Below are 56768 nucleotides of genomic sequence, written 5' to 3' on the forward strand. Positions count from 1 at the left end.
CTGGACAACCTCCTCGGGACGGCCCCGAACTTCATGCTGGGCCTGTTCTTCCTGGCCCTGGTGACGACCATCGGCCGGCTCTACCAGGAGGCCTGGTCCAAGAAGAAGGACGTCTGAGCAAACGCGCCCTGCACGGCGCAGGACATATCGCAACCGGATCTTTTTCTGATCTGTGTTCCTCGAGCAGCCCCGCCGGGTCCCAGCCCAACGGGGCTTTCGAGTCTTAGCTTATCTCCCCTCCGCCACAACCCGGACCTTCGCCTGGAGGTTGATGAGATAGGGGCGCTCCTCCTGGAGGTTCGCCCCCGTCGAGAGGTAGTCCTCCCCGTGAATCCGCCGGACCACGGCATCTCGATCTCCTCCGGAATCATGCAGGAAGCGCTCAATCCGGTCCCGGAATACCCTCGTCTGTTCCAAGGAACGGGCTATGTACCCCCGGGCATCTTCGCCGGTGAGCGTGTAGTAGTGGCTCATCATGATGAGGTCCGGATCCAGGGAGAGAAGCTTCTCGAGAGAGGCCACATAATCCCGGTAGCTCGCCAGGAACTCCGGCTGGATCGTGAAGTTCCTGTCGAAGACCCCGACGGCCTCGCCGGTGATGAGGGCCCTCAGCCGGGGGATGAAATAGCAGACGGAATCCCGGGTATGCCCGGGTGTGGCGATCACCCGGAAGGTCAGGCCGCCGCCGAAGTCCATCTCGTCGCCGTCTTCCAGGATGACGTCAACCTCCAGGGAATCGAACGAGATGTCTTCGCTGCCCACTTGATCCCTGTACAACTCCTCGCAGTTCCCGCTCAGACTACGGATAAGCTCGATGGCGCTCGCCTTCCGCAGGGTCTCTGCCGCCAGGCGGTGCGCTCCCACACGCAGGCCCGGGATATGGCGCTTCAGGTACGGACAGGAGCCGCAATGATCGAAATGGGCATGGGTCAGGCAAACGAACCGGAGCCGGCCGGCATCTCCCAGGCGGTCCTGGAGATCCTTCCGGTAGGTGGGCCCCATGAACGTCATGCCGGCATCGAACAGGACGGGCGTTTCCCCGGCCAGCAGATAGGCCGGCAGGTGCGGCCCTCCAATGGCATAAAGGCCTTCGGCCAGTTTCCCCTCGCTTTTGATGATCATGATTCCCCCGTGAAAAGTATTCCCGCTTCCGGCAGCCCCGGCAGACAGTCCGGTGGCCGGCAATAACCACCGTCCCCCGACCGCCGAAGAACGGTGTTTTGCATAGCACGATCAACCACCGTTTTCCACCGGCCTGCGTTTTCATCCTGCGGCGGGGATTTTTCGTCGGAACCGACAATGCCGCTTGACCCGGAAGAGCGGATGGGCAATACAGGACTCTCAGAAATCATTGAGGAGATCAGTCCCCGCCGGCCCGTCCATGAAAACATCCCGATTCCCGTGCCGCCTGTTCGGCATCACATTCTTCCTGCTCCTTCTTCTCGGGACGCCGCAGAAGGTCCCGGCGGGAAACGAGCAGACCCTCTACGAAGGGGATTCGATTTACAACCATATCACGATCCGCCAGGCGGGTTTGAACCGCTGCATGATCTTCGGGCGTCATCGGGACCAGCGCCAGACCTGCATGAACATCCCACGGCCCGATGAATCCGTCTTCGAATACACCGCCATGATGTTCGTCGGGTTTCAGTTTCTTCCGGACACCCGGAGTGTCTGCCTCATCGGCCTCGGGGGAGGCTATATCCCGACGGTGTTCCGCATGCATCTGCCCCAGGTCCGTCTGCAGTCCGTGGAGGTGGATCCGCTGGTGGTCCGTCTCGCAAAGGATTACTTTCATTTTCAGCTTGCCGCGGGCCATGCCCTGTCCGTCACCGACGGCCGGCAATATCTTCGGAGAAATCCCGGGAAATTCGACCAGATCTGGATCGATGCCTTCAATTCCGATTACATCCCGGCGCACATGACGACAAAGGAGTTCCTCGAACTGTGCCTTTCGAGACTGACGCAAAATGGTGTCGTCGTCCAGAACGTCCACAACTCGAATCAGCTCTTTGACGCCCAGGTAACGACTTTCCGCAGCGTCTTCCGCCATGTCTACGTCTTCGAGGGAACGAACAGCAGCAATTCCATCATCGTTGCCACCCGGGCCCCCCTGTATCCGCCGCCCCGGCTCTGCGGAGAGCGTTGCAGGAGCCGGATCGGTCCGATCGACCTGATCCGGGAATCCCGGAAATTCGACCCGAATCCCAGAATCCGGAAGGAAAAGATCCTGACAGACGACTATAACCCGGCCAACCTTCTCTTGAATCGAAGATAACAGGAGATCGAAGGATCGCCGGATAATCCCTTTCAGTAAGGACGCATTATGGGACTCGCATACTTTGCGTTTGCATTGCTTCTGTTCACATTCGGATCGGTCATCATGAGCCTCGAGATCCTCTCGTCAAACCTGATGTCCCCATATTTCGGAGGCTCTGTGTACATATGGGGCAGCATCATCAGTTCCTTCATGGTCCATTTTTCCATTGGATATGTCCTGGGCGGTTACCTGGCGAAACGGGCCTTCAAGGTTTCCTTTTTCGCCGTCCTCCTGATTGTCAGCTCGGCCTGGGTACTATTCATCCCCCTGCTCCACGCCCCCGCGTGCAATTTCATCGCCGACCGGATTGTCGATGTCCGCGCCGGATCGCTCGCGGCCATGAATATCCTCTTTTTCGTTCCCATCACGATCATGGCCACGGTATCACCTTACATCATCGGAATCCTGACCCATTATCACCGGGATTCGAGTCTGACCGCCGGTCTGGTCCTCTTCCTTTCGACCTTCGGCTCCTTCGTGGGGACAAACCTGACGGCTTTCTTCCTGATCGACTGGTTTCCCGTATCGAGAATCGTCACCGGGTTGGGCTGGATATGCCTGGCCGCGTCACTGCTGGTCCTTTCTTTCCGGCTGGACAGGAAACTCGGCCGCGCCTCCCGTATCCGCCTATAGGAGAATATTTTTTAAAAAAATCTTGACATCCATAGAGGATCATACTACGGGGACGGACAATTCATAGAACGTGTCCGCCAGGTACGGTTGTTCTGCCGACACGGAAAAAGTTGGATCGAAACATTTGAAGCGCAGAGGTTGGCCACCGTGCTCTTCTTAAGAGTCCAGGTGGCTTTTTATTCTGCCCTCGTTCCATCCGACTTTGGGAAAATTTGAGAAAGGAGGGTGCAAACGATGGCAGAAGGAAAGGTGAAGTGGTTCAACGAGCAGAAAGGCTTCGGGTTCATCGAGAAGGATGAAGGCGGCGATGTGTTCGTCCATTTCAGTGCGATCCAGGGCACTGGCTTCAAGACGCTGGTCGAGGGTCAGCGTGTGAGTTTCGATGTCACGCAGGGCAAGAAAGGCCCCGCGGCGGAAAACGTAAAGCCCCTGTAAGCATTAATCCAAAAGCAAAGAAGCACTCCCGTGCCGGGTTCGGCGTTGGGGTGCTTCTTCTTTTTATGCCTTCCAAAACCAAAGCAACAGCCAGGGGGTAATTCATGGTCCGATCCAAATACACATTTCAGAAGCGGGAAAAGGAAAGAGCACGTCAGAAGAAACAGCAGGAAAAGGTTGCCCGCCGGATCGAAGCGAAGGAGTCCAAGGCCTTGGCTCGGGCAGAAAACCCGTCGGAAGATCCTGATATCGCCGGTATCGTTCCCGGGCCACAGCCGCTGCCTGAGCAGTGGGATGACGGCAGCAATCAATAGCTGACGGTCAACTCCATCTTCTCTTCTCCAAACCGCCCGGTCCCTCCTGCCGCTTTCCGTCGATGGCTTCCCGGATCTCCCGGACAAAGGAAACCGCTGTCTTGACCAGATTAACGCTGCCTGCATTTTCCCTGATCAGCCGGACCAGCGCACTGCCGACAACGATGCCGTCGGCCAAGGGCGCGATACCGGCTGCCTGCCCGGCCGTGGCAATGCCGAATCCGGCGACGATCGGCAGATCCGTCTCCTCCCGGATCCTTTCCAAATCGCGCCGGACATCATCCGGCCGCGGTGTGCTCGTGCCCGTCACCCCCGTAACGGAGATGGCATAGACGAAACCCGTCGCCCGGCGAAGGATCGTCCTTGCCCGCTTCGTGTCCGTCGTCGGTGCAACGAGCGAAATGAAGGCCAGGCCCGCCGGATCTGTGAACCGTCTCAACTCTCCAGTCTCCTCGAAGGGGAGATCGACTACGAGAAGCCCATCCACGCCCGCGGCGGCGGCATCCCGGGCAAACCGCTCGACTCCGTAGCTCAGGATGGGATTGAAATATCCGAACAGCACCACGGGAATGTCGGACCGCCGGCGAAGGGAATCGATCCGGTCGAGAATCCCCGCCAGGGTTGTCCCCCGCTTCAGCGCCCGTTGGGACGCCGCCTGGATGACCGGGCCGTCGGCCGTGGGGTCGGAAAATGGAACCCCTATCTCGAGGATATCGACTCCGGCGGCCTCCAGGGCCAGGGCCAGCGCCTCCGTCGTCTCCAGATCCGGATCCCCCGCCGTCAGGTAGGCCACAAAAACCTTTCGTCCCTCCGCTTTTCTTCGGGCAAACGCCTTCTCAATGCGTCCCACGAGCATCCTCCTTTTCCTGTCTTCCGGCCATGACTTCCGCATCCTTGTCCCCCCGTCCGGAAAGGTTGACGATCATGATCGAGTCCTTCCCGAGCGTCGGCGCCAGGGTCATGGCATAGGCGACGGCATGGGCGCTTTCCATGGCGGGGATGATGCCTTCCAGCCTGGACAGCCGTGAAAAAGCCGCCATGGCCTCCCGATCAAGGACGGCGACGTAACGGGCGCGGCCGCCGGCATGAAAAGCGCTGTGCTCGGGGCCCACGCCGGGATAATCGAGCCCCGCGGCAATGGAATGGGCGTCCCGCACCTGGCCGTCTTCGTCCTGCAGCAGGAAGGTCTTGTTTCCATGGAGAACGCCGATCCGGCCGGCGGTGATGCTGGCGGCATGCATCCCCGTCTCCAGACCCAACCCCGCCGCTTCGACACCGATCATTTTCACCCCGGGATCGTTGCGGAACGGATAAAACAGTCCCATGGCGTTGCTCCCTCCGCCGACGCAGGCCACCAGCAGGTCCGGCAACCGCCCTTCTTTCTCCATGATCTGCCGCCTTGCCTCGCGGCCGATGGCGCTCTGGAAGTCGCGGACCATCATCGGGTAGGGGTGGGGACCCGCCGTCGTGCCGATTACGTAGAAGGTATCCCGGACAGTGGCGGTCCAGTACCGCATGGCCTCGTTCATGGCATCCTTCAGCGTCGCCGTGCCGGAGGATACGGGAACGACCTCGGCCCCAAGGATCTTCATACGGTAAACGTTGGGCGCCTGCCGGCGGATGTCCTCCTTGCCCATGAAGATGCGGCACTCCATGCCGAAGAGGGCCGCCACGGTGGCCGTGGCCACGCCGTGCTGGCCCGCCCCGGTCTCGGCGATGACCTTTCGCTTGCCCATGCGCCGGGCCAGGAGGGCTTGCCCCAGGGTGTTGTTGATCTTGTGGGAGCCCGTGTGATTCAGGTCTTCCCGTTTCAGGTAGATCCGGGCACCGCCGAGGGACTCCGTCAGGCGGGAGGCAAAATAGAGGGGCGTCTCCCGGCCGCCGTAGTCCCTTTGCAGCATCCTGAATTCCCGCCGGAACTGCTGGTCCCGCCGGGCCTCCCGATAGGCCGCTTCCAGTTCGTAAAGGGCCGGCATGAGCGTCTCCGCGGCGTAGCGCCCCCCGAAGGGGCCGAAATGGCCGCGCCGGTCCGGCTGCCTGTTCGTCTTCATGGCTTGTCCTTTCTTGTTCCGGGAACATCGAAGCTTCCGCGGTCTGCCCCGGGAAACAAACGACAGAAGATCGCGGGTCCGTCTTCGTCACCCGACTCCCCGGCCTCCCGGTCGGCGGCCCGGACGATGGCGATGATCCGCCGCATCCGTTCATGGTCCTTGATTCCCAGGGCGGTCTCGATGCCGCTGTTGATGTCCACCGCCCGGGGTCGGACGGCGGTCAGGGCCTCCCGGATGTTGTCCTCCCGGAGTCCCCCGGCGAGGACAAGGGGAAAGGCCCGCCCCAGCGCGGCCGACAGGGTCCAGTCGGCGGTGCGTCCGGTCCCGCCGCGGCGGTCCGCATCCCGGCCGTCGGCCAGAAAAGCCTTCACCGGATAGGCGCCCAGCACGCTGATGTCCATGGATGCCGCGGGCCACACGGCCCTGATCAGCCGCTCCCGGGAAAACCGGCGGCAGTATTCCGGCGGTTCGTCGCCGTGGAGCTGGATCATGTCCAGGCCGCAAGTCCCGGCGATATCCTCCACGAATGTGGCGTCCTGATTCACGAAGACACCTACGGTGACGATCCCCCTGGGCAGTCCGGCCCTGATCCGCCGGGCCTGCTCCGGGGAAACGCAGCGGCGGCTCGGCGGATAGAAGATGAACCCCAGGGCGTCGGCGCCCGACCGGGCGGCGCACAGGGCATCTTCCAGGCACGTGATCCCGCAGATCTTGATCTCCGTCATCGTCCCATCAGCTCCTTCAGTTTCATCGTCGGATCGGGGGCCTTCATCAGGGCCTCGCCGATCAGAAAAGCGTGCACACCCGCAGCGAGAAGGCGCTCAATATCGTCCCGGGTTTGGATGCCGCTCTCGCTGACGACCGTCATGCCCGCCGGCACCCGGGGCGCCAGCTCCAACGTCGTCGTCAGGTCCGTCCGGAAGGTGTCGAGGTCGCGGTTGTTGATCCCCACGAGAACGGCCCCGGCACGGAGGGCAAGGTCCAGCTCCCCGCCGCCGTGGACCTCCACAAGGGCGCTCATGCCCAGCGAGGACGCCCGGGAAACGTACTCCCGGAGCCGGTCCTCCTCCAGGATGCGGGCGATCAGGAGCACCGCATCGGCCCCCAGGAGCCGAGCCTCGACGATCTGGTACTCGTCGATGACAAAGTCCTTGCGCAGGACGGGGAGGCCCGCCTCCCGCCGCACCTCCGCGAGATGGACGCCGGCGCCCTCAAAAAACGTTTCGTCCGTCAGGACCGAGAGGGCGGCCGCCCCGCCGCTCTCATAGGCGGCAGCAATCTCCCGGGGCCGGAAGTCCTCGCAAAGGCGGCCTTTGGAGGGGGAGGCCCGCTTGATCTCGGCAATGATCGCGCAGGGATTCCTGCGCAGCGCCTCCCGGAAATCGCGCACGGGCGGAGCCCCGTGAAGGGAGCGCTCCAGGACCTCAAGGGGCGTCCGTGCCTTCGCGAGGGCCACTTCCCGTTTTTTCACCTCCACGATGCGGTCGAGTATCACGGGACACCTCATCAGGCGTGGCTCATCTCGATCAGGGCCTGGAGCTTCTTCACGGCCGCGCCGTCGTCGATGCATTCCCGGGCGACAGCGGCTCCCTCCTGGACCGTCCCGGCCTTCCCGCCGGCGACGATGGCAAAGGCGGCATTCAGCACCACCACGTCCCGGCAGGGTCCGTGCTCTCCCGCCAGGACGGCCCGGACGATGCGGGCGTTGGCTTCGGCGTCTCCGCCCACGAGGGATTCGGGGGGATGAATCTCCCCGACGATATCCAGCGGGTTGAAGTTGTAGGTCCGGACAAGGCCGTCCTTCAATTCCGAAACCCTCGTCTCTCCCGTCACCGTGACTTCGTCGAGCCCGTCCAGGCCGTGAACGACGAAGGCTCGCTTCGTCCCCAGGTTTTTCAGCACCCCCGCGAAAGTCTCCGTGAGGTGGGGATCGTAGACGCCGATGAGCTGGGCCGTCGCGCCCGCCGGGTTGGTCAGGGGACCCAGCATGTTGAAGATCGTCCGGATTCCCGTCTCGCGGCGGGGCCCGGCGGCGTACTTCATGGCCCCGTGCAGGCGGGGGGCAAAGAGAAAGCCGATGCCGATCTGCTGGATGCACTCCTCGACGACGTCCGGCTCCGCCTCGATGTTGACGCCCAGGGCCTCGAGAACGTCGGCGCTGCCGCAGCCGCTGGAGACGGCCCGGTTGCCGTGCTTGGCCACCGTCAGGCCCGCAGCGGCCGCGACAAACGCTGCCGTCGTGGAAATGTTGAAGGTGTTGCTCCCGTCGCCGCCGGTGCCGCAGGTATCGACGATGACGCCGGACCGGGCGTCGATGCGGGTCGCCTTCTGCCGCATCACCCGCGCCGCCCCCGTCACCTCCTCGACCGTCTCTCCCTTCATGCGAAGGGCCGTAATGAAGGCACCGATCTGGGCGGGCGTCGCCTTGCCCTCCATGATGGAATCCATCGCGGACATCATCTCCCCTTCCCGCAGGTCCTCCCGACGGACGACCTTGTTCAGTACCTGCTTCAGCATGGCAGTTCCTCCTTCCGAACGTATGTTTCGAGGAAATTCCGGAGCATTCGCTTCCCGTTGGGCGTCAGGATCGACTCGGGGTGAAACTGGAGCCCCTCAACGGGAAACGTCTGGTGCCGGATTCCCATGATTTCGCCCTCCTCCGTCTCGGCGCTGACGGCCAGGCAGTCCGGGAGGCTTCCCCTCTCGACGATAAGCGAGTGGTACCGCCCCGCCGTTATGGGATTGGGCATCCCCCGGAAGGTCGTTTTGCCGTCGTTCACGACGGGGGATGTCTTGCCGTGCATGACGCGCCCCGCCCGGACGACCCGGCCTCCGAAGGCCTGCCCGATGGCCTGGTGGCCGAGACAGATGCCCAGGATGGGGATCTCTTCGTGGAAGCGTCGGACGACATCCAGAGTGATGCCCGCTTCTTCCGGGGTGCAGGGACCGGGGGACAGAACGATGGCCTCCGGCGCCATGGCCTCGATCTCCTCCAGGGTCGTCTCGTCGTTCCGCCGGACGACCACGTCTTCGCCGAGCTGGCCCAGGTATTGGACCAGGTTGTAGGTAAACGAATCGTAATTATCGATCATCAGGATCATTTTGCACCTCCATTCAGTTGAAAGCCGTTCTCCGCCAGCGCGACGGCCCGGAACATCCCTCCCGCCTTGTGCAGCGTCTCCTCGTATTCGCTCCGGGGGTCCGAATCGGCGACGATACCCGCGCCCGCCTGGACCGACAGCATCCCGTTCTCCAGCATCATCGTCCGGATGGTGATCCCCAGGTCCATGTTGCCGGTGTAACTGATGTACCCGACGGCGCCGCCGTAGGGTCCCCGCGGGTATTTCTCCAGCTCGTCGATGATCTCCATGGCCCGGACTTTCGGCGCCCCCGTCAGCGTTCCCGCCGGGAAGGCCGCCCTGAGGACGTCGAAGGCGTCCCGCCCGTCGTCCAGCTGGGCCTGGATGTCGGAGACCAGGTGCATCACGTGGGAGTAACGCTCCACGGCCATCAGCTGGCTCACCTGGACGCTCCCTGTCCGGGCGATCCGCCCCAGGTCGTTCCGTCCCAGGTCGACGAGCATCACATGCTCCGCCTTCTCCTTCGGGTCCTGGAGCAGTTCGTCCGCCAGGCGCCGGTCCTCCTGCTCTGTGGCGCCCCTTCTCCGCGTACCGGCGATGGGCTTCAGCTCGGCGATGCCCTCCTCCAGGCGGACCATGACCTCCGGGGAGGAGCCGATCAGGTGGAAGCCGTCGATCTTCAGGAAAAACAGATACGGAGACGGGTTGACGTACCGCAGGGCCCGGTAGAGGTTGACGGGATCGACGGAGCAGGGCCGCTCGAAGCGCTGGGAGAGGACGACCTGGATGATGTCGCCGGCGACGATGTACTCCTTCGCCCGGACCACCATCTCCCGGAATTCCTCCTCCGTGACGGTCCCTTCAAACGATCCGCCTTCGCCCGCCCGTTCTTGAGGCGGAACGATGGGGGCCGGAGCGGCCTTGAGGCGGGCGATGAGGTCTTCGATCTTCCCGGCCGCCTCGTCGTAAGCCTGCCGGAAATCGGCGGCTCCGTCCGTCCGGGCGCAGGACACAACCTTGAGAGTATGGCGCACGTTGTCGAAGACGAGCAGGGTGTCCGTCAGCAGGAAGACCGCGTCGTCCGTCTCGCCGACCCGACCGGAACGGCGGTCCAGTTTCTTCTCGAAGAAGCGGATCATCCCGTAGCCCAGGAATCCGACGGCCCCGCCGAAGAAGCGGGGGAGCTCCGGGAGACTGACCGGCCGGTATCGCCCCAGGATTTCTTTCAAGACACGCAGGGGATCCCCGTCATGCTCCAGAACGCGGCTGACTCCATTCTCCTCGATGTGAACCTCCCGCCCCCGGACCCGGAAGACCAGGCGGGGCGACGAGCCCAGGAAGGTGTACCGTCCCCATTTCTCCGACCCCTCGACGCTCTCCAGGAGAAACACGTTCCGTTCTCCCCGCAGCTTGAGCAGGGCCGTGACGGGCGTCTCCGTGTCCGCCAGGAGTTCGCGGTACACGGGAATCAGGTTGCCTTCCCGGGCCAGGGTCCGGAACGTGTCGAAATCGGGAAAAATCATGTCGTCGTATCCTCTCTGTCGAAAAATAAAAAAGGCCGCTTTGCGGGCGGCCTTTTCGTTCCATGCAGGACAAAACAAAAAAGCCGCGGGATCCCGAGGGGACCCCGCGGCTTTTGCATGCTATGTCAGTACATCAGCTGCGGACGGACCCCTCTCCTGTGGTCCACCACCACCAGCGATTCAAAGTTGTCATGACACGCGAACGGTTCATGCTCGTTTCCTCTTTTCCAGTCCCTCTAACAGGCCTCCCCCGGCGCCGTCAACCTTTTTTTGCCCTCTTCCCTGTCCAGAAGCAGAAACGGATTTCAAATCCGTACCTCTCCCTCTTCCTTTTCCTTTCCTGGCAGGCTTCCGCTTACCCCTTGCATTGAGCGTATCGGCGCGGGGGCTACCACGGGGGCTTCCGCCGTCGCGGACGTTTTTTCCCGCGATCCCTCGTCGACGGTCCGTCAGGCTGGATGGATGGGAAAAAAGTCCTAATTGCTCCTCTGGAAACCCCCGGTCGCGCCCCCGCGAACGTCGGTCGGGGAGGGGGGATTCCCGGAGCGCGAATAGCGGCTTTTTCGGGGCACCCTGCCGTCGCAGCGAAGCGCCCGCAAAGTCATCTGTCTGAGCACCGTCCGGTGCAAGTTATGACTTTGCAGCGGAGCGAGACGTTGCAGGGTCGAAAAAACGCTTCTGAGCGCGAGGGAAGCCCTTCTCCCGCGAGTTGGGTGCCAGACCGCGGATATTGATAAAATAGAAAAGAGAAAGGAGACGGATTTGAAATCCGCCATCCTACACTCCGCGGCGGAGCCATTCTTCGAGCCCCTCCGCGTCCTCCTCCTCGACAAACCGCTTCAACTGCGCCACCGCTTTCTCGTACGCTGCGATGACCGCTCGGGCGGACGGGTTCTTCGTCACAAGCTCGGCATAAAGCCGCGGGGAGGGACCGAAGACCTTCTCCAGCATGTCCCGCTTTGTCCGGAAGGCCGGCGTCGACATCCGCTCCAGCATCTCCGGGTCTTCCCCCAGGGTCTCCATGGCCAGTCCCATAGCCATCGTGTTCAGGTGGGTAAGCCCCTGGACGACGGCCATGACCCGGTCGTGCCTCTCCGGCGTGGTCTCGACGACCCGCGCCCCGCTCTGCTCCAGGATCTCCCGGAGCCATGCCTTCCCGGATTCACCGCGGCCGGGACAGATCACGACGTTCTGTCCCTTGAGGTCCGCCGCATCGGGTCCGAAGAGGGGATGGCATCCGACGACTTTCGCCGCCGTGGCCGCCAGCATCTCCCGAACAGGCTCCTCCTTGAGGGATGTAAGGTCCATCAGGAGAGCCCCCGGTTTCAGGTGCGGACCGACCCGGCGGATCACCTCCGTCGTCACGGCCATGGGTACCGCCACGACGACAACCGGACATACGGCTGCCAGCTCCGGAAGGGGCGTTCCCGAATCCCGCTCGGAGATGTGGACGGCATATCCCTGGCCGGCAAAGAAACGGGCGAACCAGCGGCCCATCCCGCCCCCGCCTCCGACAATGCCCACCGCACCCTTCCTCATCGCCCGACAGCCCTCTGTCTCAGGAGGTGGTCCGCCAGGACGATGGAGACCATGGCCTCGCAGACCGGCAGGATCCTCGGGATGACGCACACATCATGCCTTCCGCGGACGGCCAGTACAACCGGTTTCCCGAAGACGTCTACGGTTTGCTGCTCCCTGCCGATGGAAGGGATCGGCTTGCAGGCCGCCCGGAGCACGATGTCCTGCCCGGTCGAGATGCCCGCGAGGATCCCGCCGGCCCGGTTCGAACCGAACCCGTCCGGTCCCAGGGTATCGTTGCTCTGCGATCCCTTCATCCGGGCCGCCTCGAACCCGGCGCCGATCTCGACGCCCTTGACGGTCCCGATGCTCATGAGGGCCTTGGCCAGGTCGGCGTCGAGCTTGTCGAAGACGGGTTCGCCGAGACCGGGCGGACACCCCTGGACGATAATCTCCACGACGCCTCCCAGCGAATCCCCGCCTTCTCTTGCCTCTTCCAACCGGGAGGCCATCTGTTCGGCCGCCTTCGGATCGGGACACCGGAGGTCGTTCCGGTCCATTTCTCCGGGCCGGATGTCCGTTGCGGCGATTCCTCCGAGCTCCCTCGTGAAGGCAAACACGCGGATTCCTGCTGGTGCCAGTACCTTTGCGGCCACGGCTCCGGCGGCGACCCGGGCGGCCGTTTCCCGGCCGGAGGCACGCCCGCCTCCCCGATGATCCCGGATGCCGTATTTCTGCATGTACGCAAAGTCGCCGTGCCCGGGCCGGAAGACGTCCCGGAGATCTTCGTAGTCGTGTGACGCGGCGTCCCGGTTCCGGATCAGGAGGGCGATCGGGGTGCCCGTGGTCTTTCCCTCGAAAACGCCGGAGAGAATCTCCACCTGATCGTCCTCCCGGCGGGGTGAAGCCGATGGCGCCCGGCCCGGCCTGCGCCGGTTCAGCCATTCCTGGACGTCATGCTCGTCGAGGGCAAGGCCCGGCGGGCACCCGTCCACGACGGCCCCGAGGGCGGGACCGTGGGATTCCCCCCAGGTTGTGACACGGAATGCGACTCCGAAGGTATTTGCGGCCATGTTTCCCCTTTTAACCTCCCGATTGCGGGCAGGCTTCCCGAATGGAAAGCCGCCGCCCAGCGTATTCTGCAATCATTTCAGCCACCTCGGCGGCGGAGCGTTGGGACGTGTCGATAGCCAGGTCCGCCACGAGGCGATAGACGGGAAGTCGTTCCCGGAGCAGCCGTTCCACTTCCTCCCGGCCGCTGCCCTCCGTCAACGGAGGCCGCTGCTCAACCGTCTTTCCGTCGGTAGCCAGCCGCTCCAGGATGACGTCGGTTCCGGCAGTCAGCCAGACGAAAAATCCGTCCGCTTCAAGGGCTTCCACGTTCGCCCGGTCCAGAACGGCTCCGCCCCCCAGGGCGACGACGCTTCGCTCTTCCGGCAGTTCCGCGATGACCCGGCGCTCCAGGGTTCGAAACTCTTCCCAGCCTCCGTCGTCGACGATCTGCCGGACAGTCCGTCCCGCGCTCTCCTCGATCAGCCTATCCGTATCAAGAAAAGGCAGCCCCAGCCGCTCCGCCAGCAACCGGCCGACAATGCTCTTGCCGCAGCCGCGGTATCCCACGAGGACGATCCTCATGCGTTCAGGCCCTCCATCAGCTCCCAGAAACGGGGAAATGATTTGGCGACGCACCGCTCGTTCCGGATCGCCATTCCCGGCACGGCCAGCCCCAGGACAGCGAAGCTCATGGCGATTCGGTGGTCGTTGTAGGTCTCGATCTCGGCGCCCCGGGGCCGTCCCCCTTCGATGACGAGGCCGTCGGGCCTCTCTTCGGCGGAGATGCCGGTCTTCCTCAACTCCGCCGCCAGGGCGGCCAGGCGGTTGCTTTCCTTCACCCGCAGGTGCGCGACCCCGGTAATCGCCGTGCGTCCGGGCCGCAGGGCCGCAAGCACAGCCAGGGTCGGAACCATGTCGGGCATGTCGGTGAGATCGAAAACCCGGTCCCCCACCGCCAGATCGCCGCCTGCGACCTCCACTTCGTTTTCTCCGCGCCGGACCGTGCATCCCAGTTCCTCCAGGATGTCCAGGAGACCGATGTCGCCCTGCCGCGTATGCGGGTTGATGCGGCCGACGCGGACGGCTCCTCGGGTGACCGCCGCCGCCAGGAAAAAATAGGAGGCGCTGGACACGTCCCCCTCCACTTGATAGGTCCTTCCGGCATAGTGCTGCCCGTGGGGAACGACGAACGTGCGCCCGTCGTCCCGGCGGACCTCGACGCCGAACTGCCGCATCGCTTCCACCGTGACGTCCACATACGGGAGCGATGGGACATGCCCTTCCAAGACCACGGTCACGTCCGCGGAAGCGTAGGGGGCGCTGATGAGGAGGGACGAAACGTACTGGCTGCTATCCAGATCCTTCAACACGACCCGTCCGCCCGGCAGGCCGCGGCCCCGGACCGTGACGGGGGGACACCCCCGGTCCCCATCGGTTGCGATGTCGACGCCCAGCGCGACCAGGGCCTCCCGGAGCGGGCCGACGGGGCGCTCGCAAAGGCGGCGGTCCCCTGTCAGCGTGAAGGTCCCGTTCCCGAGGGCGACCACGGAGGTCAGGAGCCGCATGGCCGTTCCGTTGTTTCCCAGGAAAAGCGCACTCCCGGGGGGGGTAAGCATCCCCCCCGTGCCGGTGACAACCAGGTCCTCCCCTTCCCACCGGATCCCGGTTCCGAGGGAGCGAAGGGCCTGTACGAGGCGCACGGAGTCCTCCGCATCCAGGGCGTTCCGTAGAACGGACCGTCCCCCCGCCAGGGCGGCCATGATCAGGGCCCGCTGGGTATAGCTCTTCGATCCCGGAGCTGCGACGACGGCCCGGAGAGGGCCGGTGGGTTCAATGCGTTTCATCGTTTTCAAGCTCCTTTTCCACGATCCGTCGCATGGTCTCCCGGGGCGGCTCCAGGCCCGTCCAGAGGCGGATCTGCTCCGCTCCCTGGTTCACGAACATGCCGACCCCCGACCGGACGGAGCATCCCACAGCCTCCGCTTCCCGGAGCAGCCTGGTTCGGAGGGGCCGGTAGACCAGGTCCACCACGCGGGGAATCCGCGCGAGCAGGGCCGCGTCCACCGGCGTATTCTTCACGTCCGGCACCATCCCGACCGGGGTGGCGTTGATCAGGCACCCCGCTTCGATCCTGACCAGATCCCCCGGCGGACAGGAAACGCAGTCGAAGGCGGCGGCCAGGGCCTCGCGGCCGGCAGTCGACCGCCCGACCACGACGGGCCGTCCGCCTTCCAGAATGACGGCATAGACGGCGGCGCGGGCCGCCCCGCCGGTTCCCAGGACCGCGACGGTCTTCCCGCGGACGTCCATCCATTCGTGGAGATCGCGGGCCAGACCGGAACCGTCGGTGTTGTGCCCGATCCAGCGACCGTTGCGGCGACAGATCGTGTTGACCGCGCCGATCGCGAGGGCGTCGCCGGCCACCTCGTCGAGAAAGGGAATCACGGCCGTCTTGAAGGGGATCGTCACGGCGATGCCCTTCACATCCGTTTCGAGGATTTCCCCCATGGCCGCTTCCAGGTCCGTCACGCAGAGGGTCTCGAAGCGGGCGTCGATCCCCAATTCCCGGTATGCCCCGTTGTGCATCTGCGGGGACAGGCTCTGGCGGACGGGGTTCCCGATCAGAACAAAACGATCAACGGTCCTCATCCGCAACTCCCCCTCCCAGCAGCCGGAGCAGCCGCCGCATCTCCCCGACGCTCAGCTGACCGGGCGCCGTCTCTTCGCCCTCTTCCAGGGAGGCATACGTCAGAAAGGAACCCAACTGCGGCGCCATGACCCTGCTGATCCGCCCCGCCTCACCCATGCAGAAGGCGATCATCCGCTGCCCGCATTCCCGTGCCCGAGGCAAAAGGTTGAGAATCCGGAGGTTGTCTTCCGGCCGGTTTGCCAGGGAAACCAGCTTGATCACCGGCGCGCCCTCGCCCATCAGGCCCTTCAGAAGGTCCGCCAGCACTTTCTCTCCGGGGGTTCCCGCCGGCAGGTGGCAGGACAGGATCACCTTAGCGGCATGGCCGTTCCCGGCAATGAAATCGATGAGATCATTCCGCAGGGACGGTTCGGTCCTCGCTTCCATGTCCACGTAGTCCGCTCCCAGGGCGGCGGCCTCCATCAAACGCGCGATCCGGCGGTCTTCCGGCCCATCGAAGCGCCCTCCTTCCTCCCGATGCCGGTTCGTGACAACGATCTTTCCCGCCTTCGCGGCCAAAAGCTTCGGCAGGTCCGGATCGGCCATGCCGTCGAGCCGCAGTTCCACGATTCCGGCCATGGCATAGGCCCGCTTCATTTTTTTCAGAGCCGCCTCCGTCGAGGCGGCGTTCACGGGAATGCAGATCACGGCTGTTCATCCCCCCGTGGATAGGACCCGAGAATCTTCAAAAAAGCGGTCCGTTTCGCCAGTTCTTCCAGGCACTTCTTCGGCTTGGCCTCCTCCCGGTGTCCGGCAAAATCGGCGAAGAATAGATATTCCCACATCCGGTCGCGCGCCGGATAGGATTCGATCCGGGTCAGGTTCACCCCCTCCGCCGCAAAAGGCGCGAGGGCCTCGTGGAGCGCACCCGGCTGGTGGGCCGTTCCGAAGAGGATGGAGGTCTTGTCGCGGCCCGTCGGTGCGGCAGTGGCCTTTTCCGCTTTCCCCTCCGTTCCCAGAACCAGAAAGCGGGTCGTGTTCAGAGGGCTGTCCTCGATCCCCTCGGCCAGCAGGCGGAGTTCCACCGCGTCGGCGGCGAGGCGGCTCGCAATGGCGGCACCCGCCGGGTCTTCCAGAACCTTCCGCGCGGCCGTAGCCGTGCTTTCCGTCTCCACAAGCACCGCCCGGGGCAGGTTCCTCCGGAGCCAGCCCCGGCACTGGGCCAGGGCCTGGGGATGGGAGTAGACCCGCTCGATCCGGTCCGTCTCCTCCCCCCCGGAAACGAGGCAGTGGCGGATCCGCCCGTAGACCTCCGCCCGGATCGTGAGGGGCGTGGCCAGCAGGCCGTCCAGGGTCGACTTGACGGACCCTTCGGCGGAATTCTCGACCGGAACGATTCCCCAGTCCGCCGCTCCCCGCTCCACCACGTCGAAGACGGCGGCGATCGTTGCCTGGGGCCGGAGCAGGGCACCCTGCCCGAAGTGCCGAAGGGCCGCCTGGTGGCTGAAGGAGGTCTCCGGTCCGAGGAAGGCCACGGCGACGGGAGCCTGCAGGGCCCGGGAGGCCGAAAGGATCTCCCGGTAGATCGCCCGGATGGCCTCGTCCGGCAGAGGGCCCTCGTTCATCTCCTCGAGGTAGCGGTATACCTGGCTTTCCTGAGCCGGGTCGTAGATCTCCCATCCTTCGAGACGCTTGAGACGGCCGATCTCCACGGCCAGGGACGCCCGCTCGTTCAGGAGGCGGACCATGGCGGCGTCCTTCTCCTTCACCAGGGTGCGCAGGGTCTGCAGGCTGCTCTTGCTCATACCGTCAGCGCCTCAACCGTCTCCGCCACGGTCTTTTCCGGAACGCCCCCGTTCAGGAAGGGAATCCCGAGTTTCTTCAGGAGGACGAAATGAATGACCGTTCCCGTTTTCTTCTTGTCCGCTTTCAGGTGGCTCAGGATCTTCTCCCGGGAAATCCCGCCGGGAATCGCAGTGGGCAGTCCCACGCCTTCCAGCACCGCCACGAGCCGCTGCCGATCCTCCGCCGGCAGGTATCCCAGCCTCTCCGACAGGACGGCCCCCGCCGCCATGCCGATGGAGACGGACTCCCCGTGGGACAGGGCATAATCCGACGCTGCCTCCACGGCGTGTCCGACAGTGTGGCCGAAATTCAGGATGCGGCGGAGCCCCTTTTCCTTCTCGTCGATCTCCACGATGCTCTTCTTGATCCGGCAGGAGGCGGCGATGACCTCTTCCAGCAGGGCGGGGTCCCTGTTTTCCGCTTTTCCCAGTCCTTCCGCCACCCGGTCCAGGAGTTCCGGCTGCTCGATGGCGCCGTATTTGACGATTTCCGCCATCCCGTCCCGGTATCCCCGCTCGGTCAGCGTGTCCAGAAAGGCCGTGTCGATGAACACGCCCAGGGGCTGGTAGAACGTCCCCAGGAGGTTCTTTCCCGCCGCCGTATCGACACCGGTCTTCCCGCCGATGCTGCTGTCCACCTGGGCCATCAGCGTCGTCGGGACCTGGACGCAGGGAATCCCGCGCATGTAAATGGAGGCCAGGAATCCGGTCAGATCCCCCACGACTCCGCCCCCCAGGGCGATCAGGGCGGAGGAGCGGTCGGCACCGAGGGCGGTCAGCCGCTCCGCCGTTTCCAGAACCGTCCGGATGTCCTTTGACACCTCTCCCGGTGGGATCAGAAGCCGTTCCACCTTCAGCCCCAGTCTCTGCAGAACGTCGGCGACCCGTTCGCCGTGCAGGGCATCCACAGTGGCGTCGGTGACGATGACATACCGCTTCACCCCGGCGTTTTTGGCCAGGATCAGTCCCATCCGGTCCAGAATGTCGCGTCCGATGTGAACGTCATAGGAATTCGACGTCTTGTGTTCGAGATGCACCCGGATCCGGTTCATGACCGCACCCTCATCCCGTTGTTCATGAAGGACGAAAGCCGCCGGATCTCCTCCATCAGCTCGTAGAACGACTCCGGCCGGAGCGACTGGGGTCCGTCGCAGACGGCCTTCTCCGGCTCCGGGTGCATCTCCACGATCACCCCGTCGGCTCCCACGGCGACGGCAGCCCGGCAGAGGGGGATCACGTATTTCGAATAGCCGGAGGCGTGGCTCGGATCGACAATCACCGGCAGGTGGGTCAGCTCCTTGAGAACGGGAACCGCGCTGATGTCGAGGGTGTTTCTCGTCGCCGTTTCGAAGGTCCGGATCCCCCTCTCGCAGAGGATCACCTCTTCGTTTCCCTCCGAGAGGATGTATTCGGCCGACATGAGCAGTTCCTCGATGGTGGTCATCATCCCCCGCTTCAGAAGGATCGGCTTCCGGGCCTTTCCGACCTTCTTCAGGAGCGCGAAGTTCTGGACGTTCCGGGCTCCGACCTGCAGGATGTCGGAGTATTCTTCCACCAAGTCCACGTCGGTGGGACTCATGACTTCCGTTACGACGGGAAGGCCCGTCCGCTCCCGGACCAGCTTCAGGAGTTTCAGCCCCTCCTTTTCCATGCCCTGGAAGCTGTAGGGCGACGTTCGGGGCTTGAAGGCTCCGCCTCTCAGAATGTCCGCCCCCCCTTTCCGGGCAATGTATGCCGACTCCAGGAGCTGCTCCTCGCTCTCGACGGTGCAGGGGCCGGCCATGACCACGAATTTCGGACCGCCCACGACGACCTCGCCGACGCGGATCTGCGTGTTTTCCTCCCGGAATTCCCGGCTGGCCAGCTTGTAAGGTTTGAGGATCGGCACAATCTTCTCGACGCCGGGCAGGTATTCGGCCGCTTTCAGCTGGGCCTTGCCCCGGTCGTCGCCGATGGCGCCGATGATCGTTCTCTCCACGCCCCTGGAGAGGTGCGTTTGGAAGCCGACCGATTCGACCCAGGTTGTGACGTGATCGATCTGTCCTTCCGTCGCATTTTTTTTCATCAGGATGATCATGGTTCGCTGCCTCCGTAATAAAAAGGCCGTGGAGCGTCGACACCGCCACGGCCCAAACAAAAAAGCCATGGGCGGCGCCTTTCGGACTGCCCATGGCTTGTTTTGGCTTGATTTGGTTTTCCTTACCTCCTCCCAAGCGCCAGGCAGACCTGTGGGCCGAAATAATAAAAACCAAACCAGTAAGTCAGATTCAGTTTCGGCTCCATGTCGGTTCTGCCTTTTCCTTTCCTTCTTCGCTCAAGAGGGTGCGAGAAAAACACACGGCCAATCTTCTTGTCAAGAAAATATTTTCGGGGCATCGGTCAGGAGCCTGTCCCGGGCCTTACCCGCAAAGGGTTTCGTGGAATCAGCCGTGGACGCCCCGGTCAATCGGACGCATCCCCCGTGAAGAGGTCCAGGAACCGGAAGGCCCGGCCGTCGAAGAGCCCCCGGTCGCTGAGCTTCAAGTCCGGAATCACCAGGAGCGCCAGGAAAGACTGGGCCATGAAGGGTGCCCGGAGCCGCGAGCCCATCTCTTTCGCCTTGCGCGTCATGGCTTCATACTTGCGGGCCACACCGTATCCATCCTCCGTCGTCATGAGCCCCGCCACGGGAAGGGGGAGGACGTCTTCGCTCTCTCCGTCGGCCAGGGCAAGTCCGCCCCGGCTCCGGATCACCAGGTTGGCGGCCCGGGCCATGGCCTCGTCGGTCGCCCCTACGACAACAACATTGTGCGAATCGTGAGCCACCGAAGAGGCGATGGCGCCCCGCTTCAGGCCGAAATTCCGGACGAACCCCAGGGCCGGCGGCATGTCCTGGTAGCGGTTGATGACGGCGACCTTCAGGACGTCCTTTTCAGGATCCGCGACGGCATAACCGCCGGCGGCACGGACCCGCTCCCGGCTCCGGCCGGTGATCACCTGGCCGTCCAGGGTGTCGATGACGTGGACGTACGGCCCCCGGATCGGGACGGCGAAATCCGCCGGTCTCTTCTCCCCGGCCCGGAAATGGTTCATGACCTCAACCGGCAGGGTCTCAAGGAGACTTCGCCCTTCTTTCGCCACCAGGCGCCCGTCCACATAGGTCTCAAGCACCCGGAAGCCGTCTCCCAGGCCGTCCAGGACGACCAGGTCGGCGGGATCGCCGGGCTGCAGGAGTCCCACCCGGAGACCGTAATGGCGGACCGGGTGGAGGGTGGCGCACTTAAGGACCGTCATCCGGTCATATCCCAGGCGGAAGGCCTTCCGCACCATGGCGTCCATGTGCTCCTCCGCCAGGTCGTCGGGGTGCCTGTCGTCGCTGCAGAACATGCAGGAGCCGGGGTTTTCTCCGAGCAGCGGATGGAGGGTGTCGAAATTGTTCGCCGCGGATCCCCAGCGGATCTGCACCTTCATCCCGAGCCGGACCTTCTGCCGCCCCTCCTCCAGCATGTATGTTTCATGGTCGGTCGTGATGCCCGCGGCGGCATACTGCTCCAGGTCCGCACCCATCAATCCCGGCGCATGGCCGTCGATGGGCTTTCCCCGCCGTTTCGCCGCCCGGAGCTTGGCCATGACTTCCGGATCCCGGGCGATGACGCCTGGATAGTTCATGACTTCGCTCAGGTACATGATCTCGGGCATATCCAGCAGCGTCTCGACCTCCTGCAGATCGAGGCTGGCCCCGGCGGTCTCGAAGGCCGTGGCTGGCACGCAGGGGGAGGCCCCGAAGTGGAATTTGAAGGGCACGCGGCGGCCGTTTTCGATCATGAACCGGACGCCGACGACACCCAGAACATTTGCGATTTCGTGGGGATCCGAAACGGTGGCGGTCGTCCCGTGAACCACCGCCAGCCGGGCGAACTCCGAGGGAACCAGCATGGAGCTCTCGATGTGAACGTGGGCGTCCACGAACCCCGGGACGAGATAGCGGGCATAGGTCCCGCTGTCGCGGACGATCCCGGCGATCCGGCCGCCCCGGACGACGACCGTCCCGGGATAAATCTCGGCTCGGACGACATCGACGACGTTGCCGGAGAGGACCGTGTCTCCTGCTTCGACGGCCGAAGGGAATGAGGGATTCGCAGCGGCGTGATCTCGGGTTATGTTCATCCGGTCAATAAACTCCCCGTGTCATTGCACATGCCGCCCTACAGCGTTCTGGCGAACAGGAACGTCAGCACAATCGGGACACCGATGGACAGAAAGCCGATGTTGGCAATGGTCATGACATTTTGAGGCTGCACGTACAGGCAGGCGATTCCGAAGACGGCCAGAACGACCGACCAGAGCATCAGGACCCCGGCCCCGTATCGATTGATCGCATACCAGTTCTCCTCGGATTCGAAGGCCTGTGATATTCGAAAGCCGTAGACGGAATTCCTCTTTATCTTGCCGAGATAAAGAGGGAGCGAAACCAGGATGAGCACGATGCCGACGGCGAGCAGCGTAAGGGCGGTCTTTTCATTGACGGTCATCAGGAGCCTCCTCTCTCTTGCGACGACCTGTAAACGGGAAAACGGGTCATCCAATCATCAGTCGTCGGTGCTGCATTCGGCTCCGCCGCCACCGCTGTCGCCTCCGTCAAACCCGCCGCTGTCGCTGCTGCCGGAATCGCTGCTGCCGGAGTCGCCCGAACTGAAACTGCTGGTCGAGCTGATCGGCTCGTAGCGGTTGTCCGAGCCGACCATGCGCCGGCCGCCCTTTTTGATCATGACAATCAGGAAGACGATCAGGCCGATGATACCGAATACAATGAACGTGGCCACAATAAAGACCGTGTGGGGGCTGACCGGGGGCTTCTTCGGGGTCGGCTTCACGCCCCCGGATGCCTTTGCGTCTTCCTCGATCACCCGGGAAACGGAAAGGAGGGCGTTTTCAAGCCCCGTTCCATAATCCTTCTTCTTCAGGTGGGGCGCCACGTCGCGGCGCAAGATTTCGCCGACTTTGCCGTCCGGCAGGATGCCTTCCACGCCATAGCCGGTCTCGATGCGGATTTTCTTTTCCTTCTGGGCGAAAAAGATGAGGACGCCCTTGTTCTCTCCCTTCTTCCCGACGCCCCAGGCGCGGTAGAGGCGGTTGACGTAGTCGGACAGGTAGTTCTCCCCGATCGTCGGCATCGTGACGACCACGACGGACGTCCCCGTCGTATTCAGCACCTGCCTCGCCTTCGCTTCCATCCGCTGTTCCACGTCCGGGGGAATGAGGTCGGCGAAGTCGTTGATCTGCCCCCGGTGGGCGGGGAATTCGTCCGACCCGGGAACGGAAGAAGCAAGCAGCCCGAAGAGCAAAACGACCAGCAGAGCGCCGAAAAGATGCTTTCTCATGATCGCTCCTTTTTTTTAGAAGAGCCGCGGCTGCCCGCCGCCGCTTCCGGTCTGTCGCAGGCCCTTTTTTAGACACTCTTGAGGATCTCGGGCGCGTGACGCTCCGTAGCCGCAGGAATCTCCTCCGGGTAGCCGATGGCAATAGGGGCCACGATCCGGCAGTCCCCTGGGACACCGATCTCGGCGAGGAGCCCCCCGTCCCTGATGTTCGCCCCCATTCCGATCCAGCAAGTTCCGAGGCCCCTCGCCGCAGCACCGAACATGAAGTATGCCGCTGTCAGGCCGATGTCCACATCGAGGGACCGGACGCTCTTCGGACCGATGAAATAGACCACGCACGGGGCATTGTAAAAGCAGTTGAACGACTCGTCCCGGAGGACGGCCTCGTAGCGTCTCATGGGTGAATCCGGATTACCGGCCAGGTCGGCCAGGAAGTTCCTTCGGCTCTCGTCGGAGAGCCGTTTCAGGAGGTCCTTCTTCCGGATGACGATGAACTTCACCGGCTGGTTATTGCTCGCCGTGGGCGCCAGACAGGTTTCTTCGAGGATTTCCCCGAGGAGAGACGGATCGACCTCCCGATCCAGGTAATCGCGGATCGAGCGTCGGTTTCGGAGCAGGGTCGCATAATCCATGACCGTACTCCTTACGGCCCGACTCGGTGCAGGGACCAGTTTCCCATGACAGGCTGGAAGACGGTCCCCCAGGTTCCGTTCATCGTCTTCCCGTCGCTCGAAACGGTGAAGGCATGGTAGTGGTTGTATGTACCGGGCTTGTCTGTGTTGGCGTGATGCAGGTAGTACTCGACCCGATTGCCCTGGATCGACCCCTGGCCGTACCAGGTCACAATGCCGGAGCCGCCCCGGTACGTGCACATGACCTGGATGTTGCCGCCCTCCTGGAGGAAGATCATTGTCTGGCCGTCGTTCTTCCAGATGCCGTTGATGTCGGCGGCATACGATGCCGACGCCAGGCCGAGGAACGAGGCGCAAACCGCCGCCCAAAGGACCGCTTTCTTCATGGGGAATACTCCTTTCCATGGTCTCGATGTACGCTGTATAGCGCAGCACGACTGAAGATGCCACCAAAACGAAACTTCCTGAAAATATTTAAAAATAAACCTTGCATTTCCATCAGCGGTCCTGTAGGGTATCTGACAGTCGATATATAGTATCTGTTTGTAGCTCACAAATTGCAGAAAGAGTCGACCGCACAGACCACCGAAATGGAACGTGCGGTTTTTTGTTTGCGCAAACAGGAAAAAAGCCGATTGTAATCGGCAAAAAATCAAAAGGTTCCCTGAAGGAACCAAACAAAAAAGGAGCAGTAAAGATGTCCGAAGGAAAAGTGAAGTGGTTCAATGATTCGAAGGGTTTTGGCTTCATCGAGCAAGACGGGGGGAAAGACGTTTTCGTACATCATTCCGCCATCCAGGCAGAGGGCTTCAAGTCCCTGGCCGAGGGTGATCGGGTGAGCTTTGATGTTGTTGCCGGCCCCAAAGGTCCGGCAGCGGAAAATGTTCGCAAGCTGTAAGAACTGAGGTACACCTCGCATTCAAAAGCTCCCCCGTCCCGGGGGAGCTTTTTTGTTTGCTGAAAAACCACCCATCCCCCTGCCGCACCCAATCTTCCGTTGACATACCGGATTGTTCCCCGTATAGTCGCCGAACGAGAAATTCCAAATAAAACTAAATGATTCGCGCGATTTCTCTCGACGAATCCACGTTCCCCGGTTCTCCCGGATGCACATATCTTCTCCCATGAATTCTTCCCGCTTCGAATTCTTTTCCGGCGTTCGCGCCCAGTTGCCGCTCCTGCTCGGCGTCGTTCCCTTCGGATTGATCTACGGCGCCCTCGCCGTCCAGGTAGGCGTGCCCGCAACGGTCGCCCAGGCCATGTCGTCGGTGATCTTCGCGGGATCGGCGCAATTCATCGCGGCGCCGCTCATCGTCGCCTCCACGCCCCCGCTGGTCCTCATTCTCACCGTTTTCGTCGTGAATCTGCGCCACCTGCTGTACAGCGCATCGGTCGCACCGTTCCTCGAACACCTGTCTCCTTCCTGGAAGGCGCTCCTCTCGTACCTGCTGACCGACGAGGCCTACGCGGTCAGCATCGCGCATTTCCACCAGGCGGGCGACGGGGCGAAACGGCACTGGTTCCTGTTCGGCGCGGGCCTTACACTCTGGGCGTCCTGGCAGTTGAGCACCGCCATCGGTATCTTTATCGGTGCGCGTGTGCCGCCCGAGTGGTCCCTCGACTTCGCTCTGCCGCTGACGTTCATTGCGATCGTGGTGCCCATGATAAAGAACCGCGCCCACGTGACAGCCGCTCTCGTGGCCGCCGTCAGCGGGGTTGTCGCCTTCATGCTTCCGTACAAACTGGCTTATATCGTCGCTTCGATGGCGGGCATTGCGGTGGGAATGGCAGTTTTCACATGGATGGAAAAACGATGGATGCAACGCTGACCATATGGGCGGCCATCGCCGCCTGCGGGATCGTCACGTTCCTTACGCGTCTGTCCTTCATCGCCATTCACGGCCGCGTAAACATGCCGCAGTGGTTTCAGCGCATGCTGACCTTCGTGCCGGTCGCGGTCCTGTCGGCCATCACGCTGCCCGAGATCATGATCCAGAACGGCGCGGTCAACCTGTCTCCGCTGAATCCGAAACTGCTGGCGGGGATTGTCGCCGTTTTCGTGGCCTGGCGCACGAAGAATGTCTGGGCGACGATCGCCGTCGGAATGGCGGCGATGTGGGGATTCCGGCTTTTCACAGGGGCATGAAGGACGTATCACCGATAGAACTCCGAATGTGCCATATGGCGGTCGAAATTCTTGAGGTACAGTCGCGCCACGTCCGTTGAACGGATAATCTGCAGGTTCTCGGCATTCTTCTCCTCCGCCGCTTTCGTGAAATTGAACGAGCCGGTGATTACCGTATTCCCGTCGATGATGATGACCTTGTTGTGGGCGATGGCGTGGTCGCTGTCGATGTAGACGGGAATCCCGGCATGGACCAGGAACGAGGCGGAGGTGTATTCCCGGCTTCGCTGGCTCTTGTCGAGGATCGCCACAATTTTCACACCCCGTTTGTGGGCGTTGACGAGCGCCTTCGCGATCGGGGCGGAGGTGAAAGAGTAGGCCTGGATCATGATCTCCGAGCGAGCGTTGTCGATCTCCGTCACGATGGCCCGGGTGCAGCCTCCGCGGGGGGAGAAATAGACGTCCACAGAGGGGATGTTCCGGACGGTCTCGGCCGGGACAGCGATCGGAATGGCGCAGAGGATAAAGACAGATAAAAACACACTGACGATTGTAAGATGGAAAGACCTTCCCATATGCGATGCCTATGAAATAATAAAGGATGCATCGTTATAGCGGAAAAACATGTTATTGTAATGGGAAATCGCCGTTGGAGGGTCAGTGATTTTATGACCGGAAGCTGATGGGGAATCTGCAAGTTTTCAGATTACGAGGTGGTAGACGGACGATGAATGAGCCTGTTGTCCATGCATTAAAGATATTGAAGCTGGGATTGTCGGCCATTGTCTTTCTCGCCGGACTGGCCGGCTTCCTGATCGTGATGAAGCAAGGAGTCCTGGTTTCCGGGAGTGTGCCCGGCCATGACTCTTCCTACGTTTCCGGCTGGTCCCTTTTTTTCTTGCTGATGCTGGGAATCCCATGCCTGCTGGCGGTGGTTTTCGGAGCGGTGCCGTGGATTTCATGGCTGAAGGAAAGGCGGAAGGAACGATCACAATCAGGTTAGCAGAGCGCCTTGCCTCTCATGTATGGCGCAGGCTGAAGGGAAAGTCATACCCCAGGCAAAGCTGGACGAAGGTCTCGATGGAACCATAGTCGCCGACCATGTTCCCGACCTTTTCGGGAGGGAGCATCACGAATCCGTGGTACTCGGGATCGATGTACCGGGACATCTGCGGGACGATCGGGACGTCTCCCACATGGGGCTTGTCCGTGAAGCAGATCAATCCGAACGGTTCTTCCGAATCCCTACCCCACAATTCTTTTGCCAGCGTCGGATTGTTCGTCTTGACCAGGACATAAGACGCGGAAACAATGGATCGCTCGTGGTAGCCGAGGACAAGGTCCCCCGCCGCCATCGAATTCCAGGTTGCAAGGTTGTCGCCTTTTCTCTCCTGTATCCCCCAGAAGTAGCAGGTTTCGTCGGGGTAGGACCGCTTCAGATCCCCGAACAGCGCTTCGTCGTGAATCAGAGAAGACAGGGTCAAGAGATCGCGAACGGCACCCTTCGACATGCCTGCTTGCCCCTCACCCGCCGGACCATCCATTGTAAATATGAATACATTCGACACGATCGGCACCCCGGATGACTAACGCTCCACCCACAGGAAAAACCCTTCTTATCTGTGACGCCAACGAAAGAGTGTAGGTTTCATCGTTATAGCGGAAAGGCAGGGCAATGCAACGGGATAATCGCCGGCAGAGGGTTCGTGGATTTTATGGTCCTTAGATGATAAGATTTTTTGAGCCTTGCGGATCTTCCGGAGGGAGGATAGGAAAACAGTCCCAGTCGTTGCATGGTGAAGCGGAAAGGTTCGGGACACACAGGAGAGACACGATTCGCCGGACAAGTCGAGCGTGGCTCCGGGAACACTTAAGCATAGAAGGATTCATTGATTTTTTCTCCGGTCCATGCAACCGCGGAGAAACAAGGATTCCGGAACGGAAAGGCATCGGGCTTCATGCGCACGTTATTCAGTATCGTCGTTATCTGTCTTATCCTTCTTCCCGCCGGCCCGGCACAGGGAGCAGAGGACGGACAGGGCCGCTTCTTTCTCATGGGTGACGGGAAGATTCACATCAAAAATGCATGGAACGGCAAAGAGGTCCGTGCGGATCTTCTCACCGTCGACGGATCCCTCAACGAGGGCGGATTCGCCATGATCGACGAGGTCTTCTCGTTTCCCACCCGGGGAAAAGGGGAGCACATCTCCCCCCGCCTCATTTTCATGCTGGATTACTTCTCCGACCTGGCTGCCCCGGGAAAGGCAATCATGCTGCAATCGGGCTACAGGAGTCCCGAGTACAACGCCGGTATCCGGAGCGCAGGCGCAAACGCCGCCAGGACCAGCCAGCACCTGGACGGAATGGCGATCGATTTTTATATCGAGGGAGTCGATGGCAAGGAATTGTGGGAGCTGATCCGGAGCCGGGACTGCTGCGGAGTGGGCCACTACGGGGGGGCGTCCGTTCACCTGGACTCGGCGAGGCCGCGGTTCTGGGAGGCGGCAACCTCCAAGACGAAGACCAAGGCAAGCGCCTACAACCGGGCAATCTATCTTTCCACGGATTACGACCGGTATCGGCCGGGCGACCCCGTGCGGCTCTCCTTCTCTTCCGTGAGCAATTTCGGTTTCGGGATCAAACCAGCCGCCGCGCTCGTCACGACCCGGGAAAAAATTGAAACGGTCGCTGCCGAGGCGGAGGCAAGGCTTCTTCAGGATTCGGGAAATCCACGGTGCCTCCGGATTGAAGACCGGAAGACCTCCCGTTTCATCTATCTCGATCTGCCCGCAGATCTATCGCCCGGGAGATACAGGATCAAAATCGACTTCTGCGACCGGCCGTTTCCGAAAATGCCTGCCGCAACCATATCGAACGAAATCGAAGTTTTCGCCCCCCGGCCCTGACTCCTCGTACTGGATTCCGGGCCACATCCCACACCGTGCAACCCCATTGACGGGTTATCCTGCGGCTATCTTCAGCCCACCCGGGCACGGGCAGGTTTACACTCCAGGGAATCCCCGATCTTCACCGAAGGCTGCCAGCACTCAGACCGTATTTTCCCCATCTGCATCTTCAACACAACCAGCGTCAGCAGGGATGCCAGGACATCCGATGCGGGCAAGGCCAGCCAGACGCCCTCGAGTCCGAAGGCATGGGAAAGGATGAAGAGCAGCGGAATCAGAAACATGACCTGCCGGGAAAGGGAGAGAAAAATGGCGGTCTTTGCCTTGCCGATGGATTGGAACAGGTTGGACGTGACCATCTGAAAGCCCACCAGGGGAAACATCACGAGAACGATCCGCATGCCCGTTGTGGACAGGTCAATCAATTCCTGGTGGGTCGTAAACGCGCGTGCGATCAGCCCGGGAATGAGCTCTCCCATCAGGAAACCGATGGCCGTGATACAGGTTGCCGCGATGGCGGTATACCGAAATGCCCTGAAAACCCGCTCGCTCTGATGCGCACCGTAGTTGTAGCCGACGATCGGCTGCATCCCCTGGTTGAGGCCGATTACAACCATGATAAAGAACATCACGATGCTGTTGATGATGCCGAAAGCCCCGACGGCAAAGTCCCCCCCGTACAACACCAGCCTCAGGTTCAGGACGATGATGATGAAGCATGCGCAGAAGTGCAGCAGAAACGACGGCATTCCCACGGACAGGATGTCCCTGACGATGTTGGCCCTGAGCCCCATGCGCCCGCGCTCGAAATGCACCTGGCTCTTCCCGCTCATGAAGTGAAGGACGACCCAGACGGTTCCCACGACCTGCGACAGAACCGTCGCCGCAGCGGCTCCCCGGATGCCCCACCGGAATGCGAAGATGAACAGAGGTGCCAGCAAGAGATTGATCCCGATGGTGACCAGAGTCGTCACCATCGCTTTCCGGGGATAGCCGGAAGACCGCATGATACTGTTCAGGCCCCAGTAGATATGGGTGAAAATGTTGCCGACCAGAATGATCTGCATGAATTCCCTTGCATAGGGAAGCGTGTCCCGGCTGGCGCCGAACAGGTACAGAATCCGGTCGAGATAGATCAGGACAATGACGGAAAAGGCGATGCTGATGAGGATGTTGAGGACGAGGGCATTGCCCAGGATCAGGTTGGCCTCACCGCCCTTTTTCTCTCCCAGCCGGATGGAAACCATGGCGGAGGCGCCGATACCGACCCAGGCGCCGAAGGCCACGGCCATGTTCATGATGGGAAGGGTGATCGCCAGACCGGAGATGGCCAGTGCCCCCACGCCCTGCCCGATGAATACCCGGTCGATGATATTGTACAGGGACGAGGCGACCATCCCGATGATGGCGGGGATGGAGTATTGAAGCAGAAGACTTCCTATTTTTCCGTTGCCCAGATCGTCCGCCGTTTTTCGGTCCAACATCGTTTTGCGCCTGATGCCTTAAAAGCCGTTAAGAAGAATGCCCTTCATGTCGAATTTCACCTTGTGTTGCGATCCATCGGTTCCCGCAGCAGCATTATTCCGGTGAATCGGCGGAACCGGCGCTATCCAGTCGGGAAGTTTAGCGGACGTTTCCGCAATGGTTATTTCCTGCAGGCGGGGAGACGAATGTTCACCGTCCAGGGTTCTGTGCGGGGCTTGGAGACGGAATCGACAGGGGCTCCGCCATTCCGGAAGAGGGACACAGCCCGCGGCCCCGCTCAGGCCATGAACGGGGCCGGAACCGGGCCTCGGATTGTCTGCACGGATTCTGAGGGTGCAGCGACGGGTCGCCGTCGCCGTCCCTTGCCTATAAAATCGACGCCACCTCTTCCAGGATGCTCATTTCCATCCTGCCGTCGAGAAGACCGGCGATCTGCTTGGAGAAAGCGGCAAAATGGGGCGTGGATGAATGGACCGTCAGCGCATCGGCATCCTTGTAACGTTCCACGACGACGATCACGCTGGGGTCAGCCGTGTCCTTGTTGACGGTGTAGGAGAGGGTTCCTTCCTCCGTCTTCACGTCCTTCACCAGTCCCTTGAACAGACCGAGGGCCTCCTCCATTTTGCCTTCCTTGATTTTCAGTTTCGCGATGAGTCCCAGCATGGTTTTTCTCCTTCTTCGTATGGATGGTATAAACTCATTCCCCTCCGAAACGCCTTCCTGACGGGAACAAGGACTATGCTCGCGTTTCTCCGGACTCGGGCACTTTTCGAGAGGGCGGATGGTCTACGCGAAGGATTCGCCTTTGTTGCCGCGGGCAGGAAGCGCCTTTGCCAAGGCGGGAGGATACGGGAAAGGCCTGCGGGTGTCAATGGAGATCGGCGGCCGCAAAGCGGGGCGATCATTGCGGGGTCGGCAATGGCCGCTTTGGCGTTCCGATCACGTTTCAGGATCCCCCGAGGCGCATCATCATTTTACGAAACTTGATGAGCGGAACGGCCATCCCGGGTGCCGCATAGCGGGTGGGTTTCTTTTGGATGCAGGTCTCCAGATGGCGGTGCATTCCGGTCTTCATTCAATCTTCCGTTCGGGATATGGGAGGCCGTGCTCTTGGGAGACTTAACGCCAGCCCGCCTTGCCGGGGAAGACCGCCGTCGGTGGCAAGCGCACCCGAATATGCTCCCTTCCTTTTATGAAACGCTACATTCTATCTGAATGATCGCCGACTTATTGACGAACAGCGTATGACGCAATTCGCCGTTCGTATCCCGGGCATTGATCAACACAATGAACGGCGCCGTCCCCGTATACCTCAACATATCAAATATATTGCCAAATACCTGAAGGTTGATTCTCCCCTCGATGATGACGTTCTTGATGGTTTTCATAAATACTTCCACATACTCAGTAGCGCCGAACATGGTATTCTGCGAACTATGCTTCACTTCTTTCGGTGCAGCCCAGATGATCAGGTCCTTATTTAAATAAATTCTTTCTTTTGTTCGTCCGGAATCATCCAGCGTATCATCCATCACGATGAAACGGGCGGTCTCATCATTGAAAAGCTCCGACAACCGGCTCTTATTATACAATAAAGCCGTACCTTCGATAATTGCACCATCGTATGTTCCAACAGACAAGCGTTCCTGGTATTTGTCCATCCTATCCTCCTTGCCGGAAATCGGGATTCGCAGCGTCATTCACGCTCCATGGCCGGGTGAATGAACGCCTGTCCCAAGAATGCCGAACCGCTTATAACGATGACTCCGAAATCATCCGCTTATGCCGAGCCACCCATAACCTAATGCCTGAATCCTGTCAATAACCAACGACTTACCGGCCGGAGGGAATGCGCCGGGATTTACCTGCTTTCACATCTCGCCGTCAGGGCGGCGATGTCATCCGCCGTCAGCTCGGCCGCGTCGGATCGGTTCAGCCGGTACATGACCGCATCGGGGTTGTTGCTGTGGTCCAGCCCCAATGCGTGTCCGAACTCGTGAACCAGCAGCCGGACCAGTCTGGCTTCGTTGTCATAGTGGTAGATCGTTATGGATTGCCTGCCCTCCCTGTTCTTGAAATATCCCTCCTGGAATTCGCCTCCCAACCGGCTGCCAACATCCCGGTAATGGTCAACATCCTGATTCTGCCTGCCGACGACTTCATTGATGCCAAGCACCATGCCGTTGAGTTCGTTCGCCATCCTCCCGGCTTCATCCTGGCGGATCCTGAGACTCTCGCCAAGGGCGGCCAGTTCGCTCTTCTCCGCGGCCAGTCGGCTGCGGTGCGTCTCGGGAGCGCCGCCCCGGCGGTTCCATGAGTCAATCTCGGCGTTGAAGGCGCTGACCCTGGCGTTGTAGGCTTGGAGATCGCTGTCAAGGGATGCTCGTTTGCGATCGAATTCCGACTTCAGGCTTTCATAGCGCATCTTCATGCCGCCCAGGGATTCTTTTGTACCCTCCATCCGGGAATGGATCTGTTTCAGTTTTTCCGTCGTTTCCTGGCGATAGTCGTAGATGAGGCTGATCCCGATCGTACCCTTGGGATCCTCGCGAAAAAGCTCACGGGACAGGGCCTTCGCCCAAACGTCCGCCGCCATTCCAGCCGCCCGGGCAAAATCGGAATGGGTGAGACCGAACTGCCCGTCAACCTGGACAATACGATAGGTGAGAGGTTCCCGGCACGGCTTGGCAGGCATCCTCAGGAAAATCAAGGACACGATCACCGCGATCCCCAACAGAAATAGAATCCCCAAACCGAAGGTCTTCCTGAATGCCATTATGCCCGCGTACCCTTAAATCCTTTCATGTCTTGCCCGGTCCCAAAACCTCCCTCATCTTCCGCGCCAGGGCCTGCAGGGAATAGGGTTTCCCGATGAAATTCAGGTTGCTGTCCAGGATGCCATGATGAACGATCACGTTCTCCGTGTATCCCGATGTGAACAGAACTTTCAGCTCAGGCTTGATTCCAATCAGCCGCTCGGCCAACTCCCGGCCGTTCATCCCCGGCATCACCACGTCCGTCATGAGCATATCGATATCGTCGCCCTGCTTTTCCATCAACAGGAGCGCCTCACCTCCGTTGGCGGCAGTAAGCACATTATATCCAAGATGCTCCAGGATGTTCAGCGCCATGTCGCGTACACTTTCGTCGTCCTCCACCAGCAGCACCGTTTCGCTTCCCCGGGCCGTTTTCCGGTCGGGAGCCTCCTTGACCAGGCGCTCGGCCCGCTCTTCGACTCTCGGCAGATAGATCTTGAAGGTCGACCCCCGGCCAAGCTCCGAATACGCCTCGATGGTTCCTCCCGCCTGTTTGACGACGCCGAAGGTCGTGGCCAGCCCCAGGCCGGTTCCCTGTCCCTTGGATTTCGTCGTAAAGAACGGCTCGAAGAGATGCTGCTTAACCTCGTCGCTCATACCATGTCCCGTATCGCTCACGGCCAGGAGGACATACTTTCCGGGCCGCACTTCCGGATGACGGGAACAGTATTCTTCGTCCAGGTCGCAGTTCGACGTCTCGATGACCAGCCTGCCTCCGTCCGGCATGGCGTCGCGGGCATTGACCGACAGGTTCACCAGGACCTGCTCGAATTGACCGGTATCCACCTTGACGGAACCGAGTTTTGTATCGAGAACGGTCTCGAGCGCCACATCCTCGCCGATCAGGCGGGTCAGCATCTTCACCAGACTGCCGACCAGATCGTTGAGGTTCACAACCTTCGGTTCGATGATCTGCCGGCGCGAGAACGCGAGCAGTTGCCTGGTCAGGGCCGCAGCGCTTTCGGCCGCCTTGTGGATCCCGTTGATGGATCTGAGCAGCGGGTCCGGCGGCTTGAGTTTAATCCGGGCCAGGTCGAGATATCCGGTGATGACCGTGAGCAGATTGTTGAAGTCATGGGCCACCCCGCCCGCCAGCCGTCCCACCGCTTCCATTTTCATGGCTTGCTGAAGCTGTCCCTGGAGTTTCTGGTTCTCCTGCTCCCCATTTTTTCGCTCGGTGACATCCCGGACGTTCAGCACGATTCCCCTGACGACGGGATCCTTCAGCAGATTCGTTGCCACGGATTCCATGACGGCCCAGCTTCTGTCCCGGCGCCGGAATCGAAATTCCGCCCAATGCGTAGTACCGGTTTTCTGCACTACCGTCTCGGATAAAACCTGACGTGTCATTTGCAGGTCATCCGGGTGGATGAAATCGAAAGCATTCACACCGATCAGGTTCTCCACCTGATAACCGAGAATCCTCTCCACCGATTCGCTGACGGAGGTCAGCACGCCGTTTTCATCGATCACGGCGATGATGTCATTGGAGTTCTGTACCAGCCGCTTGAATCGCTCTTCGCTGCTCCGCAGTGCTTCCTCTGCATGCCTTTGCTTGGAGAGATCCCGGGCGGCGATGATCCAGGCCTTTCCATTCCGAAGCATGATCGTCTTTCCGAACAGCTCCAGGGGAAAAACGGTTTTGTCCTTCCTGAGTCCCAGTGCCTCGACATATGTCTCTTCCTGCCCGAGCATCTTCACGGCGGGTGTCACCGACTTGGGATCCAGAAAATCGAGCACGTTGCGCCCGACAGCCTCAGAAAGTTCGAAGCCGAACATCCTGCAGGCCGATTCGTTGGCCTCGAGTATGGTGCCGCCCTGCTGAATGATGATTCCTTCCTGCGCAGCATTGGCGAGGCGGCGGAACCTTTCCTCACTCTCCAGGAGCTGTTCCTCCGCCTGCTTGCGTTCGGTGATGTCATGGAGCACCCAGATGGAACCTTCCTCCAGGTCCCGGGGATTGAGGGCCTGACCTGTAATTTCGCACAGGATATGAGGAGTACCGTCCTTTTTCTTCATGCGTGCTTCCGTCGTATAAATATCGCCCTTGCTGATCCGGGCATACCCTTCTTTGCCCACGCGCCGGTAATCTTCCGGGTCCGCATAGAAGATGGACGTATCCACTCCCCACAATTCGTCGAGTTCATAACCAAACATTCTGGCGAACATGGGATTGACCCATTGTACGATTCGATTTTTGGCGAAGCATATCCCCATGCTGATGGTGTTCAGGACAGCCCGTTGCTCGTTGCTGAGCTGCCGAATCTGCTGCGAACTGGCCGTCTGCTCGGTGATGTCCAGATGCTGGATGATTGCGTGGATGATATGACCCTGCGAATCCAGGACCGGGGATATCGTCACTTCTACGACTCTCTGCGTGGTTGTTCCCAGTTGAATCGGACGAAGCTGCGCGCTGTCATATTGAAGGGTGAAACGAACGGTCTCTCCTTTTTCAAAGACGCTTCTCACCAGGGGCATCGCACCCTGTTGTTCGACAATGTTGTCCTCCAGGACATTGTATTTCCCGACCAGCTCTTCGTCCGTTACCCGTATCAGGTCCCGGCACGCCTGGTTCATCCGGATCATCGTCCCTTTATCGTCAGAGATCCAGATGGCCGATGGGCAGTTCTCAATGACGTTCTCCAAGGCGGCCTCGGAGATCCGCAGCACCTCTTCCGCTCGTCTGCACCCTGCTTCAGACTGCTCCAAGTCCCTGATTCTCTGCCGCAGGACGGATATCTCGCAGTTCAGTTCCGCGATTCTTTCGCTTTCCTTCATGATGAACCTTCTCCATCGGAACAAACTAAAGATGGCTGGAAACAAAAGCAGGGAATTGCCTGGATACGGAATGGACTCTTTGCGGGAGTTACCGGATACGCCGTAACATGCCTTCGGGTGAATGGCTGTCTCTGACAGCTCATGGAATCATTCGCGGAACAAGAAGGCACATGCCATATAGAATCATGCTCAAATCATTATTGCCCGTTTTTAATAACGGAATTAAACCGTGATGTAAAGTTTTGTCTTTCTTGTCATATTGCCTGCCCGGTCCACGATCGAGCCTTTCGACAATGTCGATTCGAAATTCACCGGAGATCGTCTTGAAATGAACACAATCGAGTGGTTTTAAAAGGGGCGGCGCTTCGATGCCCCAAAATAAAACAACCAGGCGACGATGAAGAGACGGGACGATCGAATTCGATCCGACGTTTTCCTGGGCGTTTCTGCAGCGGGGAAGGGCACTTCTAAAACTGGGCAAGAAAGAGCAGGCCATCGAAAGCATGAAAAAAGCCGCGGAATTGGGAAACCATCAGGCACAGAGCTTTCTCAGGAAGAGGGGCCTCCAGTGAACGGCGGAAGACGCCCGTTCCTCGTCCCGGGGGCCGGGCTCTCCGGAGAAAGATTCGCATCTAAAAAAATGGACCGGGTGTTCCCGGCATCACGAGAGACTCCCGTAGCCTCTATCATCGATAATAAACGGCGAGCCACACGGTTTCCCCGCCCGGGTCCGTCCATTCGACGCGGTGCCGCCGATTCTTTTCGATGAGGATGTGATCCCCCGGTTTCAAAGTCACAAACTCGTCCCTGTCCTTAAACCGCAACGCGGCGCTCCCCTTCAGCAGGACCACCCATTCGTCTTCATCCTGGTCGTACCAAAACCCCTCCGGAGAACGATGCCCCCGGGAAACGATTCTTTCAATGCGGCATCCGGCTGAATGAAGGATGGGCGTGAAAAGCTCTTCCTGGATTAGATCCGGAATGTCGGCAAAGATATTGGCTGTGCCGTTCATTCGCTTGGCCCGTTTATACGGCTTCCAGAGGAAACCGGTAACCAGCCCTCTCATAGATATCTCGGATCCGGACCAAGTCATCCATCATATTCTCACCGGGAACGATCTCGCCCAGCCAACGAGTCTTTTTGTTCTTATTATCCAAAAACCAGCAGATAATAGAAACATCGGCAGCCTTGGCAATGTGCCAGAAACCCGTCTTGATTGTCTTTACATCCTTGCGCGTTCCCTCCGGCACGATGGCCAGAAGAAACTCATCCCTTTCTTTAAAAATATCGGCCATTTGCTCCACGGCGCCCCGGGACGATTGGCGATCGACCGGTATGCCTCCGACGATTTTGAAGACCATCGACATCGGCCAGAAGAACCATTCCTTCTTGATCATGATATGCCCGGTACGTTTTACGATCCTGTACCCAATGAATGCTCTGACCGTATCCATGTTAGACGTATGGGGAAAACCGATAATCACATGCTTGCGAGAAAAATAATGCGGGAGCGGTTCAAATTTCCACCCCATCAAAAAGTAAAGAAACTTACCGGCAAGACTCAATAATTGCTTCATTCTGACCCTTTCTCCGTAACGGTGCGCGGAGTATAGGGAGTGCTTTTCAGCATGTCAACGGATAACAGGAACAATCCTGTCTGCCGATTCATGTAATTCATGATTACAGCAATGCCTCGATGATTGAATCATCGGGCTCGATGATAAGGCTCTTGTCTTTGGGATTTCGGAAGACAAGCCCGACGGCAAAGAAAGACCGCGAAATGGACCGCCGCTTCCAGTGGCGTTACGGGCGGTTGCGGCCCAATCGGTCGTGGCTGGATACCCACTGGTCCGCTGCAATGGCGGAGGCCAGCGAAATCTCGCCGCACAGCACGGTTGCGGCAACGATCTCCGCAAACTTGTTCACTTTTCCCGCCCCGTAGCAGCCCAGCACGTCCAGGCACTCCCTCTGCGTGGGCAGCCCCGTGCCTCCGCCGTACGTGGCCACGATCAGCGAGGGAATGGTGACGGAGAAATAGAAATCGCCATTGTCCCTCAGCTCGCTGTGGACATAGCCGGCATGCGATTCCGCCACATTGGCCGCATCCTGGCCGCAGGCGATGAACAGGGCGGTGATGCCGTTGGCGAAGTGGAGTCCGTTGTTGGCGGAGCCGGCCAGGAGCGCCCCCATGTTGGCCAGTTGCCTCTGACGGAACAGCTCCTCGCCGCGGACGTGCATCACCTCGCCGAGCATGGATACGGGCAGGACGATTTCGGCGACGACGCGCTTGCCCCGGCTGTGGAGGCTGTTCAGGCGCGAGTGCTTCTTGTCGGTGTCGAAATTCGCGGCCAGGGAAAAATGCTCGAGTCCCGGGGGCTTCTCTTCCAGTATCCATTGGCAGGCATGACGGACGGCCTTGGACACCATGTTCTGCCCGGCGGCGTCGCCGGTGGTGAAATTGAACCGCAGCCAGCGTATCTTTCCCAGGGCGTACTGCTCAATGTTGCGCAGCTTCCCCGATCGTGTGGTTTCCTCGGCGACGGCCTTGATCCGCTCGAACCGGGCTTCCACCCAGAGCCCGAAATCCCGAGCCGCACGGGCGTCCTGAAACACGAAAACCGGCGCCCGCTGCATGGCATCGTCGATCACCGTGGTCAGGACGCCGCCGACCCGACGGGTCAGGCTCATGCCGCGGTTGTAGCTCGCCAGCAGCGTTCCCTCCGTCGTGGCCATGGGCACGTAAAACTCCCCCTGCGCATGCTCCCCCCGCACGAGAAGAGGACCGATGAACCCCATCGGGACCTGGGCGACGCCGCAAAAGCTCTCGATGTTTCCCGGCAGGAGGGAAGGATCGATGGAGTAGCTGCCGGTGTGGACCAGCTCCGCTCCGGTCGCCTCCGAGACCGCCGCACGCCGCTGCGCGGCCATGTCGCGGGAATAATCGTTCCGACTGTCGCGTGGAAGCGCCTTCATGGAATCCCTCCCTTTCGCGGTTCAGCGGCAAACGTCTGCCGGAACCCGTCCAATCCTCATTTCCCGGGAAGATCCCCGGAAACCTGCACCGCCCGTCAGAAACGGCCGTGCTTTCCGATTCCCTCGGAAAAGCGCTTCGCACCCTCCAGAACCTCCCCGCTGGCGAGCACGTCCATACCCTGTCGGAATTCCAGAACCATCGCCTCGTCCATGGGAAGGTCGAATCCGCGGTATACGGCCAGCCGGTCGCTGCGCATGCAGATCTGGGGAAAGGCGGCAATCTGGGCGGCCAGCGCCTCCGCTTTCTCCCGGGCCTTGCCCGGCTCCACGAGCCGGTTGGCGAGCCCCATGGCAAAGGCCTCCTCCGCACCAACCGGTCGTCCCGTGAGGATCATGTCCAGGGCACGGCTCATGCCGATCAGCCGGGGCAATCGCTGGGTGCCGCCATCGATCAGGGGAACGCCGTAGCGCCGGCAGAAGACCCCGAAATAGGCGTCCCGCTCGACGACCCGCAGGTCGCACCAGCAGGCCAGCTCCAGTCCCCCCGCCACGGCATGTCCCGCTACGGCTGCGATGACGGGCTTCGTCGTCGTCATGCGGCTGGGACCCAGCGGACCGGGCCTGGACATGTCCCAATCCAGGCTGTTGATGTTGTTCAAATCCCCGCTTGTTATGGCCTTGAGGTCCGCCCCGGCGCAGAAGTTTCCTCCCCGGCCCCACAGGACGGCGGCGAGCTGGCTGTCGTCCCGCTCGAACTCCTCGAAGGCCGCGACGAGCTCTTCTGCCGTTTTCCGGTCGACGGCATTCCGGCTCTCCGGCCTGTTGATGATGACCGTACAGATACTGTCCTTCTTTTCGACCAGCACGTTCACGGGCGCATCCTCCTTTATCAACGCTCAAATCTCTTCCATTCCAGGGTTACCAGGTTTCCGGGATCGGGGCACGGCGGATGCATTCTCCCTTGATGCTAACGCCCTGGCGACGACCCTTTTCCCGATTCCCGGATCCGCTGCCATGTTATACCCCCCTTGATTCTGGAATGTCAGGAAACGAAACAGGAAAACCGCTCATCATACTTGACGGGATCGAACTCGATGAACCGGTACTCGGAAACCCCGTGAACGGTGAACGGATCCTGCTTCATGATCTCCTTCGCTTCCTCGATTCCCACGTTCGCAATGATCACTCCGCCCACTCTCGGGACCTGGGGACCGGAACACACGAATTTTCCATGCTTGTAGTGAACATCCAGGAAAGCCCGATGCTCGGAGAGGAGGGCATCGAGAACCTCGACGGGTTTGACATATTGGCTGGTGATGACGACCATAACAGCACCCCCTTGCCATCTGAAACATTGACTGTTCTGAACTCCCGCCGTCTTTCGTCATATTATTCCTGACTGGGCGGCGGAGTCGAATAATCCCGCTTGTGAGCGTCCTTCTTCGCTTCCGCCAGTTCCTCCATCGCCTTGAAGTCCAGAAGGTATTCAACCAGCCCGAGGTATTTCCCGGATTTGTCCCGAACGGCCAGGAACCGGTTCAGGATCTTCTGACCCGGGAACAAGATCCAGAAGTCTTCCTCGTCCTTTTTGCTCGTTTTCAGGTTGTCGATGAATTGCTCCAGCATGGGGAGGCTCTCCGGCTGGTGGCAGGCCCGGATGTCCTTGCCGATCAGGTCGGGCGAGGAGGGCCTAGACCGCTTTTCCCCCTTATTCGCGTACTGCAGGCATTCCTTGTTATCGACGAAGATGAACTCCATGGGCAATGCGTCGAGGATCGCTTCCAACTGCTCCCTGCTCAGGTTTTCGAACATGATTCCCTCCTTTGGACAGGTCCGGTCAGGTTGGGTTATCCGAACGATTGATCACCGCGATCTGGTCGTTGAGGGTCCAGTAATCGTAGATGTACCCGATTCCCAGAATCCCCAGCGTGCAGAGATACAGGATGCCCGTGATCCACTTTCCCATGTACATGCGGTGAATCCCGAGCACACCGACAAACGTGAGCAGAATCCAGGCAACATTGTAGTCGATCTTCCCTTCCACGAACCGCAGGTTCGCTTCGCGCGCCATGGAAGGAATGAAGAAAACATCAATGAGCCAACCGATTCCCAGGAGGCCGAGAGTGCAGAACCAGATCGTCCCCGAGACGGGCTTTCCAAAATAGAACCGGTGGGATCCGGTGAAACCGAAGATCCACAGGATGTAACCGACAAAAGCACTATGCGATTGAACGGTATCTTGATTCATTGAATCCCCCGTTGGCTCTTCGTTGGAAGCAATGGGTCAGTATCTGACCCTCAACCATTTTGTGACTGTAAAACGACGCAGGAACGGCTCCTGACGGACCTCATCCATGAGACTCGCAAAACATTGCTGAACGTACTTATTGGTCAAGCCGTCCGGGTAGTCATAGCGATACATCGGATAGCCTTTCGCCTCCCAGACCAGGCTCCGCCGGTACTCCGGCTGCAGGTACTCGTAAATTCCCCAGCGAATGTTGCTGAGATATTCGGCAATGGTACTGCCATGATAATTGAATATATCGTCATGAAACCGGATATAAAAATCATCCAGCGCCAGCATTGCATCTTCCATATCAATGCAGACGCCGTTCTCAGTCAGTGTCTGCTGAAGCTCTTCTACCACATGACCCAATCTGAGTATGTTGTGTTTGGATATGTTCCCGCACATTTTCAGAAAGGTCAGCCTTGAAATCCGAATCGTTGCCTGTTTATCGATGGACGGGAGGGAAACATCCACGCTGATTTTCTGAGCGAGCCAGCCAGTGAATTCCATTACGGTACCGCGCAGGGAGGCAACGGAATCATCAACCGAGAAGACCGGATTCGCCACGATGGCCTGCAAAGCCCCTAAATATGTGCTCTGCCCGACCAGCGCCCTGTTGCCTGTTTTCGACAGGAAGTCCACCAGGAGAACATTGAACAACCGCTGATGCAACCTGCTATGGAACAGGATATCGGAGTCCGGATCTGTTCCTTGCACGGTCAAGATCTCACGATTAACCATGGAATCAATGATCTCTTTTATAGCCTTGAGGAACACGATTTCCTCTTCGATGGGACGGAGGGCCATGGACATATGGATCTCCTCGCATTTATTGGATCAAAGAAAACAGTGGTAACAGAACGTTAAGAAGTGACTTCTCGTTATCGCTTCGGCCGGACCCGGTCCGCAGCCTGTTCGTATGCAAAGGCAAGCTGGAGGACGGCAAGGTCCGCCCCCGGTTTTCCAATGACCTGCATGCCCATGGGAAGTCCGTCGTTATTGAAACCGACGGGCACGCTGATCGTCGGCAGTCCGGCCAGGGTCGGCCCGATCACCACCTCCATCCAGCGGTGGTAGGTGTCCATCGTCTTTCCGGCGATTTCCTTCGGCCAGTGCAACCCGGCGTCGAACGGAAACACCTGGGCGCTGGGCAGGAGCAGGTATTCGTATTTCCGGAACAGGGTGTCGAGGGCAAGGTACCAGGCACTCCGGTCGACGGTGGCCTGGTAGACGGCATCGCCCTTGATGTCCAGGCCGTTTTCCACTTCCCAGACGGCTTCCGGCTTCATCAGGGCCCGCCACTCGGGAACGCGGTAGAAGGGGCCGGCGATCCCCGCGATCAGGAATCCCCTCAGGGTCAGCCATGTCTCCCACAGGCGCTCGGGAGAAAAAGCGGGGAGGGCCTCCTCCACGATGCAACCGATGGACGCGAAGATCTTCAAGGCCCTGCCGCACAGGTCCAGGACGCCCGGCTCCATGGCCAGATGGCCGCCGACATCCCCCATCCAGGCCACCCGGACTCCCTTGAAATCCCTCTCCAGGGACCGGGTGAAGATATCCGGGTCCTCCCGGAGGGAAAGGGGGGCCCGGGAATCGAAACCGGCCTGCACGGACAGGAGCATGGCGAGGTCCGTGACGTTCCGGGCCATGGGGCCCTCCGTTGCCAGCTGCTGGTAGAAGACGTCGAGGGTCGGGCCGTAGGGAACGCGGCCGAAGGAGGGGCGGAAGCCGAAGACGTCGTTGTAGGCCGCTGGGTTGCGCAGGGAGCCCATCATGTCGCTGCCGTCGGCGACGGGAAGCATGTGCAGGGCCAGGGCAACCGCCGCGCCTCCGCTGCTTCCGCCAGCCGTTTTCGTCCGGTCGAAAGCGTTCAGGGTCGGGCCGAAGACTTTATTGTAGGTCTGCGAGCCCAGACCGAACTCCGAGGTGTTTGTCTTGCCGATGACGATCGCGCCGCTCCGCCTGGCCCGCTCGACGATGAACGCATCCTGGAGAGGGATGTTGTCTTTCAGGATCGGCGACCCGAGGGTGGTGGGAATGCCGGCGGTCAGGGCCAGATCCTTGGGAGCCTGGGGAAATCCGTGCATCCAGCCCAGGTATTCTCCCCGGGCAATCTGACGATCCCGCTCATCCGCCTGACCGAGAAGCCCCTCCCGGTCCTGGAGGGAGACGATGGCGTTGACCTCCGGATTGAGACGGTCGATCCGGGCGAGGAAGGCCTCCATGACCTCCCGGCAGGAGACCTGCTTCCCGTGGATGGCCCGCGACAGATCGACGGCGTCCATGGCCGTGATCCCCCCGCCGCCCTCGGCAAACGGTTTTCCATTCATATGAGCCACCGTCTCCTCGATATCCTTTCTTGTCATCCGGCCGGACCGAGCCCGTCGAGACCCGGGAATCCACGGACTGATGGGATTTTGGAGTAAAACAGGCCGGCGGCGTCCCTGTCAAGGGAGAACCGGCATCACCGACAAAGAGGGTAGCCGTGGGACCCCGGCCGCGGTTCGAGCGTTGAGGAATCCAGGGCCATATGAAATGTTAACAAGCGTAAAAATGCCTATTGTTCTTTTATTGTATTTTGACATATATGTAGGCCCTCGAACAATAATACAGTAGCAACCAAGGCAGGCTATCTGAACAAAGGAGCGGTTCTTTACTTCGGATGCGTCGCCACCTTTCAATACAATCAATCCAAGCCATCCGTGGAGATTTCAAGATGCGTTTGATTCGGCATTTGTCCTGGGTGATTGTCTTTCTCTTCCCTTTTGTCTCCTTTGCCGCCAATCAGTCCGATACGGTCAGCCCCCACTTCGAAATCAGAAATTACCAGGTACAGGGGAATACGATTCTTCCCGCGGACAGACTGGAAGCCATCCTCGCCCCCTTCACAGGCAGGGACAGAGACTTTGGAACCGTTCAGGAGGCGTTGGAGGCGCTCGAAAAAGCTTATCGAAGCGGCGGATTCAACATGGTGGCCGTTGTTCTGCCGGAGCAGGAGATGCATGACGGCGTGATTCAACTGAAGGTCATCGAATACCGCATCGGAAAAATCACCGTACAGGGGAACCGTTTTTTTAATGAGCAGAATATCCTGAGAAGCCTCCCTGCCTTACATACCGGGAAAACACCCGATGTGGACGCCCTGTCCCAGAGCCTGAAACTGGCTAACGAGAATCCTGCCAAAAAGACGGATCTGAAATTCCAAAACAGCGGAGCACAGGAGATCGATGCGACCGTTACCGTGAAGGACGAGAAGCCCTGGAGGATGGGCATGTCCCTGGACAACTCCGGGGACAAATACTCCGGCCGGTCGCGCATGGGGTTCCTCCTCCAGCATACCAACATCGCAAATCTGGATCATGTCCTGGCGCTTCAATACATAACATCACCGGAAAACCTCAAAGACGTCAATATTTTCGGTCTCGGTTACCATGTTCCCCTTTATTCGCTGGGTTCTTCCGTGGACCTGGTCGTCGCCCATTCGAACGTGGATTCTGGCAGTGTGAATGTTGCTTCCTACAATATGGGCATCAGCGGGAAGGGGACCGTACTGGCGCTTCGATACAACCAGAATCTCACCCGGATCGGCGATTACGAACAAAAGCTGATCCTTGGACTGGACTACAAGGCGTTTGAGAACGACGTTCAATATCTCGGATACCAGCTGGGACACGACATTACGGTGCACCCACTGAGCCTTACTTATACCGGGACGCTGAGCCGGATCAATTATTCCGCCGGCTTTTACATCACGGGCGTTCAGAACCTTGCCGGCAGCTGGGACGGCCGGGACGGAAAAACCAACTTCGAGAGCGCCCGTGCCGGGTCCTCCATGGAATACACGATCCTCCGGTACGGCGGGAATTTCATGCTCACGCCGCCCGGAGACTGGCGCCTGCGGGCCGTGGTCAATGGACAGTATACGGAAAACGCCCTGGTGGCGGGCGAACAGTTCGGTATCGGGGGGGCTAATTCGGTCCGCGGATTCCTGGAGCGGGAGTACGCCAACGATTACGGCTATGCGGGGAGCCTCGAAGCATATTCGCCGGATCTGCTCCGGCTGGTCGGTGTCTCCTCCGTCCAGTCGCGCCTGCTTGTTTTCTATGACCGCGGCCAGGTCCGGCGCAACAAACCGCTGGCCGGCGAAACGGTCGGCGTTGAGATGGCGAGCGTCGGCCCCGGATTGCGCATAACGGACGGCAAGCATTTCTCCATTTCAATGGATTACGGCATCGTGATCGATCCGCCGGACGAAAGCACGACCCGGTGGAGCGGCATGTGGCACCTGTCGGCGAGCTTTCTGTTCTGAAGGATGAGGCAAGGAGTTTGATATGAAAACAGACGGCTGGGAAATACGGGAAATCGTCCGGATGACCGGAATCTTTTTTCTCATGGCAATATTGCTTCTCTCCACCGCAGGACCCGTCAGGGCATTCCCTTCCGGAGCGCAGGTAATAAACGGACAGGTCAGCTTCTCCTCGCAGGGGAATATGCTGACCATCACCAACAGTCCCAGCTCGATCATCAACTGGCAGGCGTTTTCGATCGGCACCGGCGAGGCCGTTCGCTTTGTCCAGCAGAGCAGCACCAGCGCCGTCCTGAACCGGGTCGTCGGATTGGAAGCCTCTCTGATCCAGGGGCTCCTGCAATCCAACGGCACGGTTTTTCTCATTAATCCCAACGGCATCGTCATCGGGCCCGGAGCGCGGATTGACGTAAACGGATTCATTGCTTCGACCCTGGGCCTCAGCGACCAGGATTTTCTTGCAAGGAAATACAACTTCACAGCGGGAGCGACGGCTGCAGACATCCTGAACCAGGGTACCATTTCGACGCCTTCCGGCGGGAAGGTCTACCTGATCGCCCCAAACGTCGAAAACAGCGGACTGATCTACTCTCCCAACGGCGACATCATGCTGGCGGCGGGACAGAGCGTTCAGATGGTCGATTCGCTGAGCTCCGACATCGCCGTAGTCGTGAGCGCTCCCAAGGATTCGGCGCTGAACCTGGGACAGATCGTCGCCGAGAGCGGCAAAATCGGGATCTACGGCGGACTGATCGCCCAGAACGGCCTGGTCAGCGCGAACAGCGCCACGGTCGGAGAAGGCGGCAGGATCGTTTTCAGAGCCACAAACGGGATCACCCTGGACACCGGCAGCAGAACGACCGCCAACGGAACCGAGGGCGGCCGGATCGAGATCCTGAGCGAGGATGGGACAACCGCCGTTTCAGGCTCCGTTACGGCGACCGGGACGGACGGCAAGGGAGGCGACATCGCGATCCTGGGCGATGACGTCGAAATTACCGGTGCAGCTCTCGTGGACGCCTCGGGAGGAAGCGGCGGCGGATCCGTCCTGATCGGCGGCGATTACCAAGGCGCAAACGCGGCTGTCCCGAATGCCGAGACGACCTATGTCGGGAGCGACGTCGTGATAAAGGCGGACGCCCTGGATGCCGGCGACGGCGGCAAAGTGGTGCTCTGGTCCGACGACACGACGTCGTTTTACGGTTCCATCAGCGCCCGGGGAGGGGTAAACGGCGGCAATGGCGGAAACGTCGAGGTTTCGGGCAAGAAGACCCTCGTCTACCGGGGGCTCACAGACGTTCGGGCCCCGCTGGGTACAACGGGGACGCTGCTCCTGGACCCGACCAACTACTTCATTCAACCCGTCGGCGGCGACATCACGGGAGCCGACCTGGGGGCTCAGCTCGAACTTGCCAATGTCACCATCCAGACAGCCACGGCCGGGGTGCAGAACGGAGATTTGTATGTCGACGACACCGTGACCTGGGCCAGCGGGAACAAACTAACTCTGAACGCCCATAACGACATCTGGATGAACAACGTCATCACCAATAACGGCGGCGGCAGCCTGGTCCTCCGGGCCGACTCGGACGGCAGCGGCGGCGGGAACGTCTATTTCGCCGGGATCGGACACGTGAACATGACGGGCGGCGGGATCGTGTCGATTTTTTACAACCCGCCCGCCGGTTACGGCACGCCGACGGACTATACGGCCAACGTGACCGGCGTCACGCCGACGGCCTACATGCTGGTCAACACCGTGACGGACCTCCAGAACATCAACAACAACCTCGCGGGAACGTATGCCCTCGGAACGGACATCGACGCCAGCGCCACGACAGGATGGAACGCAGGGGCGGGCTTTCTGCCCCTGGGCGATGACAGCCTGATCGAAGCACAGTCATTCCGGGGAATCTTTGATGGATTGGGTCACACCATCACCGGTCTCTTCATCAACCGGCCCACTTTAAATTACATCGGCCTCTTCGGCGGCTGCACCGCTGCGGCGGTCATCCGGAACGTCGGAATGGAAAATGTGGATATCACCGGCAATTTCCAGGTGGCCGGCCTGGTGGCGCATACCGGCGGCAGCATCGACAATTGCTATGTGACCGGATCGGTAACAGCGATCACCAACACCGTCGGCGGGCTGGTGGCTTTGACCACCGGCAGCGTCACCAACTGCTACAGCGCTGCGGATGTAACGGGGGTCTCTTATGTCGGCGGGCTGATCGGGTCCGTCTATTTTGCGACCGGAACAGTCACCAACAGTTACAGTGTCGGCATCGTGAGCGGTGCGGGCGCCAGCGTGGGCGGACTGATCGGACAGAACGCAGATACCAGCTTCAGCAACGTCACCAGCAGTTACTGGAACACGGACATCTTCGCAGGAACCAGCGCCGGCGGCACGGGAAAGACCACCGCCGAGATGCAGACCCAGGCGACGTTTGTTGGCTGGGACTTCGTGAACACGTGGGAACTCAGCGCGGGTCTGTACCCGAAGATTGTCGGGCTTGCCAGTGGGACGGCAACGCCCGCAACGCCCGCAACACCGACGGCCGGCACAACGACAACGTCCTCCATTGTGACCCTGTCCGATGCGACCGCCACCGGCAGTGTCTCCGCCGCAAACAATACCGTCACAGCGCTCACAACGCTTACGGGCACGATCTCGCCGGAAGGACAGGGAGGCGGCGTCGGGCCCGGGGGAAGTGAAGAGAACCGCAAGGAAGGTGACAATCGTGGAGAAGGAACTCAAGAAACGGGTGATGGGACAGGGAGCAAAAAGGGCACGACGTTTTGCAATTAGCCTGATCGTCCTTTCCTTTGTCCTGCTGTCGTTCGCTAACTCCTTTGCCGGCATGAAGGCAGGGACGGTGACGCACCTGAGCGGATCCCTGTTCGCAAAGAAGGCGGACGGCAAGACCTGGGCCCTGTCCGTCCAGTCCATCGTTGAACAGGGAGACATTCTTATAACCCAGAAAAAGACATATGCCCGGATACGGTTTGTCGACAATGCCTCGATCACACTCCGTCCAAACAGCCAGATGAAGATTTCCGGATTCTACTTCGAGCAGACCGAACCGCAGAAAGACAGAGCTGTTTTCGATCTGATCAGGGGTGGGGCGCGCTCCGTCGTCGGCTTGATCGGCAGGAGAGGAAGCCAGAACAGTTACCGGCTGGTAACGGAAAACGCCACGGCCGGCGTGAGGGGGACCATCTATGACTGCCTGGTATGCAAAGGGGATTGCGGATCCGTTCCGGATGGAACCTATTACTTTGTCATCGAGGGAACGATCAGCGTCAGCAACGAAGGCGGGACACAGGAGGTAAGCACCGGCCAGTATGCGTATGTTCAGAATGCCGCATCAAAACCGGTGATCCTCCCCGGAAACCCGGGAATCGAATTCACGCTTCCCCCCATGACCGAAGGGCCGGCAAGCAGCGGCGGCACGGGCAGTGCGGGAGGAAGCTGCACAGTGCGCTGACGCCGAAGCTTGACACCCCGTTCCGAGATTTCGCTGACGGGTTCTCTATTGCCGCAGTCTCTGCTTCAACAATGTATGCCGCTCCCTGGTCCTGCTGTTCTTGATGGCGATTGCCATGGCCTTTTTGGTTCCCACAATGACGACCAGCTTCTTCCCCCTGGTCACCCCGGTATAAAGCAGGTTCCTTTGGAGCAGGGCGTAATGCTGGACAAGCACCGGCATCACCACTGCCGGGTATTCCGAACCCTGGGATTTATGGACGGACACGGCATAGGCGTGGACAATTTCGTCAAGGTCTGAATAATCGTAGACAATCTCCCGATCATCCATGACCACTTTCACTTCCTTTGCCTCTTCATCAATGGAAGCAATCCTGCCGATGTCGCCATTATAGACCTCTTTGTCGTAATTGTTCACGATCTGCATGACCTTGTCGTTGACCTTGAAGAGACATCCGCCTCGAAAGACTCCTTCTTCTCCGGGATTCAATGCTTTCTGAAGCTCTATGTTCAGATTGCCCGTCCCGACGATTCCCCTGTGCATGGGGGAGAGGACCTGGATATCGTTGACGGCATCGAGGCCAAACCGTTTCGGTATCCTCTGCCGGACAAGCTTGATGATCGTTTCGAGGGCCTTCCCGGGGTCTTCCTGTTCAATAAAGAAGAAGTCGTCCACTTTGTCCTGACCGGACGTGAGGGTCGGCATCATTCCTTCATTGATTTTATGGGCGTTGACGATGATGGAGCTTTCCTTGGCCTGGCGGAAGATCTCATTCAACCGGACCACGGGAGCGATGCCGGAATCAATGATGTCCTCGAGGACATTGCCCGCGCCGACGGAGGGAAGCTGGTTGACGTCGCCGACCATGATGAACGTGGCCGTGACCGGGACAGCCTTGAGAAGATGGTGCATCAGCAGGGTGTCGATCATGGATGCTTCGTCGATGATCAGCAGGTCGCAATCCAGAGGCGATTCCTCGTTTTTCTGAAAGCCCCCCTTCCGCATATTGTACTCAAGCATCCGGTGAATGGTCTTTGCCTCGTTTCCGGTGGCCTCGCTCATGCGCTTGGCGGCTCTTCCCGTCGGCGCGGCCAGCATGATCTTTGCCTTGATGGCCGAAAAGATCTTCAGGATGGCATGGATGATGGTCGTTTTCCCCGTTCCGGGCCCCCCGGTGATGACCATGACCTTGCTCTCCGCGGCACATCGGACAGCCAGGATTTGCTTATCGGCGAGGGTAATGGAGAGTTTTTCCTGAACCCATTCAATGGCCTTTCCGGAATCGATCTTCCGGATGGCCTGGGGTGCACCGGCGAGTGATTTCAGGCGGGCGGCCAGATTGCTTTCCGCAAGATGGTACCCGGCCAGATAAACGGCCTTGTTGTTTTCGTGGAATTCCTGAAAATCCTGATTGATGTCTTCAATCACGATTTTCTTGTCAAAGGCGATTGCCCCGATCGCCTTGACAATGACCTCCCGCTCGATGTCCAGCATCTCCTTGCATTTGCCGATCAGCGGCTCATAAGGGTAAAAGACGTGCCCCTCATCGGTCATTTCATGGAGGACGTAGAGGACACCCGCGGCCGCCCTCAGGTCGGAGTCTTTTGCAAACCCCAGCTTTTCCGCGATCCTGTCGGCTGTGATGAAACCAATGCCAAAGACATCCGTGGCCAGGCGGTAGGGATTCTCCTGCACTACCTGAATCGCTTCATTCCCGTACTGCTTATAAATCTTGGCGGCATAGCCGGAACTGACGCCGTGCGACTGCAGGAAGATCATGACCGCCCGGATTTCTTTCTGCTCTTCCCATGCCTTCCGGATCATCCCGATTCGCTTCTTGCCAATGCCTTCTACATCTGCAAGCCGCTCGATCTCGTTCTCGATGACATCCAGGGTTTGCTCCCTGAATGTCTTGACGATCCTTTTCGCCATAACCGGACCGATGCCCCTGACAAGCCCCGATCCCAGGTATTTTTCAATCCCGTGAACACTGGCAGGGGTGGTTGTCTGGCAGAAGACGATTTTGAATTGTTCTCCGTATTTCGGGTGGTTTCCCCACTCGCCTTTCATCTTGATGATCTCGCCGGGAGTTGGATTGACGATGTTTCCGATGATGGTTACCAGTTCCCGCCGACCATAGACCTTGACCTTGGCGACGGTATAACCCGTTTCCTCGCTGGTGAAGGTGATTCTTTCGATTTGTCCTTGGAGGTCGGTGAGATGATCGGAAGGCATGGGTGTGATGGTTATCCGGTATTTTGGTGATAAAAGGCGCCTCCCGTTGCGTGCGCCATTCTGTGATCCCTGCTGACTTGACAAGTCGGACAGGCTTTGTGCGCCCTTCGCACACCGGTGTGCAGGCTGTCGCCGATTCTATTAATATGCGTCACAGAACAGATTATATCTGACACTGACAACAAATCCAGAGCTCTTTTGAAACAAAATCCCCTATCTGATTCCCTTATATTAAAAAATAGTACTAACTCAGGCAATATTATTCAATATGTTGCTGGAAGTCTCTACAATAAAAAGCTTAGCCATTGTTTTTAAAGAACGATCGTGGGCTTCTTGATCCATAGAAGAAATGCAATCCGACACAACCACCGGATAAAACCCCCTGTTTGAAGCATCCCGTACACTCGATTCAATCCCTATCTCGGTCGCAATGCCTGTAAATAACAGGGTAGTTATGTTCCGGTTCCGCATCATGTATTCAAAATCGGTCCCGATGAAGATACTGGCTGTAGTCTTTTCGATGACAATATCCGTGCTCCGGGGCTGAACCATTTCCGGTATTTCACGTTCTTTCGAACCAAGCTCCATAAAGGGTGGCAACTTACCTATGTCATCTACATTGGAGCGCCTCATCAGATAAAAAAAGCGCCATGAAGAAGTAAAATCCTTATGCATCGGGGTTATCAACGTGTAGATGATCGGCATCCTGCCTCGCAATTTATCTATTAAGTTCTTTATATTGGCTAGAAATTCTTTCTTGTTGAATATCCAATCGACCAGACCGTTCTGTACATCCCAGACAACCAGGCAGGAGTGTTCCGGTTCAACGATCTCCCTGAGGCTTTCATATACGATGATCCCATTTCTTTCTTTCATCTTGCACCTCTTATCCAAATTTTATCAGATCATAGTAACTGCTGCCGATACTAAAAATCCAAGCCGGTTTCAGATGCCCGGTTGTTCCTCCTGAACCGCTTTTCTGAAGATCTGCGATGATTTAAAGGTGACAACGTTTCCCCCTCGGAGCGTTAGGGTCTTCCCGGTCTTCGGACGACTCCCCCGACAGGGCTTCTTTGCCATGAACGACAACCACCGGAAACTGGAGATCATCACGTCTCGCCTCTGGCTGTCAATCGGCATTTAAAATTGACCCACCATGGGCATCCAGGACTGGCCGGGGCTGAGATCTTCGCCATAACTGGACGTTGTCTGCTGACTGCATACTGTCTTGCGAATTGTGTTGCGCGAAATCTCCAAGGATCGATAATCGATACAAGTATCCCCCCTCAATCCTCATTCCGCCCGATTGCCGACAGAGTAAAAAGACGATGGGGAAGGGTCAATTTTGCATGCCAATTCACAATCATCGGGCAGTCTGCCCTTTGTGTACTTTCCGTTCCGGCTCGAAGCGGATTTCTTTCTGTCTTTTTATCTTCTTTCCATAGTAGGCTGCCGTTCATCATGATCGCTTGGAATGGAGAACGGGAATTTGCAGTGGAGCGTCGTTCTTCTCATCCTCTTCGCCGCCGCGCTTCACGCCGGCTGGAACGCCCTGATCAAGTCCGAGTCGGACAACTCGAAAAACACCGTCCTGATCATCGCGGGAAGCGCCATCATCGGGATCTTCCTCCTGCCTTTCGTTCCTCTGCCGCTGCCTCCCTCGTGGCCTTATCTCGGGGCGTCCGTCGTCATTCACATCTTCTATTTCGGCTTTCTCCTTTTGGCCTACAAGAAAGGAGACATGAGCCTGATCTATCCGCTGATGCGGGGCCTGCCGCCGGTTCTGACCGCCGTCGCCGCTTCCATCATGCTGGCCGAGGCGCTGTCCTGGACGGGATGGCTGGGAATCGCGCTGGTATCGGGCGGTGCGCTGACGCTTGCCGCCGAGTACCGCTTCTCCGGAAGGTTCGTGGCGGCGCCCGTTCCGCTGGCCATCCTGAACGCGCTCGTGATCGTCGTCTACACGCTGGTGGACGCGCAGGGCGCGAGGCTTTCCGGCCACGCCTTCAGCTACACGGGCTGGATGCTGTTTCTCCTGGCGATGATCCTCTTCGTCGTGATTGCTTTCGTTGAAGGCCGGCAGATGTTCTACCGAATGGCCAGAGAGTGGAAAAAGAGCCTGATCGGAAGCGCCTGCACCTTCACATCGTACGGAATCGCACTGTGGGCCATGACCTCGTCGCCCGTCGCCCTGGTAGCGGCGCTCCGGGAAACATCGATTCTCTTCGGCACGGTCTTTTCCTTTTTCATCCTGAAGGAGCGCATCACCTGGGTTCGCGGGATGTCGATCCTGTTCATCGTCGCGGGGGCCGTGGCGATCAAGATGTCCTGATTCGGGGAAGCGGAGCGTCCGTTCCTTGTGATTTGATTTTTATTTCCATATCGTTCTAAGAAAGATGAGACTGGAGAAGGGCGGATTCCGGATCAACAGCGTATGTCAGGTTACTTCAAGCTACTGCTTGCCTGCGTCATCTGGGGCATGGGCTGGACGGCAGCCCGCTATTCGGTCGTTCACCTGGGACCGTTTCTCACGGGAGAGTACAGGTTTATCCTTTCCTTCCTGTTTTCCCTGCCGTTTCTTCTTTTCCTGAAATCGTTCCGTTTCTCTTTCAGGACCGTTCTTTACATGATCCCCCTGGCCTTGACGGGTTATTACCTGAACAACCTGGCGGCATACCTGGGCCTCAACTACACGACCGGAACCACGGCCTCGATCATCGTCATGACCAACCCGATGAACATCGCGGTGCTCTCGTACTTCATCCTCAAAGACAGGCTGAACGCGGCAGGCGTTCTCTCCATCCTCCTCTCCGTCGCGGGTGCCCTCATCGTCGTCGTCAAGGGAGACTTCATGTCCATCGTCACCATGGACGTGAACGTCGGGAACCTGCTCATCGTCGGATGCGCCCTCAGCTGGTCCATCTATTCGATCCTGATCAAGATATTGGAAGACAAGGTTACGTCGGTTGAGAACATCACCTATGGAACCCTGTTTGCCGCCATCGGATTCCTTCCGTTCAGCCTCGATCCTCCATCGGCGGGAAGCATCAGCGCTGCTTTGGTTGCGGCACTGATCTTTCTCTCCCTTTTCAATACGAACCTGGCCTTCTACTTCTGGAGCGAGGGTATCAAGGACGCCAACCCGAACTCCGCAGCCGTATTTTTCGGGCTCATTCCCCTGTCCGCCGCCGTTACGGAAAACATCGTCTTCGGGGAGCGTATGGCCCTCTACCATGTCATCGGGGCGATGCTCATCTTCCTGGGCATCCTCCTGTACGTGGTCACGAAGCGGAACGATATCAAGATGTAATCTTATTTGATTTTTTTCACAGGATAGTACGAGCCCCGATTTGTGCAATGTTTGACAAACCGAAAGAGGGGGCTTATTGAATATGACCATTTATCGAATGCATTATGGAATGAAAAGTGTTACGTATCCTCATCGTAAAGATGAAAGAAAACAATAAAGGAGAAAGAACATGGGGAAGATTTTTTTGGCAATTATGGCGGTTTTAATAATGGCAACACCCTCTTTTGCATGGGACCCATCTGGAACGTGGGGCATTGTAGGCCGTACCGATGCCAACCTGCAGGTAGATTGTTCAGGACGTTCTTGTTCATGTACATTCCAGTCGGCCTATGGAAAATTCGAAGCTACCGGTTATGTAAGAGACAACAAACTGGTTCTCGCTTATAATTATCTAACGGAAGTGAGCAGCAATAGTTATGGTTTTATAATCTATGAACGAAAGTCTGATAACAGGATGGCAAAAAGAACTTATGATCTTAATGGAAAGTTAGTTGGAACCGACAATTGGTTCAAGAAATAAGGATCATTATTCCAATAGGAATAAAAAAAGCCGTACCCCATGGCGGGTGTACGGCTTTTTTTCGGGTGTATCCGGCAGGTCTCAATAGAGAGCCAGAAGCGGTTCTCTATATTGTTTGAGGACATTGCTTCTTTTGAGCTTCATGGTCTGGGTCAGCATGCCGTTCGCGACCGTGAAGTCTTCAGCAACAAAAAGGAACTTCTGCGGCACTTCATAACCGCCGAATGACTTGCGCAAATAATCGATAATCTTTTTGGACAGATAGTCCTTCAAATCTTCGCTTTGCAGCGTCTCTTCCAGTGTGTCTTTCACCCACGCCTTGGCATCGGGATCGGCTTTCAGGGCGGCAAAGTCGGGAACGACGACGGCCACGTTGAATTCCTTCCCCTCGCCATAGATGATGGTGTTGGCGACACAGGGCAGAAGCTTCATTTCATTTTCAATGCTTTCCGGATGCACATACTTACCGTTGGCCAGCTTGTATTCGTCCTTGAAGCGGCCGGTGATATGCAGAAAGCCTTCCTCGTCGAACCAGCCGCGGTCTCCCGTGCGAATGCCCGCAAAGCCGTTCCATTGGTCCGGCATCATGACCTCTTCGTTGATCTTGGGCTTGTTGTAGTAGCCCATCATGACCTGGGGCCCGTAAACGCAAATCTCGCCGTCGAGGCTGCCCTCCTCCACGCGGGATTTGTCGATCACGACATTCGTGTGCTTGATGGGCCTGCCCACCGTTCCCAGCTTGTTGCCGAATTCGGTGCAGTTGAGGGTAATGCCGGCCGATGTCTCCGTCATGCCGTAGCAATCGTAGGTCGGCTGGCCGATATCCCTGAAGAAAAGGGCGATTTCCGGTTTTAAAAGTGCGCTGGCGCTGACGATGAATTTCAGATTGCCGCCGAAAATGCCGCGGATCTTGGAAAAGACCAGTTCGTCATAATCTTTGAATTCTTTTGTCTTCTCGGGCAGATCTCTGTTTTTGGCCGCCTCCGCCAGCGCCGCGTCAAAAAACTGCTTTTTCACGGGATCGGCACTCACGGTCTGCATGATGGCATCATAAATTCTGGTAATGATTCGCGGAACGGCATTAATCGCCGTGGGCTTGGATTCCTGGACATTCTGCATGAATTTTTCCAGCGATTCGACAAAGGCGATCCCGCCGCCGCAGTAAAGATAGTTGTGCAGGTCGCAGTTCTGCCCGTAGACGTGCGCCCAGGGCAGGATAGAGATCACCTGCGAAGTCTCGTTGAGCTCGAACGTATCGATGCTGGATCTGGCGGCCCAGGTCGCATTTCCATGGGAGAGCATGACGCCCTTGGGATCGCCCGTGGTGCCGGATGTGAAAATGATGTGTGCAAGGTCCGACCAGTGAGGCTTGACGGAAGGAGCGGGGTTCTGCTTCCCCATCTCCTCCAGGGCGGAAAGGCTTTTGTCCCCGTCACCGTAAACCATGAAAATGTCTTTCAGCGTACCGATTTCCTGCTGGAAATCTTTGACTTTTTCGTAGACGCTCTCGTCCCGGACGAAGAGGAATTTGATCGCCGCGTCGCTGATGATGTATTTCCAGATCTTCGGGAGCTCCTGCAGATACATGGGCACGAATACCCCGCCCAGCCCGTGGACCGCCTGTTCGCAGACGAACCACTCAACGCAGTTGTTGATGATGATGCCGGCTTTGTCGCCTTTGGATAAACCGAGTTTCGCAAGGGTACCGCGGAGGTGATCGACCCTGACGGCAATCTGCCGGCGCGTCAGCCATTCATACTGTCCGGATTCCTGATTTTTGACGCCGAAAAAACGGATGTCCGGCCACTTGATTACGCTTTCTTCGAACAAATCGACCAGGTTGTTCGGGCTGTCATGAATTTCATCCGGGTTCATGTTCTCTCCTTTAAATCCGTCTCGAGGTAACTCTTCGGCCTTTTTCAGGAATGGACATTCTTCCAAAAGGCCACGGGGTCCGCTTGAATCATCAGATGCCTGCCGGGTCAGTCCTTCAAATTTTTTGAGGCTGATTCTATAAACACTGGTCATAAAACGGTCAATTTGATATGTCGTTTCACAAAAAATAATGAATTATTCATAAATCATGAAAATTCCATTGTGCCGGCCCGTGGAACAGCCGCCAATGCAGTAATCACGCGAAAAGCTA

General features: G+C 59.1%; 59 protein-coding genes (1 of these 59 running past the window's edge). 17 read left to right on the forward strand and 42 right to left on the reverse strand.

Features of this window, described 5'->3' with window-relative positions; translation table 11 throughout:
- Positions 1-228: 228 nt before the first annotated feature.
- Complete coding sequence (locus HPY65_17250) at positions 229-1122, reverse strand: MBL fold metallo-hydrolase (protein NPU86228.1); 894 nt, start codon at positions 1120-1122, stop codon at positions 229-231.
- Positions 1123-1381: 259 nt separating this feature from the next.
- Between HPY65_17250 and HPY65_17255 the strand changes: the two genes are divergently transcribed.
- The 4 genes from HPY65_17255 to HPY65_17270 all read left to right on the forward strand — a co-directional run bounded on the left by HPY65_17255 (position 1382) and on the right by HPY65_17270 (position 3702).
- Positions 1382-2278, forward strand: coding sequence for a fused MFS/spermidine synthase (locus tag HPY65_17255; GenBank protein NPU86229.1), 897 nt, complete (start codon positions 1382-1384; stop codon positions 2276-2278).
- Between the two features lie 48 nt (positions 2279-2326).
- Entirely contained in the window at positions 2327-2953 is a 627-nt protein-coding gene (locus tag HPY65_17260) for a fused MFS/spermidine synthase (GenBank protein ID NPU86230.1), read from the forward strand.
- Positions 2954-3187: 234 nt separating this feature from the next.
- On the forward strand, positions 3188-3388 hold the full coding sequence (locus HPY65_17265; protein NPU86231.1) for a cold-shock protein: 201 nt from the start codon (positions 3188-3190) through the stop codon (positions 3386-3388).
- Positions 3389-3492: 104 nt separating this feature from the next.
- A complete protein-coding gene (locus HPY65_17270; GenBank protein ID NPU86232.1) occupies positions 3493-3702 on the forward strand; it encodes a hypothetical protein in 210 nt (69 codons plus the stop codon).
- A 7-nt stretch (positions 3703-3709) separates the two neighbouring features.
- Here HPY65_17270 and HPY65_17275 read toward each other — a convergent pair whose 3' ends face one another.
- The 21 genes from HPY65_17275 to HPY65_17375 form a co-directional block, all read right to left on the reverse strand.
- Positions 3710-4558, reverse strand: a complete 849-nt coding sequence (locus HPY65_17275; GenBank protein ID NPU86233.1) for a tryptophan synthase subunit alpha — start codon at positions 4556-4558, stop codon at positions 3710-3712.
- Positions 4539-5753: a tryptophan synthase subunit beta gene (gene trpB / locus HPY65_17280; protein ID NPU86234.1), complete on the reverse strand. Its 1215-nt coding sequence runs from the start codon at positions 5751-5753 to the stop codon at positions 4539-4541. Before trpB ends, HPY65_17275 begins: the two co-directional genes overlap by 20 nt.
- On the reverse strand, positions 5750-6478 hold the full coding sequence (locus HPY65_17285; protein ID NPU86235.1) for a phosphoribosylanthranilate isomerase: 729 nt from the start codon (positions 6476-6478) through the stop codon (positions 5750-5752). Before HPY65_17285 ends, trpB begins: the two co-directional genes overlap by 4 nt.
- Positions 6475-7260 carry an indole-3-glycerol phosphate synthase TrpC gene (gene trpC / locus HPY65_17290; protein ID NPU86236.1) on the reverse strand — a complete coding sequence of 262 codons (786 nt, stop codon included), beginning with the start codon at positions 7258-7260 and terminating at the stop codon, positions 6475-6477. Before trpC ends, HPY65_17285 begins: the two co-directional genes overlap by 4 nt.
- On the reverse strand, positions 7260-8270 hold the full coding sequence (gene trpD / locus HPY65_17295) for an anthranilate phosphoribosyltransferase (protein NPU86237.1): 1011 nt from the start codon (positions 8268-8270) through the stop codon (positions 7260-7262). The genes trpC and trpD overlap by 1 nt, the downstream gene beginning before the upstream one ends.
- Positions 8264-8854 (reverse strand): aminodeoxychorismate/anthranilate synthase component II, encoded by a 591-nt coding sequence (locus HPY65_17300; protein ID NPU86238.1) that lies wholly within the window; start codon positions 8852-8854, stop codon positions 8264-8266. Before HPY65_17300 ends, trpD begins: the two co-directional genes overlap by 7 nt.
- Positions 8851-10356, reverse strand: coding sequence for an anthranilate synthase component I (trpE, locus tag HPY65_17305; GenBank protein ID NPU86239.1), 1506 nt, complete (start codon positions 10354-10356; stop codon positions 8851-8853). Before trpE ends, HPY65_17300 begins: the two co-directional genes overlap by 4 nt.
- A gap of 777 nt (positions 10357-11133) precedes the next feature.
- Complete coding sequence (locus HPY65_17310) at positions 11134-11880, reverse strand: prephenate dehydrogenase/arogenate dehydrogenase family protein (protein NPU86240.1); 747 nt, start codon at positions 11878-11880, stop codon at positions 11134-11136.
- A gap of 11 nt (positions 11881-11891) precedes the next feature.
- Positions 11892-12947 (reverse strand): chorismate synthase, encoded by a 1056-nt coding sequence (gene aroC, locus HPY65_17315; protein ID NPU86241.1) that lies wholly within the window; start codon positions 12945-12947, stop codon positions 11892-11894.
- 10 nt (positions 12948-12957) lie between these two features.
- Entirely contained in the window at positions 12958-13509 is a 552-nt protein-coding gene (locus tag HPY65_17320; GenBank protein NPU86242.1) for a shikimate kinase, read from the reverse strand.
- A complete protein-coding gene (gene aroA, locus HPY65_17325; GenBank protein ID NPU86243.1) occupies positions 13506-14771 on the reverse strand; it encodes a 3-phosphoshikimate 1-carboxyvinyltransferase in 1266 nt (421 codons plus the stop codon). The genes HPY65_17320 and aroA overlap by 4 nt, the downstream gene beginning before the upstream one ends.
- Entirely contained in the window at positions 14758-15576 is an 819-nt protein-coding gene (aroE, locus tag HPY65_17330) for a shikimate dehydrogenase (GenBank protein NPU86244.1), read from the reverse strand. The genes aroA and aroE overlap by 14 nt, the downstream gene beginning before the upstream one ends.
- Positions 15563-16264 (reverse strand): type I 3-dehydroquinate dehydratase, encoded by a 702-nt coding sequence (locus HPY65_17335; protein NPU86245.1) that lies wholly within the window; start codon positions 16262-16264, stop codon positions 15563-15565. Before HPY65_17335 ends, aroE begins: the two co-directional genes overlap by 14 nt.
- Entirely contained in the window at positions 16261-17361 is a 1101-nt protein-coding gene (pheA, locus tag HPY65_17340) for a prephenate dehydratase (protein ID NPU86246.1), read from the reverse strand. The genes HPY65_17335 and pheA overlap by 4 nt, the downstream gene beginning before the upstream one ends.
- The gene (gene aroB / locus HPY65_17345) at positions 17358-18452 is read right to left on the reverse strand and encodes a 3-dehydroquinate synthase (protein NPU86247.1); all 1095 of its coding nucleotides are present in this window, start codon (positions 18450-18452) and stop codon (positions 17358-17360) included. Before aroB ends, pheA begins: the two co-directional genes overlap by 4 nt.
- Positions 18449-19477, reverse strand: a complete 1029-nt coding sequence (gene aroF, locus HPY65_17350) for a 3-deoxy-7-phosphoheptulonate synthase (protein ID NPU86248.1) — start codon at positions 19475-19477, stop codon at positions 18449-18451. The genes aroB and aroF overlap by 4 nt, the downstream gene beginning before the upstream one ends.
- Before the next feature lie 365 nt (positions 19478-19842).
- The gene (gene ade / locus HPY65_17355; protein NPU86249.1) at positions 19843-21546 is read right to left on the reverse strand and encodes an adenine deaminase; all 1704 of its coding nucleotides are present in this window, start codon (positions 21544-21546) and stop codon (positions 19843-19845) included.
- Positions 21547-21584: 38 nt separating this feature from the next.
- On the reverse strand, positions 21585-21911 hold the full coding sequence (locus HPY65_17360; protein NPU86250.1) for an SdpI family protein: 327 nt from the start codon (positions 21909-21911) through the stop codon (positions 21585-21587).
- 57 nt (positions 21912-21968) lie between these two features.
- Positions 21969-22760 carry a TPM domain-containing protein gene (locus HPY65_17365; protein ID NPU86251.1) on the reverse strand — a complete coding sequence of 264 codons (792 nt, stop codon included), beginning with the start codon at positions 22758-22760 and terminating at the stop codon, positions 21969-21971.
- A 68-nt stretch (positions 22761-22828) separates the two neighbouring features.
- Positions 22829-23392 (reverse strand): nitroreductase family protein, encoded by a 564-nt coding sequence (locus tag HPY65_17370; GenBank protein NPU86252.1) that lies wholly within the window; start codon positions 23390-23392, stop codon positions 22829-22831.
- 11 nt (positions 23393-23403) lie between these two features.
- Positions 23404-23778 (reverse strand): hypothetical protein, encoded by a 375-nt coding sequence (locus HPY65_17375; GenBank protein NPU86253.1) that lies wholly within the window; start codon positions 23776-23778, stop codon positions 23404-23406.
- A gap of 311 nt (positions 23779-24089) precedes the next feature.
- Between HPY65_17375 and HPY65_17380 the strand changes: the two genes are divergently transcribed.
- The 3 genes from HPY65_17380 (at position 24090) to HPY65_17390 (ending at position 25538) form a co-directional block, all read left to right on the forward strand.
- Positions 24090-24290, forward strand: coding sequence for a cold-shock protein (locus tag HPY65_17380; protein ID NPU86254.1), 201 nt, complete (start codon positions 24090-24092; stop codon positions 24288-24290).
- 208 nt (positions 24291-24498) lie between these two features.
- Positions 24499-25221 carry an AzlC family ABC transporter permease gene (locus HPY65_17385; protein NPU86255.1) on the forward strand — a complete coding sequence of 241 codons (723 nt, stop codon included), beginning with the start codon at positions 24499-24501 and terminating at the stop codon, positions 25219-25221.
- Positions 25206-25538, forward strand: a complete 333-nt coding sequence (locus tag HPY65_17390; protein NPU86256.1) for an AzlD domain-containing protein — start codon at positions 25206-25208, stop codon at positions 25536-25538. The genes HPY65_17385 and HPY65_17390 overlap by 16 nt, the downstream gene beginning before the upstream one ends.
- An 8-nt stretch (positions 25539-25546) precedes the next feature.
- On the opposite strand, the gene HPY65_17395 is transcribed toward HPY65_17390, so the two are convergent.
- On the reverse strand, positions 25547-26092 hold the full coding sequence (locus tag HPY65_17395; protein NPU86257.1) for a phospholipase D family protein: 546 nt from the start codon (positions 26090-26092) through the stop codon (positions 25547-25549).
- Between the two features lie 107 nt (positions 26093-26199).
- On the opposite strand from HPY65_17395, the gene HPY65_17400 reads away from it, so the two are divergent.
- Positions 26200-26520: a hypothetical protein gene (locus HPY65_17400; GenBank protein ID NPU86258.1), complete on the forward strand. Its 321-nt coding sequence runs from the start codon at positions 26200-26202 to the stop codon at positions 26518-26520.
- Positions 26521-26536: 16 nt separating this feature from the next.
- Here HPY65_17400 and HPY65_17405 read toward each other — a convergent pair whose 3' ends face one another.
- Positions 26537-27028 (reverse strand): hypothetical protein, encoded by a 492-nt coding sequence (locus HPY65_17405; protein NPU86259.1) that lies wholly within the window; start codon positions 27026-27028, stop codon positions 26537-26539.
- A gap of 447 nt (positions 27029-27475) precedes the next feature.
- On the opposite strand from HPY65_17405, the gene HPY65_17410 reads away from it, so the two are divergent.
- Positions 27476-28423 carry a DUF882 domain-containing protein gene (locus HPY65_17410; GenBank protein NPU86260.1) on the forward strand — a complete coding sequence of 316 codons (948 nt, stop codon included), beginning with the start codon at positions 27476-27478 and terminating at the stop codon, positions 28421-28423.
- A gap of 71 nt (positions 28424-28494) precedes the next feature.
- Here the strand turns inward: HPY65_17410 and HPY65_17415 are convergent, their stop codons facing one another.
- The 5 genes from HPY65_17415 to HPY65_17435 all read right to left on the reverse strand — a co-directional run bounded on the left by HPY65_17415 (position 28495) and on the right by HPY65_17435 (position 35502).
- Positions 28495-29907 (reverse strand): MATE family efflux transporter, encoded by a 1413-nt coding sequence (locus HPY65_17415; GenBank protein ID NPU86261.1) that lies wholly within the window; start codon positions 29905-29907, stop codon positions 28495-28497.
- A gap of 367 nt (positions 29908-30274) precedes the next feature.
- Positions 30275-30571 carry an antibiotic biosynthesis monooxygenase gene (locus HPY65_17420; protein NPU86262.1) on the reverse strand — a complete coding sequence of 99 codons (297 nt, stop codon included), beginning with the start codon at positions 30569-30571 and terminating at the stop codon, positions 30275-30277.
- A 527-nt stretch (positions 30572-31098) separates the two neighbouring features.
- Complete coding sequence (locus HPY65_17425) at positions 31099-31569, reverse strand: hypothetical protein (GenBank protein NPU86263.1); 471 nt, start codon at positions 31567-31569, stop codon at positions 31099-31101.
- A 200-nt stretch (positions 31570-31769) separates the two neighbouring features.
- Positions 31770-32660 carry a matrixin family metalloprotease gene (locus tag HPY65_17430; protein ID NPU86264.1) on the reverse strand — a complete coding sequence of 297 codons (891 nt, stop codon included), beginning with the start codon at positions 32658-32660 and terminating at the stop codon, positions 31770-31772.
- 49 nt (positions 32661-32709) lie between these two features.
- Entirely contained in the window at positions 32710-35502 is a 2793-nt protein-coding gene (locus HPY65_17435; GenBank protein ID NPU86265.1) for a PAS domain S-box protein, read from the reverse strand.
- Between the two features lie 413 nt (positions 35503-35915).
- Here HPY65_17435 and HPY65_17440 point away from each other — a divergent pair, with 413 nt between their 5' ends.
- Positions 35916-36074, forward strand: a complete 159-nt coding sequence (locus tag HPY65_17440; GenBank protein ID NPU86266.1) for a hypothetical protein — start codon at positions 35916-35918, stop codon at positions 36072-36074.
- 114 nt (positions 36075-36188) lie between these two features.
- Here HPY65_17440 and HPY65_17445 read toward each other — a convergent pair whose 3' ends face one another.
- From HPY65_17445 to HPY65_17485, 9 genes are all read right to left on the reverse strand, one after another.
- A complete protein-coding gene (locus HPY65_17445) occupies positions 36189-36515 on the reverse strand; it encodes a cupin domain-containing protein (GenBank protein ID NPU86267.1) in 327 nt (108 codons plus the stop codon).
- A 13-nt stretch (positions 36516-36528) separates the two neighbouring features.
- Positions 36529-37080 carry an acyl-phosphate glycerol 3-phosphate acyltransferase gene (locus tag HPY65_17450; GenBank protein ID NPU86268.1) on the reverse strand — a complete coding sequence of 184 codons (552 nt, stop codon included), beginning with the start codon at positions 37078-37080 and terminating at the stop codon, positions 36529-36531.
- 226 nt (positions 37081-37306) lie between these two features.
- Complete coding sequence (locus tag HPY65_17455; protein ID NPU86269.1) at positions 37307-38476, reverse strand: hydroxymethylglutaryl-CoA reductase; 1170 nt, start codon at positions 38474-38476, stop codon at positions 37307-37309.
- Between the two features lie 95 nt (positions 38477-38571).
- Positions 38572-39348 (reverse strand): crotonase/enoyl-CoA hydratase family protein, encoded by a 777-nt coding sequence (locus HPY65_17460; protein NPU86270.1) that lies wholly within the window; start codon positions 39346-39348, stop codon positions 38572-38574.
- Positions 39349-39518: 170 nt separating this feature from the next.
- A complete protein-coding gene (locus HPY65_17465) occupies positions 39519-39803 on the reverse strand; it encodes a GTP cyclohydrolase (GenBank protein NPU86271.1) in 285 nt (94 codons plus the stop codon).
- A 62-nt stretch (positions 39804-39865) separates the two neighbouring features.
- Complete coding sequence (locus tag HPY65_17470; GenBank protein NPU86272.1) at positions 39866-40288, reverse strand: hypothetical protein; 423 nt, start codon at positions 40286-40288, stop codon at positions 39866-39868.
- A 25-nt stretch (positions 40289-40313) separates the two neighbouring features.
- Entirely contained in the window at positions 40314-40724 is a 411-nt protein-coding gene (locus tag HPY65_17475; GenBank protein ID NPU86273.1) for a TM2 domain-containing protein, read from the reverse strand.
- A 36-nt stretch (positions 40725-40760) separates the two neighbouring features.
- Positions 40761-41576, reverse strand: a complete 816-nt coding sequence (locus tag HPY65_17480; GenBank protein NPU86274.1) for a hypothetical protein — start codon at positions 41574-41576, stop codon at positions 40761-40763.
- A gap of 68 nt (positions 41577-41644) precedes the next feature.
- Positions 41645-43093 carry an amidase gene (locus tag HPY65_17485; protein NPU86275.1) on the reverse strand — a complete coding sequence of 483 codons (1449 nt, stop codon included), beginning with the start codon at positions 43091-43093 and terminating at the stop codon, positions 41645-41647.
- Between the two features lie 386 nt (positions 43094-43479).
- Between HPY65_17485 and HPY65_17490 the strand changes: the two genes are divergently transcribed.
- Genes HPY65_17490 through HPY65_17500 form a run of 3 tightly spaced genes read left to right on the forward strand, consistent with a single transcriptional unit; the run spans position 43480 to position 48557 of the window.
- On the forward strand, positions 43480-45072 hold the full coding sequence (locus HPY65_17490) for a ShlB/FhaC/HecB family hemolysin secretion/activation protein (GenBank protein NPU86276.1): 1593 nt from the start codon (positions 43480-43482) through the stop codon (positions 45070-45072).
- 22 nt (positions 45073-45094) lie between these two features.
- The gene (locus HPY65_17495) at positions 45095-47878 is read left to right on the forward strand and encodes a filamentous hemagglutinin N-terminal domain-containing protein (GenBank protein ID NPU86277.1); all 2784 of its coding nucleotides are present in this window, start codon (positions 45095-45097) and stop codon (positions 47876-47878) included.
- A complete protein-coding gene (locus HPY65_17500; protein NPU86278.1) occupies positions 47811-48557 on the forward strand; it encodes a FecR domain-containing protein in 747 nt (248 codons plus the stop codon). Before HPY65_17495 ends, HPY65_17500 begins: the two co-directional genes overlap by 68 nt.
- Before the next feature lie 45 nt (positions 48558-48602).
- Here HPY65_17500 and HPY65_17505 read toward each other — a convergent pair whose 3' ends face one another.
- The 3 genes from HPY65_17505 to HPY65_17515 all read right to left on the reverse strand — a co-directional run bounded on the left by HPY65_17505 (position 48603) and on the right by HPY65_17515 (position 51905).
- Positions 48603-50792, reverse strand: a complete 2190-nt coding sequence (locus tag HPY65_17505) for an ATP-dependent RecD-like DNA helicase (GenBank protein NPU86279.1) — start codon at positions 50790-50792, stop codon at positions 48603-48605.
- 249 nt (positions 50793-51041) lie between these two features.
- Complete coding sequence (locus HPY65_17510) at positions 51042-51668, reverse strand: cysteine hydrolase (protein NPU86280.1); 627 nt, start codon at positions 51666-51668, stop codon at positions 51042-51044.
- Positions 51669-51737: 69 nt separating this feature from the next.
- On the reverse strand, positions 51738-51905 hold the full coding sequence (locus HPY65_17515; protein ID NPU86281.1) for a hypothetical protein: 168 nt from the start codon (positions 51903-51905) through the stop codon (positions 51738-51740).
- Positions 51906-52266: 361 nt separating this feature from the next.
- On the opposite strand from HPY65_17515, the gene HPY65_17520 reads away from it, so the two are divergent.
- The 3 genes from HPY65_17520 to HPY65_17530 all read left to right on the forward strand — a co-directional run bounded on the left by HPY65_17520 (position 52267) and on the right by HPY65_17530 (position 54622).
- The gene (locus HPY65_17520) at positions 52267-53124 is read left to right on the forward strand and encodes an EamA family transporter (GenBank protein NPU86282.1); all 858 of its coding nucleotides are present in this window, start codon (positions 52267-52269) and stop codon (positions 53122-53124) included.
- Positions 53125-53226: 102 nt separating this feature from the next.
- Positions 53227-54102, forward strand: coding sequence for a DMT family transporter (locus HPY65_17525; protein NPU86283.1), 876 nt, complete (start codon positions 53227-53229; stop codon positions 54100-54102).
- A 169-nt stretch (positions 54103-54271) separates the two neighbouring features.
- The gene (locus tag HPY65_17530) at positions 54272-54622 is read left to right on the forward strand and encodes a hypothetical protein (protein ID NPU86284.1); all 351 of its coding nucleotides are present in this window, start codon (positions 54272-54274) and stop codon (positions 54620-54622) included.
- Positions 54623-54703: 81 nt separating this feature from the next.
- On the opposite strand, the gene HPY65_17535 is transcribed toward HPY65_17530, so the two are convergent.
- On the reverse strand, positions 54704-56497 hold the full coding sequence (locus HPY65_17535; GenBank protein ID NPU86285.1) for an AMP-binding protein: 1794 nt from the start codon (positions 56495-56497) through the stop codon (positions 54704-54706).
- Between the two features lie 222 nt (positions 56498-56719).
- Between HPY65_17535 and HPY65_17540 the strand changes: the two genes are divergently transcribed.
- On the forward strand, positions 56720-56768 hold the 5' end (the start) of the coding sequence (locus HPY65_17540) for a hypothetical protein (GenBank protein NPU86286.1). The gene runs 2273 nt beyond the window's last position; 49 of the gene's 2322 nt are visible here — the first part of the coding sequence; its start codon is at positions 56720-56722; its stop codon lies beyond the right edge, outside the window.

The sequence above is a fragment of the Syntrophaceae bacterium genome, assembly GCA_013177825.1.
Classification (GTDB): domain Bacteria; phylum Desulfobacterota; class Syntrophia; order Syntrophales; family PHBD01; genus PHBD01.

Bases quoted from the DNA above. Each gene is read 5' to 3' on its own strand.
- HPY65_17260 (NPU86230.1), top strand. From the start codon at position 2,327: ATGGGACTCGCATACTTTGCGTTTGCATTGCTTCTGTTCACATTCGGA.
- trpD (NPU86237.1), bottom strand. From the start codon at position 8,270: ATGCTGAAGCAGGTACTGAACAAGGTCGTCCGTCGGGAGGACCTGCGG.
- trpB (NPU86234.1), bottom strand. From the start codon at position 5,753: ATGAAGACGAACAGGCAGCCGGACCGGCGCGGCCATTTCGGCCCCTTC.
- ade (NPU86249.1), bottom strand. From the start codon at position 21,546: ATGAACATAACCCGAGATCACGCCGCTGCGAATCCCTCATTCCCTTCG.
- HPY65_17405 (NPU86259.1), bottom strand. From the start codon at position 27,028: ATGTCGAAGGGTGCCGTTCGCGATCTCTTGACCCTGTCTTCTCTGATT.
- HPY65_17320 (NPU86242.1), bottom strand. From the start codon at position 13,509: ATGAGGATCGTCCTCGTGGGATACCGCGGCTGCGGCAAGAGCATTGTC.
- HPY65_17385 (NPU86255.1), top strand. From the start codon at position 24,499: ATGCACATATCTTCTCCCATGAATTCTTCCCGCTTCGAATTCTTTTCC.
- HPY65_17510 (NPU86280.1), bottom strand. From the start codon at position 51,668: ATGAAAGAAAGAAATGGGATCATCGTATATGAAAGCCTCAGGGAGATC.
- trpC (NPU86236.1), bottom strand. From the start codon at position 7,260: ATGAGGTGTCCCGTGATACTCGACCGCATCGTGGAGGTGAAAAAACGG.
- HPY65_17300 (NPU86238.1), bottom strand. From the start codon at position 8,854: ATGATCCTGATGATCGATAATTACGATTCGTTTACCTACAACCTGGTC.
- HPY65_17400 (NPU86258.1), top strand. From the start codon at position 26,200: ATGGGGAATCTGCAAGTTTTCAGATTACGAGGTGGTAGACGGACGATG.
- pheA (NPU86246.1), bottom strand. From the start codon at position 17,361: ATGAGCAAGAGCAGCCTGCAGACCCTGCGCACCCTGGTGAAGGAGAAG.
- HPY65_17370 (NPU86252.1), bottom strand. From the start codon at position 23,392: ATGGATTATGCGACCCTGCTCCGAAACCGACGCTCGATCCGCGATTAC.
- trpE (NPU86239.1), bottom strand. From the start codon at position 10,356: ATGATTTTTCCCGATTTCGACACGTTCCGGACCCTGGCCCGGGAAGGC.
- HPY65_17395 (NPU86257.1), bottom strand. From the start codon at position 26,092: ATGGGAAGGTCTTTCCATCTTACAATCGTCAGTGTGTTTTTATCTGTC.
- aroF (NPU86248.1), bottom strand. From the start codon at position 19,477: ATGATCATCCTGATGAAAAAAAATGCGACGGAAGGACAGATCGATCAC.
- HPY65_17530 (NPU86284.1), top strand. From the start codon at position 54,272: ATGGGGAAGATTTTTTTGGCAATTATGGCGGTTTTAATAATGGCAACA.
- HPY65_17470 (NPU86272.1), bottom strand. From the start codon at position 40,288: ATGTTCGAAAACCTGAGCAGGGAGCAGTTGGAAGCGATCCTCGACGCA.
- HPY65_17425 (NPU86263.1), bottom strand. From the start codon at position 31,569: ATGGACAAATACCAGGAACGCTTGTCTGTTGGAACATACGATGGTGCA.
- aroE (NPU86244.1), bottom strand. From the start codon at position 15,576: ATGAGGACCGTTGATCGTTTTGTTCTGATCGGGAACCCCGTCCGCCAG.
- HPY65_17365 (NPU86251.1), bottom strand. From the start codon at position 22,760: ATGAGAAAGCATCTTTTCGGCGCTCTGCTGGTCGTTTTGCTCTTCGGG.
- HPY65_17275 (NPU86233.1), bottom strand. From the start codon at position 4,558: ATGCTCGTGGGACGCATTGAGAAGGCGTTTGCCCGAAGAAAAGCGGAG.
- HPY65_17485 (NPU86275.1), bottom strand. From the start codon at position 43,093: ATGAATGGAAAACCGTTTGCCGAGGGCGGCGGGGGGATCACGGCCATG.
- HPY65_17265 (NPU86231.1), top strand. From the start codon at position 3,188: ATGGCAGAAGGAAAGGTGAAGTGGTTCAACGAGCAGAAAGGCTTCGGG.
- HPY65_17270 (NPU86232.1), top strand. From the start codon at position 3,493: ATGGTCCGATCCAAATACACATTTCAGAAGCGGGAAAAGGAAAGAGCA.
- HPY65_17490 (NPU86276.1), top strand. From the start codon at position 43,480: ATGCGTTTGATTCGGCATTTGTCCTGGGTGATTGTCTTTCTCTTCCCT.
- HPY65_17250 (NPU86228.1), bottom strand. From the start codon at position 1,122: ATGATCATCAAAAGCGAGGGGAAACTGGCCGAAGGCCTTTATGCCATT.
- HPY65_17375 (NPU86253.1), bottom strand. From the start codon at position 23,778: ATGAAGAAAGCGGTCCTTTGGGCGGCGGTTTGCGCCTCGTTCCTCGGC.
- HPY65_17390 (NPU86256.1), top strand. From the start codon at position 25,206: ATGGATGCAACGCTGACCATATGGGCGGCCATCGCCGCCTGCGGGATC.
- HPY65_17475 (NPU86273.1), bottom strand. From the start codon at position 40,724: ATGAATCAAGATACCGTTCAATCGCATAGTGCTTTTGTCGGTTACATC.
- HPY65_17380 (NPU86254.1), top strand. From the start codon at position 24,090: ATGTCCGAAGGAAAAGTGAAGTGGTTCAATGATTCGAAGGGTTTTGGC.
- HPY65_17445 (NPU86267.1), bottom strand. From the start codon at position 36,515: ATGAACGGCACAGCCAATATCTTTGCCGACATTCCGGATCTAATCCAG.
- HPY65_17450 (NPU86268.1), bottom strand. From the start codon at position 37,080: ATGAAGCAATTATTGAGTCTTGCCGGTAAGTTTCTTTACTTTTTGATG.
- aroA (NPU86243.1), bottom strand. From the start codon at position 14,771: ATGAAACGCATTGAACCCACCGGCCCTCTCCGGGCCGTCGTCGCAGCT.
- HPY65_17525 (NPU86283.1), top strand. From the start codon at position 53,227: ATGTCAGGTTACTTCAAGCTACTGCTTGCCTGCGTCATCTGGGGCATG.
- HPY65_17535 (NPU86285.1), bottom strand. From the start codon at position 56,497: ATGAACCCGGATGAAATTCATGACAGCCCGAACAACCTGGTCGATTTG.
- aroB (NPU86247.1), bottom strand. From the start codon at position 18,452: ATGAACCGGATCCGGGTGCATCTCGAACACAAGACGTCGAATTCCTAT.
- HPY65_17495 (NPU86277.1), top strand. From the start codon at position 45,095: ATGAAAACAGACGGCTGGGAAATACGGGAAATCGTCCGGATGACCGGA.
- HPY65_17455 (NPU86269.1), bottom strand. From the start codon at position 38,476: ATGAAGGCGCTTCCACGCGACAGTCGGAACGATTATTCCCGCGACATG.
- HPY65_17505 (NPU86279.1), bottom strand. From the start codon at position 50,792: ATGCCTTCCGATCATCTCACCGACCTCCAAGGACAAATCGAAAGAATC.
- HPY65_17480 (NPU86274.1), bottom strand. From the start codon at position 41,576: ATGTCCATGGCCCTCCGTCCCATCGAAGAGGAAATCGTGTTCCTCAAG.
- HPY65_17285 (NPU86235.1), bottom strand. From the start codon at position 6,478: ATGACGGAGATCAAGATCTGCGGGATCACGTGCCTGGAAGATGCCCTG.
- aroC (NPU86241.1), bottom strand. From the start codon at position 12,947: ATGGCCGCAAATACCTTCGGAGTCGCATTCCGTGTCACAACCTGGGGG.
- HPY65_17415 (NPU86261.1), bottom strand. From the start codon at position 29,907: ATGTTGGACCGAAAAACGGCGGACGATCTGGGCAACGGAAAAATAGGA.
- HPY65_17465 (NPU86271.1), bottom strand. From the start codon at position 39,803: ATGGTCGTCATCACCAGCCAATATGTCAAACCCGTCGAGGTTCTCGAT.
- HPY65_17360 (NPU86250.1), bottom strand. From the start codon at position 21,911: ATGACCGTCAATGAAAAGACCGCCCTTACGCTGCTCGCCGTCGGCATC.
- HPY65_17435 (NPU86265.1), bottom strand. From the start codon at position 35,502: ATGAAGGAAAGCGAAAGAATCGCGGAACTGAACTGCGAGATATCCGTC.
- HPY65_17420 (NPU86262.1), bottom strand. From the start codon at position 30,571: ATGCTGGGACTCATCGCGAAACTGAAAATCAAGGAAGGCAAAATGGAG.
- HPY65_17520 (NPU86282.1), top strand. From the start codon at position 52,267: ATGGAGAACGGGAATTTGCAGTGGAGCGTCGTTCTTCTCATCCTCTTC.
- HPY65_17255 (NPU86229.1), top strand. From the start codon at position 1,382: ATGAAAACATCCCGATTCCCGTGCCGCCTGTTCGGCATCACATTCTTC.
- HPY65_17410 (NPU86260.1), top strand. From the start codon at position 27,476: ATGCGCACGTTATTCAGTATCGTCGTTATCTGTCTTATCCTTCTTCCC.